47 protein-coding genes, 1 pseudogene and 5 riboswitches (1 of these 53 cut by a window edge) are annotated in these 57,671 nt (G+C 42.5%); of the genes and pseudogenes, 35 read left to right on the top strand and 13 right to left on the bottom strand.

The genetic code is table 11. The annotated features are described in order from the left end of the window. The first annotated feature begins 26 nt into the window (after positions 1-26). Positions 27-1,193, top strand: a complete 1,167-nt coding sequence (locus tag BSM4216_RS14185; protein WP_048622577.1) for an IS256 family transposase — start codon at positions 27-29, stop codon at positions 1,191-1,193. Positions 1,194-1,950: 757 nt separating this feature from the next. Here the strand turns inward: BSM4216_RS14185 and BSM4216_RS14180 are convergent. The 8 genes from BSM4216_RS14180 to BSM4216_RS14145 all read right to left on the bottom strand — a co-directional run bounded on the left by BSM4216_RS14180 (position 1,951) and on the right by BSM4216_RS14145 (position 9,966). Further along, positions 1,951-2,886 (bottom strand): thermonuclease family protein, encoded by a 936-nt coding sequence (locus tag BSM4216_RS14180; RefSeq protein ID WP_048624547.1) that lies wholly within the window; start codon positions 2,884-2,886, stop codon positions 1,951-1,953. A gap of 372 nt (positions 2,887-3,258) precedes the next feature. Beyond that, positions 3,259-3,528, bottom strand: coding sequence for an excalibur calcium-binding domain-containing protein (locus tag BSM4216_RS14175; protein ID WP_048624133.1), 270 nt, complete (start codon positions 3,526-3,528; stop codon positions 3,259-3,261). Between the two features lie 498 nt (positions 3,529-4,026). Continuing rightward, the gene (locus BSM4216_RS14170; protein WP_082142351.1) at positions 4,027-4,395 is read right to left on the bottom strand and encodes a response regulator; all 369 of its coding nucleotides are present in this window, start codon (positions 4,393-4,395) and stop codon (positions 4,027-4,029) included. Positions 4,396-4,476: 81 nt separating this feature from the next. Continuing rightward, a riboswitch (cyclic di-GMP riboswitch) is annotated at positions 4,477-4,567 on the bottom strand. Positions 4,568-5,426: 859 nt separating this feature from the next. Next, a complete protein-coding gene (locus BSM4216_RS14165) occupies positions 5,427-5,960 on the bottom strand; it encodes a 1,2-dihydroxy-3-keto-5-methylthiopentene dioxygenase (RefSeq protein WP_003354048.1) in 534 nt (177 codons plus the stop codon). A 39-nt stretch (positions 5,961-5,999) separates the two neighbouring features. Beyond that, a complete protein-coding gene (locus tag BSM4216_RS14160; protein WP_048624132.1) occupies positions 6,000-6,623 on the bottom strand; it encodes a methylthioribulose 1-phosphate dehydratase in 624 nt (207 codons plus the stop codon). Continuing rightward, positions 6,620-7,279, bottom strand: a complete 660-nt coding sequence (gene mtnX / locus BSM4216_RS14155) for a 2-hydroxy-3-keto-5-methylthiopentenyl-1-phosphate phosphatase (RefSeq protein WP_048624131.1) — start codon at positions 7,277-7,279, stop codon at positions 6,620-6,622. The genes BSM4216_RS14160 and mtnX overlap by 4 nt, the downstream gene beginning before the upstream one ends. Beyond that, on the bottom strand, positions 7,276-8,517 hold the full coding sequence (mtnW, locus tag BSM4216_RS14150) for a 2,3-diketo-5-methylthiopentyl-1-phosphate enolase (protein WP_048624130.1): 1,242 nt from the start codon (positions 8,515-8,517) through the stop codon (positions 7,276-7,278). Before mtnW ends, mtnX begins: the two co-directional genes overlap by 4 nt. 66 nt (positions 8,518-8,583) lie before the next feature. Beyond that, a riboswitch (SAM riboswitch) is annotated at positions 8,584-8,691 on the bottom strand. Positions 8,692-8,778: 87 nt separating this feature from the next. After that, positions 8,779-9,966 (bottom strand): pyridoxal phosphate-dependent aminotransferase, encoded by a 1,188-nt coding sequence (locus BSM4216_RS14145; protein ID WP_048624129.1) that lies wholly within the window; start codon positions 9,964-9,966, stop codon positions 8,779-8,781. Between the two features lie 97 nt (positions 9,967-10,063). Here BSM4216_RS14145 and BSM4216_RS14140 point away from each other — a divergent pair, with 97 nt between their 5' ends. From BSM4216_RS14140 to mtnA, 3 genes are all read left to right on the top strand, one after another. After that, positions 10,064-10,867, top strand: a complete 804-nt coding sequence (locus BSM4216_RS14140; RefSeq protein ID WP_048624128.1) for a carbon-nitrogen family hydrolase — start codon at positions 10,064-10,066, stop codon at positions 10,865-10,867. 104 nt (positions 10,868-10,971) lie between these two features. Next, a riboswitch (SAM riboswitch) is annotated at positions 10,972-11,130 on the top strand. A gap of 716 nt (positions 11,131-11,846) precedes the next feature. Continuing rightward, positions 11,847-13,049 (top strand): S-methyl-5-thioribose kinase, encoded by a 1,203-nt coding sequence (gene mtnK, locus BSM4216_RS14135; protein WP_048624127.1) that lies wholly within the window; start codon positions 11,847-11,849, stop codon positions 13,047-13,049. A gap of 17 nt (positions 13,050-13,066) precedes the next feature. After that, on the top strand, positions 13,067-14,131 hold the full coding sequence (mtnA, locus tag BSM4216_RS14130) for an S-methyl-5-thioribose-1-phosphate isomerase (RefSeq protein ID WP_048624126.1): 1,065 nt from the start codon (positions 13,067-13,069) through the stop codon (positions 14,129-14,131). 190 nt (positions 14,132-14,321) lie between these two features. On the opposite strand, the gene hmpA is transcribed toward mtnA, so the two are convergent. The 3 genes from hmpA to BSM4216_RS16920 all read right to left on the bottom strand — a co-directional run bounded on the left by hmpA (position 14,322) and on the right by BSM4216_RS16920 (position 16,474). Further along, positions 14,322-15,542 carry an NO-inducible flavohemoprotein gene (gene hmpA, locus BSM4216_RS14125; RefSeq protein WP_048624125.1) on the bottom strand — a complete coding sequence of 407 codons (1,221 nt, stop codon included), beginning with the start codon at positions 15,540-15,542 and terminating at the stop codon, positions 14,322-14,324. Between the two features lie 340 nt (positions 15,543-15,882). Continuing rightward, positions 15,883-16,251, bottom strand: coding sequence for a YckD family protein (locus BSM4216_RS14120; RefSeq protein ID WP_048624124.1), 369 nt, complete (start codon positions 16,249-16,251; stop codon positions 15,883-15,885). Positions 16,252-16,321: 70 nt separating this feature from the next. Beyond that, the gene (locus BSM4216_RS16920; protein ID WP_003354062.1) at positions 16,322-16,474 is read right to left on the bottom strand and encodes a hypothetical protein; all 153 of its coding nucleotides are present in this window, start codon (positions 16,472-16,474) and stop codon (positions 16,322-16,324) included. Between the two features lie 315 nt (positions 16,475-16,789). Between BSM4216_RS16920 and BSM4216_RS14115 the strand changes: the two genes are divergently transcribed. From BSM4216_RS14115 to purD, 22 genes and pseudogenes are all read left to right on the top strand, one after another. Continuing rightward, a complete protein-coding gene (locus BSM4216_RS14115; RefSeq protein ID WP_048624123.1) occupies positions 16,790-17,344 on the top strand; it encodes a cysteine hydrolase family protein in 555 nt (184 codons plus the stop codon). Between the two features lie 19 nt (positions 17,345-17,363). Further along, positions 17,364-18,878 carry a nicotinate phosphoribosyltransferase gene (locus BSM4216_RS14110; protein ID WP_048624122.1) on the top strand — a complete coding sequence of 505 codons (1,515 nt, stop codon included), beginning with the start codon at positions 17,364-17,366 and terminating at the stop codon, positions 18,876-18,878. Beyond that, a complete protein-coding gene (gene nadE / locus BSM4216_RS14105; protein ID WP_048624121.1) occupies positions 18,850-19,677 on the top strand; it encodes an ammonia-dependent NAD(+) synthetase in 828 nt (275 codons plus the stop codon). The genes BSM4216_RS14110 and nadE overlap by 29 nt, the downstream gene beginning before the upstream one ends. A gap of 522 nt (positions 19,678-20,199) precedes the next feature. After that, positions 20,200-21,720, top strand: a complete 1,521-nt coding sequence (gene guaA, locus BSM4216_RS14100; RefSeq protein WP_048624545.1) for a glutamine-hydrolyzing GMP synthase — start codon at positions 20,200-20,202, stop codon at positions 21,718-21,720. A gap of 200 nt (positions 21,721-21,920) precedes the next feature. After that, positions 21,921-22,022: riboswitch (purine riboswitch) on the top strand. A gap of 182 nt (positions 22,023-22,204) precedes the next feature. Continuing rightward, entirely contained in the window at positions 22,205-23,539 is a 1,335-nt protein-coding gene (locus BSM4216_RS14095; protein ID WP_048624120.1) for an NCS2 family permease, read from the top strand. 151 nt (positions 23,540-23,690) lie between these two features. Next, positions 23,691-24,575 (top strand): glucose PTS transporter transcription antiterminator GlcT, encoded by an 885-nt coding sequence (gene glcT / locus BSM4216_RS14090; RefSeq protein WP_048624119.1) that lies wholly within the window; start codon positions 23,691-23,693, stop codon positions 24,573-24,575. 114 nt (positions 24,576-24,689) lie between these two features. Beyond that, positions 24,690-26,765: a glucose-specific PTS transporter subunit IIBC gene (gene ptsG / locus BSM4216_RS14085; RefSeq protein WP_048624118.1), complete on the top strand. Its 2,076-nt coding sequence runs from the start codon at positions 24,690-24,692 to the stop codon at positions 26,763-26,765. Positions 26,766-27,257: 492 nt separating this feature from the next. Further along, positions 27,258-27,770, top strand: a pseudogene (locus BSM4216_RS14080) (DUF3841 domain-containing protein); the annotation flags it as partial. Between the two features lie 375 nt (positions 27,771-28,145). After that, positions 28,146-29,126, top strand: a complete 981-nt coding sequence (locus BSM4216_RS14075; RefSeq protein WP_048624116.1) for a hypothetical protein — start codon at positions 28,146-28,148, stop codon at positions 29,124-29,126. Between the two features lie 228 nt (positions 29,127-29,354). Continuing rightward, positions 29,355-29,549 (top strand): NETI motif-containing protein, encoded by a 195-nt coding sequence (locus BSM4216_RS14070; RefSeq protein ID WP_048624115.1) that lies wholly within the window; start codon positions 29,355-29,357, stop codon positions 29,547-29,549. Between the two features lie 80 nt (positions 29,550-29,629). Beyond that, positions 29,630-29,731: riboswitch (purine riboswitch) on the top strand. Positions 29,732-29,960: 229 nt separating this feature from the next. After that, positions 29,961-30,449, top strand: coding sequence for a 5-(carboxyamino)imidazole ribonucleotide mutase (gene purE / locus BSM4216_RS14065; protein WP_040341288.1), 489 nt, complete (start codon positions 29,961-29,963; stop codon positions 30,447-30,449). Next, positions 30,442-31,599, top strand: coding sequence for a 5-(carboxyamino)imidazole ribonucleotide synthase (purK, locus tag BSM4216_RS14060; protein ID WP_048624114.1), 1,158 nt, complete (start codon positions 30,442-30,444; stop codon positions 31,597-31,599). Before purE ends, purK begins: the two co-directional genes overlap by 8 nt. Next, positions 31,596-32,894: an adenylosuccinate lyase gene (purB, locus tag BSM4216_RS14055; RefSeq protein WP_003354077.1), complete on the top strand. Its 1,299-nt coding sequence runs from the start codon at positions 31,596-31,598 to the stop codon at positions 32,892-32,894. Before purK ends, purB begins: the two co-directional genes overlap by 4 nt. A 128-nt stretch (positions 32,895-33,022) precedes the next feature. After that, positions 33,023-33,745: a phosphoribosylaminoimidazolesuccinocarboxamide synthase gene (purC, locus tag BSM4216_RS14050; RefSeq protein WP_003354078.1), complete on the top strand. Its 723-nt coding sequence runs from the start codon at positions 33,023-33,025 to the stop codon at positions 33,743-33,745. Then, positions 33,738-33,992: a phosphoribosylformylglycinamidine synthase subunit PurS gene (gene purS, locus BSM4216_RS14045; protein ID WP_003354079.1), complete on the top strand. Its 255-nt coding sequence runs from the start codon at positions 33,738-33,740 to the stop codon at positions 33,990-33,992. Before purC ends, purS begins: the two co-directional genes overlap by 8 nt. Continuing rightward, positions 33,989-34,672 (top strand): phosphoribosylformylglycinamidine synthase subunit PurQ, encoded by a 684-nt coding sequence (gene purQ / locus BSM4216_RS14040; RefSeq protein WP_003354080.1) that lies wholly within the window; start codon positions 33,989-33,991, stop codon positions 34,670-34,672. Before purS ends, purQ begins: the two co-directional genes overlap by 4 nt. Continuing rightward, complete coding sequence (gene purL / locus BSM4216_RS14035) at positions 34,656-36,875, top strand: phosphoribosylformylglycinamidine synthase subunit PurL (protein ID WP_048624113.1); 2,220 nt, start codon at positions 34,656-34,658, stop codon at positions 36,873-36,875. The genes purQ and purL overlap by 17 nt, the downstream gene beginning before the upstream one ends. Next, entirely contained in the window at positions 36,860-38,275 is a 1,416-nt protein-coding gene (purF, locus tag BSM4216_RS14030) for an amidophosphoribosyltransferase (protein ID WP_048624112.1), read from the top strand. Before purL ends, purF begins: the two co-directional genes overlap by 16 nt. A gap of 55 nt (positions 38,276-38,330) precedes the next feature. Further along, positions 38,331-39,356, top strand: coding sequence for a phosphoribosylformylglycinamidine cyclo-ligase (gene purM / locus BSM4216_RS14025; protein WP_048624111.1), 1,026 nt, complete (start codon positions 38,331-38,333; stop codon positions 39,354-39,356). A gap of 19 nt (positions 39,357-39,375) precedes the next feature. Beyond that, on the top strand, positions 39,376-39,942 hold the full coding sequence (purN, locus tag BSM4216_RS14020) for a phosphoribosylglycinamide formyltransferase (RefSeq protein WP_048624110.1): 567 nt from the start codon (positions 39,376-39,378) through the stop codon (positions 39,940-39,942). 15 nt (positions 39,943-39,957) lie between these two features. Then, complete coding sequence (gene purH / locus BSM4216_RS14015) at positions 39,958-41,493, top strand: bifunctional phosphoribosylaminoimidazolecarboxamide formyltransferase/IMP cyclohydrolase (protein WP_048624109.1); 1,536 nt, start codon at positions 39,958-39,960, stop codon at positions 41,491-41,493. A 115-nt stretch (positions 41,494-41,608) separates the two neighbouring features. Further along, entirely contained in the window at positions 41,609-42,877 is a 1,269-nt protein-coding gene (purD, locus tag BSM4216_RS14010; protein ID WP_048624544.1) for a phosphoribosylamine--glycine ligase, read from the top strand. Here the strand turns inward: purD and BSM4216_RS17380 are convergent. Both BSM4216_RS17380 and BSM4216_RS14005 read right to left on the bottom strand, forming a co-directional pair. Next, positions 42,855-42,962: an EYxxD motif small membrane protein gene (locus tag BSM4216_RS17380; protein WP_412677267.1), complete on the bottom strand. Its 108-nt coding sequence runs from the start codon at positions 42,960-42,962 to the stop codon at positions 42,855-42,857. The genes purD and BSM4216_RS17380 overlap by 23 nt on opposite strands. A gap of 289 nt (positions 42,963-43,251) precedes the next feature. Next, positions 43,252-43,566, bottom strand: coding sequence for a YgaP family membrane protein (locus tag BSM4216_RS14005; RefSeq protein WP_048624108.1), 315 nt, complete (start codon positions 43,564-43,566; stop codon positions 43,252-43,254). A gap of 360 nt (positions 43,567-43,926) precedes the next feature. Here BSM4216_RS14005 and BSM4216_RS14000 point away from each other — a divergent pair, with 360 nt between their 5' ends. From BSM4216_RS14000 to aceA, 9 genes are all read left to right on the top strand, one after another. Continuing rightward, the gene (locus tag BSM4216_RS14000) at positions 43,927-45,666 is read left to right on the top strand and encodes an adenine deaminase C-terminal domain-containing protein (protein ID WP_048624107.1); all 1,740 of its coding nucleotides are present in this window, start codon (positions 43,927-43,929) and stop codon (positions 45,664-45,666) included. Positions 45,667-45,732: 66 nt separating this feature from the next. Beyond that, a complete protein-coding gene (locus BSM4216_RS13995; protein ID WP_003354092.1) occupies positions 45,733-46,044 on the top strand; it encodes a YerC/YecD family TrpR-related protein in 312 nt (103 codons plus the stop codon). A gap of 149 nt (positions 46,045-46,193) precedes the next feature. Then, entirely contained in the window at positions 46,194-47,426 is a 1,233-nt protein-coding gene (locus BSM4216_RS13990; protein ID WP_048624106.1) for an erythromycin esterase family protein, read from the top strand. Between the two features lie 1,064 nt (positions 47,427-48,490). Next, positions 48,491-49,189, top strand: coding sequence for a heptaprenylglyceryl phosphate synthase (pcrB, locus tag BSM4216_RS13985; protein ID WP_048624105.1), 699 nt, complete (start codon positions 48,491-48,493; stop codon positions 49,187-49,189). A 48-nt stretch (positions 49,190-49,237) separates the two neighbouring features. Further along, complete coding sequence (gene pcrA / locus BSM4216_RS13980; protein ID WP_048624104.1) at positions 49,238-51,445, top strand: DNA helicase PcrA; 2,208 nt, start codon at positions 49,238-49,240, stop codon at positions 51,443-51,445. Between the two features lie 197 nt (positions 51,446-51,642). After that, positions 51,643-53,649, top strand: a complete 2,007-nt coding sequence (ligA, locus tag BSM4216_RS13975) for an NAD-dependent DNA ligase LigA (protein WP_048624103.1) — start codon at positions 51,643-51,645, stop codon at positions 53,647-53,649. Between the two features lie 12 nt (positions 53,650-53,661). After that, positions 53,662-54,843: a CamS family sex pheromone protein gene (locus BSM4216_RS13970; protein WP_048624102.1), complete on the top strand. Its 1,182-nt coding sequence runs from the start codon at positions 53,662-53,664 to the stop codon at positions 54,841-54,843. A gap of 327 nt (positions 54,844-55,170) precedes the next feature. Beyond that, positions 55,171-56,763 carry a malate synthase A gene (gene aceB / locus BSM4216_RS13965; protein ID WP_048624101.1) on the top strand — a complete coding sequence of 531 codons (1,593 nt, stop codon included), beginning with the start codon at positions 55,171-55,173 and terminating at the stop codon, positions 56,761-56,763. 32 nt (positions 56,764-56,795) lie between these two features. Next, positions 56,796-57,671, top strand: partial view of an isocitrate lyase gene (aceA, locus tag BSM4216_RS13960; RefSeq protein ID WP_003354103.1) — the 5' portion only. It continues 414 nt past the right edge of the window; the window shows 876 of its 1,290 coding nt (coding positions 1-876); the start codon lies at positions 56,796-56,798; its stop codon lies beyond the right edge, outside the window.

Below are 57,671 nucleotides of genomic sequence, written 5' to 3'. Positions count from 1 at the left end.
CATCTAGAGAAAGGAGTACCCTACCTATGTCTAAGAGTATATCGAATATAGATTGGATGAATCAACTGGAAAACGTTATTCGTGAGTTTGTAAAGGAAAAATTAGAGCTGATCATGAAGGAAGAAATCCAGACTTTCCTCGAAATGGAACAAGAGGGAACGTCGAATAGAAGAAACGGCTATTACCATCGAAACCTAGACACGCAGTATGGTCGTATCGAAGGACTTTCTGTTCCAAGAGACCGAAAGGGGGAATTTCAAACGCAGCTGTTCACCCCTTACCAACGCCATACGGGCTGGCTCGAGGAAGCCATCATCAAGATGTATCAAAGTGGTATGAGTACGCGTGAAATTGGCAAGTTTATTGAACGAATTTTAGGCAAGGCCTATTCTCCTTCAACGATCAGTCGTATGACCGATATCGTGAAAGAAGACATTGAGAAATGGCACAAACGTCCCCTGAACAAACGTTATTCTGTCTTATATTTAGACGGATTGTATGTAAAACTTCGTCGCGATACCGTGGAGAAAGAAGTGATTTATGTGGTGTTGGGGGTCAACGAAGAAGGATATCGCGAAATTCTTGATTTTTTCGTAGGAGGACAGGAGAGTGCCTATGGATGGCAAGAGATTCTTCAACAGCTCTACAAAAGAGGCGTACAGGAAGTGCTTCTGGGCGTATTTGATGGCCTTCCGGGGCTAGAGGAAGCCTTTAAGGCTGTTTATCCGAAAGCCGATGTGCAGCGCTGTGTCGTTCACAAAGTACGTAATACCTTAAATCGTGTTCGGAAAAAAGATCAATTTGAAGTGGCAGAGGATCTCAAACTGATTTATCGCGCACCGAATAAGGAGATTGCGTTACAGATGTTTCAACAGTTTGAGTCGAAATGGTCGAACAAGTATCCGAGAGAAGTTCAATCTTGGGCCAATGAGTTGGATGTCCTCCTTACATTTATGGATTATCCAAGCAGTATTCGAAGTGTGATTTACACGACCAATGCCATTGAACGAACGATCAAAGAGATTCGGAAACGTCTAAAGCCGATGAACAGTTTGAGTAGTTTAGAAGCCGCTGAAAAAGTCGTGTATTTGACCATCCAAGATTTTAATGAGAAATGGGCAGGACGAAAATTACGAGGATTTGCTGAAGCCTATGAAACCCTTCAACAAATGTTTGAAAAACGTTATAACTAACCAAATATTGTAAACGAACAAAATAAAGGGATTCTCCCTTTCCACACAGGAGACTGAATATTCAGTCTCCTGTGTAGAGGAAATCGAACCCCTATCCATTCCAAATCCATTTCAGAGATACCCTATCTATCTTACATAACACAAAATTCTTGACGGTACCAATTGGCCTTTCTATATATCTAATATTTGAAATGAATAAGAAAAAATAATTAAATCAGAACATAACAATTTTGCTTTAATAAATTTGTTGTCCTTGATACCAAGAGATGGCGTTATATACTTGCAACAGTAGAGAAAATGGTAAAATCACTGAGAATTAACAACCGTGGTTGGTATTGGAGTATATTAGGGAAAATGATTAGTTGTGTTAGAAGTTATATTCTAATCAGGTGAATGCTGCTCGTATCGCAGAAGTTTTTTTAGTTCTCGACTAGCATTCAAAAAGATTGACGATCCTTGATATGCTTTTCAGCAGTGCTGGACAGAAATTGTAGAATCTCCTTATACCCATTGCAACAAACTATCAATTTTGGTGCCTTTTTGGTGCCGATTTATAAATTTTAGAGGTTTCTCGTAAGCCTCACCCTCACCAAACTTTTGGCAAACCTCTTTTTACGATCATCCTTAAGAGATAATTGGCGTCGCTGACCTGCTATTGGTTCAGGAGGAGTATTTGGTAGATACACAGATTCTTTATCACCTTTTTTATTTTTGCGGGACTTACAGAGAAAAAAGAAAAGCCCCCGAGAGGGCTATCTTAATTTCTTTCACACGCATAATTGTCGTGATCTCTATCTAATTTAGGTTGATAAGCTGGATGACCAGCGGGAACTCCATCTGGATAGACTTTTCTAAGTTCAGTACAATTTGCAAAATCTGTTTGGCCAGTACTTGGTGTTGTTGCAGAAGGAGCAGTTGGTTGTGTATTGGCGTTGTTATTAGAGCTAGAGCTTGATCCAACGCTTGTATGAGAACTTTGTGTTGAATGTGTTGAGTGTGACGTGTGATGACTTGCGGTTTGATCGGCTGCACAACCATTGAATCCTTTGTCCGTCACATAGCCTGGTTCTGACCATATATTTAAGTGCTTGTTTTGAGCTGCTTTTTCATCATTTTCATATGTTGATAGATATTTGTACGGCGGGTCGTATATGTATGCAACACGGGCATATCCTTCTTTCAACAGTTCTTCTTGTACAGATTTACCGTCAACAAACACATATGCAAGTAGACGTCCGTATTTATCTCTTTCGCTGCCCTTGTCAAATTCAAGGGACAGATTGCCGCTATTTACTAATTCACGGTTTCTTTCTGCTGCAGCCTTAGCGTACGGTTGAACACATGTGCCAGGCTTTTTCGATTCTGGCGTATCAACAAGTAAATAGCGAACCGTTTCTTCTTTGCCTTTGTAGTTAACTTTGATGGTATCACCGTCTACAGTTTCAATGAGAGTAACTGGAATTAAGTTTTTATTCGTATCATCATAAGATGATGACTTTAATGACGGGGTAGAAACTGGTGTACGTTTTTCTTTGGAAACATTATGTTCTTTAGTAGTTTTGCTATCATCTGATTTTTGTTTCGTCTCAGTAGAAGCAACTTCTGTTTTATTTGGATGGGATTTGTCTTTCTCAAGATCTGGTGCATTTGACGCAAAAACTACAGATAGAACCAATAAAACAATTGATGCTATGGAGAGTTGCTTCCAAGCCCGATTTCGTTTGATTCCAAAAATAATTGTGGCAATTAAAGCCGCAAGGAACGCAACTATAAAAAATACTGCTAATGTATTGAATGGTTCCTTTAGCGAAAACCATAAAAGCGTTAATAAAGAACCGAAAAGAAAAGTGGATATCGAGATGGATTTTTTATTTTTTTGACTCAATAAGCCAATGCCTGCTACCATGGCTATAATCCCGATAACTCCCAAAATATTAATAAATAACCATTTAATGACTATTATTGCTAGAGATAATAAAACTAGCAATAGTACGATCCCCAAGCAGCCTGCTATAATATTGGGCATTGAATAACACCCCTAACTGAAAGATTTTGGATACAGAATTTATCTTTCACACGCGATAAAATCGTGATCCCGATCCAATTTTTTGTTTGCATCATATAAAGCTTGTGAAACATATGGCTTATAGCGCGTTTTTCCACCCTTGTTTTTTACGCTTGCAGAACGGGCAACTCCACCTTTGTATACTTTGTTCATTTCTGTGCAGTTTTTGAACGTTTTGGTTTTGACTGCTGCCTCTGTATCGTGGCTGGAATAAACAGAAAATCCTAAAATCAAACAACCAGAAGCTAAGATTCCAAACCATTTTTTCATGATGATTCCCCCTAAAGTAAATTTTGTATGTGAATTATAAAGGTTATCATAGCCGTTTCATTATTTACTTTTAAAGGGCAGGCCTCGAGAAAAGAGCTATCTTGGATAACACTCAAGCAAAGTTAATGAGTGTTTTAACAACATGATCTGATAAAAGTACTTAATTAGCACGGTCGTTATTGGAATGAAATAGCCTTTTCTCGTACATGAATTCATCTCCAATAGACCTATGAATATAGTACTAGATAACATGCAAAAAAATAAATCTTCAAGATAAGCTCATCGAATACTAATGGATCCGGTCTTTTCCCAGTTACCATGTCTGCTCATTACGCTGGAATGGAGGGCAGCACGCCTAGCAAGTTCTCATTTATTCCAAATTATTATTATCTTAATTTTACGATTTTTTCAATATACAATTCCAATTTTACCATGTTTTTATTTTGGAAAAAATAAAATGGCTAGTAAAGCAAATAGAGGGAAAGTTTTCTTTTCGATTTAACTAGTAATTTTCTTCAAAATGGGAATTAATTCTTGAAAGAAAGGCTTCACAATAAAGTCAGTGGCACCTAGCTTAAGAGCTTCCATGATCAAAGTTTTTTGTCCCATGGAGGAGCATATGACAACTTTGGCTTTCGGATTATGCTTTTTGATTTCATTTAAAGCGTCTAATCCATTTTTATAAGGCATGATGATGTCAAGCAATACAACATCAGGACGAACTTTTTGATAGAGTGTAATGGCTTCACAACCGTTGGAAGCCTCAGCCACAACCTTGAAGTTGTCATTGGACAAAAGTTGTTTTAAATGATTCCTCATAAACTGAGAGTCATCCGCAATAAGGACAGTTGTAAACGTTTTTTTCAATTGAATCCAATCCTTTCCTAAAATTTAGGCAAATATTAAGAAAGGAATTGCAGTTTTGAACAAGATTTATCAAGAATAAATCTTGGCAGCCCGGCTACCATGACAATCTATAGATTGTTTTAGGCCCGTGGCTTTGCGTCTTTTACTTTCGTAAAATTTGCCCAATCATATCATAACATATCGAATTTTGTCGATAAAGTTTTGTACTTTATAATAAAATGTTTACTTTTACGTCAAGAATAGCAAAGAGCAGATGGAAATGAAAAAGAGGAAATCGTATAAAACGTGATTGTAGCGGCAGCAAAAGCAGAAGAACATGAAAAAAGAGGAGTCTCGCTGCAGCGAACAGCATTCAGAAGAGATATAATTTACAACACTTATGCTCATCATGTATAATAGTATTGAGTAATTCCATATGATAATAAAAAATGAAGGTGCAGCAACACCTTCGACTATACAATAGACGGTTCCCTTCAAGGGGGATCGACAAGGCAGAAAGAATCCATAATCCACCCGGTCTCGTTAACTCAAGGGTGGATTATTTTCTTTGGTGATATGACAGTATCGAAACAATGAGACTTGCGAAAGTGAGTGCAAACATCAATGCTTGAAATACCGTCATCGGCATCACCCCCTCTCTTTTAGGGGTAAAATGCCGACCACCCTTGAGCTTTTCCCGTAGCTATTGTATTTCTATTATATCACGTGTTTATTTTTTTTCATAGATTATTACGAACGTTTGTTCCTTTTTTACCAAGTTAATGATTTGATTTCGCGATTTTTGCATGTGATGAATTGCTTTTTTTAATGATGGCAAGGGGTTCAATAGAAAGTTGTATTGGTAAAAAATAGATAGTACAAGGGGAAGCAGTGGAGAGTAAATATCTTTTGCTAAGTAATATGGATAGTCGCTTTTTCCTATTTCGATTGAAATATAAGAAATGCCTTTTACTAGAATGTCGAGGGCTTTGTCACTGTTAATTCATAACAACACCCCTCTTCTGATTTAGTAGAAGAGGGGTGAGGGGATATTAGGCGTTGGTTTCTTCTTTTTCGTAAATCGGCACCCAGCCTTCAGTTGTGACAAAAATGCGTATGGCGACAACGCGACGATCTTCTTGCAGTGTAAAATAGTGGCGCGTATTTTCGGGAACGGAAATTAAATCGCTCGGCTCTAACTCGACGTCAAAAAACTTTCCGTCTTTTCCTTGAATCACAAAGATTCCGTGGCCGCTGACAATAAAGCGGACTTCGTCATCTGTGTGATGGTGTTCACGCTTGAAATTTGTGAGCAATTCATCCAAGTTCGGTGTATTTTCAGATAAAGAAATGACATCTTGCGCTTTATAGCCGCGACGTTCGGAAATATCCGCAATTTCCTCTTTAAACGTTTCTAAAATTTCATTTTTTTCTTCTTCCGTAAGCAAATATTTCTCACGCAAATGTTCCGGGAGTTTGGTAATATCCCATTTTTCGTAAATAACGCCTTGCTCGTCTAAAAATTGGATTACTTCTTCTTCCTTTGTAATTCTTTCATTTGTTTCATGTAAACGAATCGTTGCCATTTTTCTTCCTCCTTTATTTTTGCTTATCCCTTTTGTGCTTTAAAGCGAAAGTGGGGTCAGGCACCTTAATTTGATATGATAACTGAATAAAAATTCATATGCTTCCAAATATTTTTTCGCTTCAAATGCGGTGCGCCCCCATACGGTAATGCCGTGATTGCGAATGAGGACGGCGCCTGCATCGTCATGCACATGCCGGGCGAATTCTTTCGCCAGCGTTGGAATATGAGCGTGATTTTTGATGATTGGAATGCGAATCACAGCGTCTTCTTCCCAAAGTCCGAACGCTTTTATAATTTCTTGATTGCTAAATTCCACTTCTCCAATGTCACCGTATAATTCAGAAATGACATTATTATCGATGGTATGGACATGGAGGCCGCAGCCTGCATTGGTTCTGTTATAAATTTCCACATGCAAAAGCGTTTCCGCTGAAGGTTTTAAATGGGTCTCTTCAGCCGGATGGCCAAGCGCATCTACGAGAAGGAAGTCTTCATCGGTTTGCTTTCGTTTATCTTTTCCGCTCGCGGTAACAAGAAAGTGGAGAGGATCATCGGAAACTTTAATCGATAAGTTCCCGCTTGTTGCAAAAAACCAATCGCGCTCGGCCAACTCCGCTTTCACATCGGCAAGTTCCTTCCATTTTTTCTCAAGTTCACTCATGCTCCCACCTCCAGCTTCACAAACACCTCCACTACATCAAAAAACGTGTTGAACGGTGAATGGGAAATGCCTAGTTTCTTGCACTTTTCCAGTAAAAAGTCGCGAGCAATGACATGGTCCGCTAATTTTGCCACAGCTAAATCCGTAATGGAATCTCCTATGACGATATGGAATCCATCCGGTTTTGAGTGCTTCCGCAGCAGCGACGGCTTGCAACAGCCGCAACCGTTTTGGCAATGTTCATCACACGAATAAGGCCAAACAATTTGAATGGTTTCATTGCTAAAATCTGAACCGTTGCAAAAAATGCGTTCTTTTTCGATAAGCCCTTCCAGAATCGGATAGACGAAAAAATCAATGCCGCCGCTCACTACATAGAGCGGAATGTCGTGTTGTCTTGTAAAATCGACAAATTCCCGAAAGCCGTCGCGAATACGGGCCGTTTGTAAAACGTAGTCCGTAATCTCTTCTTTCAATTCGGAAGAAAGGAGGGAAAACATGTTTCCGACACCTTCTTGAACGGTCAGCCGCTCCGCCAATATATCGTCTTTTAGCATTTCCCATTCCGGAGGAGCAAACTGTTTCATAATCGCAGCGATATTATCTTGGGTGGTAATGGTTCCGTCGAAATCGCAAAAAATGATTGGTTTTGTCATACTGCCACCTCGTGCGCGCCCCATAAATCAATAGCTTTTTTCAACTCTTTATGGTCTTTGGCAGCTTCTTCCAGAGTTTTTCCTGCCAGCACGGCCTCAATCGCTGCACGGAATGCTTTTCCGCCGCCTTCAGCTCCATCCGGATGGCCGTGTATTCCGCCGCCGGCATTAATGACGCTATCGATTCCAAAATCGCGAATTAAAAGCGGCACTAGACCTGGATGGATACCCGCAGATGGAACCGGGAAAGATCGTTTCCAATGCTCATCTTCTTTCGTCAACTCGTCGGCAATGCCGAGCGCTTCACTTCGATCAAGGGCGACGCTTCCATATGGCGATGGGAAAAGAGCAAAATCGGCTCCGGCTAATCGAAGCAATTTTCCAAGCAAGAGCGGGCTTTTGATGCCATAAAACTCTGATGGTGTAAGTGCACCGCTGACAGCTGGATGGGCCATAATCGGAATGGCAATGTCTTCATCTTCGCGCAAGCCTTGCAATACGTCTAATCCATAAGCGAACACGTTAAAAAGAATCACATCGGCACCGATTTCCGCCGCGCGTTTTGCTTTTTCTTTTAACTCGAATGTTTTGCCCGTTAAATTGACCGCATACAACGTTTTCTTTCCTGTTTTTTCGTATACGTCGTTCAGCACGGCTTTCCCGTTGGCGATTCGCTTTTCAAACGGAGTTAAGTCGTTTTCGAACAAAATTTCGTCGTCTTTCACGAGATCGACTCCGCCGAGGGCTTGTTGTTTTAACTGCTCCGACAAATAATCTAAATCACGCCCGATGACTCCTTTAAAAATACTCATGAGAAGCGGACGATGATCGGCGCCGACTTTTTGGCGAATTCCGTCTATTCCGAAGCGCGGACCGGGAAACTGTTTTTTTAATTCTTCAGAAAAAGCAAGATCGACCAGTTTCACTTCGCCATCGAGCGACAGCTTGCCGAATACGGTTGTTAAAATCGCCGGTAAATCGGCGCTGAAATTGAGGCTTGGATACGCAATGCGGACAAGTCCTCGCTTCACACGTTTGCCCAGATACTCATTGACTCGCTCGTCCTCTTCCAACGGTGTGACGCTCTCGACTTCTCCTTTATGCTTCTGCAATTGTTCTTTTTGCAGCTGCGGCAAATTGGTCCAAGAACCAACCGTGAGGCCAAGAGCAATTCCTTCTGCTTTTTTCTCCAAATCTTTCTCATCGTGAATAAGATAGGTGGCAATGACTTGGCTCATGTTCATCCCTCTTTCTAAGTTCAATAAAAAAACCTCTTCATAAGAAGAGGCTAGAGGTTCACACTCTTCTTATCTCTCAGCATATCGCTGCAAGAATTAGCACCGTGCTTAACGATTGTTAAGTCGGTTGCCGGGCTTCATAGGGCTCGTCCCTCCACCTGCTCTTGATAAGAATGCTTGAATCATGTATTGACTTTTCAAAATTTTCTTAGTATCGGTAAATTTGATTTGTATTATGACAGGAATTTTTATCGGTGTCAATCATTTTTTTGCGACATGGAAAAGACCAAGCTTCGCAATACGTTGGACAGCTTCTTCCAGCCGTTCTTCCCTCGTTAATAAACCGACGCGCACATACCCTTCTCCGTGTTTTCCAAATCCGATTCCAGGAGCAACCGCCACATGCGCTTTCTCGAGTAGAAAATCAGAAAATTGCTCTGATGTCCAGCCGTTCGGTACAGGAAGCCACGCAAAAAATGAGCCAGCAGGAGGCGTGACATCCCAACCGATTTGCGAAAGAGCACGAATAAACGTATTCCGTCTCGACTCGTATAGCGAAACAAGCTTTTTCACGCTCTCTTGTGAAGAAAGAAGCGCACAAGCCGCTGCCTCTTGAATCGCACCAAACAAGCTGACGTATAAATGGTCTTGAAGCAAGTTAATCGCTGCGATGACACTTTCATTTCCAACTGCGGCTCCCACTCGCCAGCCGGCCATATTAAAGGTTTTCGAGAACGTATATATTTCTATGCCGACGTCTTTAGCCCCTTCTGCTTGGAGGAAACTGACCGGTTTTTTGCCGTCAAATCCGATTGCCCCGTAGGCGAAATCATGCACGACGCAAATATCGTGTTTTGCGGCAAACGAAACGGTATCCATAAAAAATTCTTTCGATGCCGCCGCTCCGGTAGGGTTATTTGGATAGTTTAAAAACATTAATTTTGCTTTTTCTGCCACGTCCTTTGAGACTTCGTTGTAATCCGGCAAAAAATGGTTTTGAGCGCGAAGCGGCATCATCGCCATTTCGGCTTGTGCCAAAGCGACACCCGACCAATAATCCGGATATCCCGGATCAGGAACGAGAACAAGATCACCCGGATTCAGCAAACAGGTCGGAATTTCCACAAGTCCTGCTTTTCCTCCAAATAAAACCGCCACTTCTTTTTCCGGATCCAGTTTCACCCCATATTCACGTTCATAAAAGGCCGCGACCGCTTCTTTAAAAAACGAATAGCCGCGGAACGGCGAATATTTATGATAACGGGGATTGGCGACTGCCTTTTGCATCGCCTCCACAATATGGGATGGCGTCGGCTGATCCGGATTCCCTTGACCGAGGTTAATGACATCATGTCCTTGGGCTTTCACGTTTTCCACTTTGGCGACAAGAGACGCAAAAAACTGTTTTGGCAGTTTCTGCAGCAGTTCCGATTGTGCGAAATGTTTCATCGTTTACACCTACTCAAAATTTTCTTGAAATTCTAGTCAAACATCATATATCGTAAAAATCAAATTGTAAAGTCAAAATTTTTTGAGGTGAATGATTATGACATTCAAAATTGCTTGTCTTCAACTGGATATTGCTTTTGGCGCTCCGCTGGAAAATCGACAGCTTGTTCAAAACGAAGTAGAAAAAATAGCCGCTCAACACCCTGACATCATCGTTCTTCCGGAATTATGGACAACGGGCTATGATTTAACGCGTCTGGATGAAATTGCGGATAAGGAAGGCGAAGAAACAAAAGCATTCATTAGTGAGCTTGCGCGTCGTCATCGCATCCACATTGTCGCCGGTTCCATCGCCAAAAAAACAAATGATGGAACGACGAATACGATGTACGTGGCCGATCGAAACGGCGATATTGTAGGCGAATACAGCAAACTGCATCTTTTCCAACTGATGGATGAACATCTTTATTTGCGATCCGGAGATACACCAGGATTATTTACACTTGAAAATACATTATGTGCCGGTGTGATTTGCTACGACATTCGTTTTCCGGAATGGATTCGCGTACATGCCTTGCAAGGAGCAGAAGTGTTGTTTGTCGTTGCCGAATGGCCGTTGCCGCGTCTGTCTCATTGGCGTACGTTGCTTCAAGCGCGTGCCATTGAAAATCAATGTTATGTTGTCGCCTGTAATCGCGCCGGCCGCGACCCGAATAATACGTTCGCCGGACATTCGCTTATCATCGATCCGTGGGGGGAAATTCTTGCGGAAGCAAAAGAAGATCCTTGCTCCCTCATAGCTGAAATCGATTTGCAAAAAGTCAAAGAAGTACGTGAGCAAATCCCGATTTTTAGCGACCGTCGTCCGGAACATTACAGAACAAATGAAAAAATTTTTTAAAAAAGGATTGACAATCACTCGAACTTCGATGTATGATTTCACTCAAATGAGAATCCGCCAATAATTAAAGCAATAACGAAAATTCGAATAATAGCTGATCAATACTCTTATCAAGAGTTGGCTGAGGGAATTGGCCCAATGAAGCCCAGCAACCGACCGTAATACTATCGTGAGATAGGGCGCAGAAAAGCGCCGGAAGGAATCTTCCGCAAGGCACGGTGCTAAGTCCAACAGAGAGAGTCATTCTTTCTGAAAGATAAGAGGTGAGAAGAAGAATCTTCAAGCCTCTTTCGATAAACGAGAGAGGCTTTTTATGTGCGCCCGGCATGTACATGAACTATAGGGTGTAAGTCCCGAACCCCGAAGACAGAAGTAGAGGTTAGCCAAGAGCAAGGGTGTCCGTGGTGACGCGGAATCTGAAGGAAGCTGGAGGCAAAACACCGGTCCGAGGAACACGAACCTCATATAAGGCTAGGTATGATTGAGTGAGTTTGCATAACAAAACAAAGCTCTTTCTGTCGAAGGTCATATCGAGTAAATGAGGCGGATAGATGGTGTGAAAGTGCATGTACTTACCCGGGGAGGTCTGGCGGATATGTGAAGTACTCTTCATAACCTACTTAGTGATAAGTAGCTGAACCGTCAGAAGTCAGCAGAGGTCATAGTATTAGTTGGTCTAGAACAACTAAGAAGGACCGAACAATTAAGAGAGAATAGCCCTTGGTATTCAGTGAGTCATGATGAACACAGAAAACGTAGTACCTCACTTGAGGGAGGAAGCGGTGAATCCCGTGGGAGACCTCTTGGAGGGTGGAGTGACCACTGGCATAAAGAGAACAGCTATTCACGGAAGTTATAAAGACTTGCGTCAATTATCTTAATTGAACCGCCGTATACGGAACCGTACGTACGGTGGTGTGAGAGGACGGGAGTTAATCGCTCCCTCCTACTCGATTTTTTCCAAAGGAGGCGTTCCTACATGGCCGTTTCAAATCCATCCGCTTACGAACCATTAACAGAAAAAGACGCGATTTCTCTTGCCGTTCGATTGCGCTTATTTTCAGAAGAAGCCCAGCTGGTATGCCGGGAAATTGGCGATGGAAATTTAAATCTCGTTTTCCGTATCGTTGACCAAAAAACAGGCAAAGGAGTGATTTTCAAACAAGCGCTGCCGTACGCGAAAGTCGTTGGTGAAAGCTGGCCTCTTACGTTAAAGCGTGCGACCATAGAAAGCAATGCGTTGCGTACATTTGCCGGCTTCGTTCCGGAATACGTTCCGGAAGTGTACCATTCCGACGAATCTCTTGCCATTACCGTCATGGAGGATTTATCTCATTTACAAATTGCTCGAAAAGGGCTTATAGAAGGAAAAACGTATCCGCTTTTGTCACGGCACATCGGTGAATACGTAGCCAAAACGTTATTTTATACGTCTGACTTCGGGATGAATCAACAAGAGAAAAAACAGCTTCTTCAAAGTTTTATCAACCCTGAACTATGCAAAATCACGGAAGATCTTGTCTTTACCGATCCGTTCTTTGATTATGATACAAACGATTTTGAAGAGGAGCTGCGTGAAGATGCAAAAGCGCTTTGGAACGATGATGAGCTTCATCTTGAAGTGGCAAAATTAAAGCGAAAGTTTTTAACAGAAGGGGATGCGCTGATTCACGGCGATTTACATACCGGCAGTATTTTTTGCAGCGATAAAGAGACAAAAGTGATTGATCCGGAATTCGCCTTTTACGGTCCTTTTGGTTTTGATCTCGGTCAATTTATCGCTAATTTGCTGCTGAATGCGCTGTCCCGTCCGCAACAAGACCAAGAGTTTTTATTTGACCATATCGAAAACACTTGGGAAGTATTTGCAAGCGTATTTTCCGACCTTTGGGAGCAGCACAATGTCGAGCCTTACGCCAAGACATCGAAGTTATTGCAGGACGTTTTGCACCATACATTTGTCGATGCGATTGGATTTGCCGGATGCGAAGTGATTCGCCGCACCATCGGTTTAGCACATGTCGCTGACCTTGACGGTATTGAAGACAAAGAGGAACGTCTTCGTGCGAAACGCCGTGCCCTTCGTCTCGGACGCAGCCTTATTTTACAGCGACATTCGCTCAATGACATTCAAGAAGTTCGTCCGCTTTTCCTACAGGCATCATTGACACCGACTAACTAAACGAAAGGAAGACAGCTATGACTGAACGATTCATGATTCCGCGTTCGGTTGAATGGAACGATACGCATATCACAATTTTAAATCAGCAAAAGTTGCCGGAGGAGACTGAATATTTAGAATTAAAGGAAATTGAAGATGTATGGGATGCCATTTCAACCTTGAAAGTTCGAGGGGCTCCTGCGATCGGCATGACGGCTGCCTACGGGCTTGCTCTTGCGGCTCAACGTTACGAGGCAAGTTCGATGGCTGAATTTAAACAACAGCTTCAAAAAGACATCGACTATTTAGCCAGCTCGCGGCCTACGGCGGTTAACTTGTTTTGGGCGCTGAACCGTCTTGCATCAAGCATTGAAGACGCCATTTCTGTCAACGAAGCGAAAACGATGCTCGTTCATGAAGCGATTCGCATCCAAGTGGCGGATGAAGACGTATGCCGCCGCATCGGAGAGCATGCATTGTCGCTTTTTAAAGACGGCGACCGCATCTTAACGATTTGCAACGCCGGTTCCCTTGCAACGGCTCGCTACGGTACGGCGCTTGCTCCGTTTTATCTAGCCAAAGAAAAAGGAGTTCATCTTCAAGTATTTGCCTCAGAAACGCGCCCGGTTTTGCAAGGAGCAAGACTCACCACGTGGGAGCTCATGCAAGCCGGTGTGGATGTTACGCTTATCACGGATAATATGGCGGCGCAGACGATTTACGCCAAAAACATTTCGGCCGTCATCGTCGGTGCGGACCGAATTGCCGCTAACGGAGATACCGCTAATAAAATCGGAACATTTGGACTGGCTTTACTGGCACAATCGTTCGGCATTCCATTTTACGTCGCGGCGCCATTATCCACGATTGATTTAGAAACCAAAACGGGAAGAGATATTCCGATTGAAGAACGGAATCCGGAAGAAGTTACCCATATCGCAGGCAAACGCATTGCTCCTGAAGGGGTGGAAGTCTACAATCCGGCTTTTGATGTCACCCCCCACGAACTGATTACAGCGATTATTACCGAAAATGGAATCATTGGCGAAAACTATGAAGCAGAATTGCCGGCATTATTTGAGAAGAGCGAACAAGTGGGATGAGGAGATTAAAAAGAGAGACAAAGTTTGGTGGAGAACTCAATCTAATCATGATGACCAAACTTGTTGTTTTCAACAAAGGGCATAGAAAGAAGTCCCTTTCCATCTCTGAAAAACAGGAGGGAGAGGGACTTCTTATAAGTCTTACAAAGCAGACCACTGCACCCCGATACCGAAGTTTAATCAGCCTGCCTTATTTTTCTCCTAAAATAGCGATCGGACTGAATGCTTCAAAATGGATGTGCTCATTCGGAATTCCCCATTGTTGCAACGCCGATTGAATGTTTTTCATAAAAGGAATCGGTCCGCAGAAATAAAAAACGGATTCTTTTGATGGAACGATAGATTGTAGAAAGTCTAAATCAATGTACCCTTCTTTATCGAATTTTTTAGAGTTCCGATCTTCTTTTGTTGGTGAATCATAGCATACATATGATTTGATGTTTGGGTGACTTTTTTCTAATTGATTCACATGGTCTTTAAAAGCGTGTGTTTGGCTGTTGGCTGTTGCGTGTACAAATGTAACCTGACGTTGTGACTTACTTTCTGCAATGGAATTTAACATGCTAAGTAATGGCGTAATGCCAATTCCTCCGCTAATCAGAACTACAGGTAAATCACTGTCATCGAGCACAAAGTCTCCAGCAGGAGCAGAAAATTGAAGAGTATCTCCAACTTGGACTTGTTTATGTAAATAATTCGATACAATTCCTGGTGGAGCATCCCCATGTGCATCTTCACGTTTTACACTGATTCGGTAATAGTTTTTTCCAGGTGAATCAGAAAGACTGTAATGACGAATATGCGTATATTTTTCTCCAGGAATTTCAGCTTTTATAGTTAGATATTGCCCAGGTTTATAGGTAGGGATTGCTTTACCGTCCTTCGGCTTTAAATAAAAAGAAGTTACGGCATCCGTTTCTTTTACCTTTTGATCCACTAAAAAGCTTCGATAGCCGCTCCATCCACCAGGCTGATGATCTGTTTCTTCGTAGAGTTTTTTTTCAATGTCAATGAATGCATCTGCAATATAGTCATAAGCTTTTTTCCATGCATCGAGAACTTCATCCGTGACGGCATCACCCAGAACTTCTTTTACACCTTGCATCAACGCTTCGCCTACAAGTGGATACTGCTCAGGTTTAATCCCTATGGCGCGATGTTTCTCTGTAACCCTTGTGATCACTGGCTTGATAGCATCTAGATTGGTAATGTGTTCCCCAGCAGCATAGACAGCGTAACCTAATGCTTCCTGCTGAATTCCTCTTTTTTGATTGGTTTGATTAAAAATATTGTACAAGTCAGGAGCTTTTGAGAATAGGATTTGGTAAAATCTTTTTCCAATTTCTTTACTGTGTTTTTTTAGAACCGGTGCAGTGGATTGTACGATTTCAATAGTTTTAGCATCAAGCAAGTGAAGTCCTCCTATTTTAAAAAATGGAATGAAATCTAGGAGTTAATATGCTCAATTGAGTTCAAATCTATGACTTCCTTTAAAAAATTTTTTCTAAATATGTCTTTCATGAAGGTGAATGGTTTTTTGAGACTGATAAAAGCAGCAAAATAAAAATAGACCAATGCGATCATCGTTGCTTCGGGAAGCCTCTCTAAATACCAAATATTGAAAACGAAACGTTTTGTCTTTGAGAGAACACTATCTGATCATCTTAATTAAAGAAAACTTTGCAGGGAGGTAAATCCTACAATTTAAAAAAACGGTGTAAGAAAGATAAAAACGCTGAAAGGGTGTGCCTTCAGCGCTGTTCGTTATCGCTGTCATCATGATGATGTTTATGATGCCAGTGGCCTTTTTCCGAGTGATTCCAATGAGGGGAAAAGCCGTTTTGCTGCAAGTGTTTGTAATGTTCTTCCAAATGGGAAATGATGTCATCTCCTTTTTCTTTAGAAATGATTCCGTATTCTACATATTGGCGAATTAATTCTTTTCTTTTTTCCAATAGTTCTTTGTGAAGTTTGTTCAGTTTGGCTTTTTGCTGTTCGGTCAGCTGGACAGGTTTTTCGTTGCTTTTTCCTTGATTTGTCTCTGCATGCACGGTTGAGGCAGCAAACATCGCAACGGACACGAAGATGATGGCCATGATTTTTTTGGAAAATGTAAACATAGGTCTATTCTTCCTTTCCCTTTTATTTGTAAGGTTCTGTTTTGAGAATGAGAGAAACGGTCAACCCATTTTAGCTTTCATCCACTTCATCGTAGGAAAGATGCGTGACTTCGGTAAATTCTCCCCTTTCTATTTCTTCTTCTGTTGCCCGCTGATCCAATTCTTCTTCATCGTCTATTCCGGGAGCAAGCGACGGCTGCTGTTCTTTTTTCTTATTCAACATCTTGATTCTTACCTCCCTTACAGCTGTTTTTTTCTCGTTTCTTCTTTATAATGATCCTAAAAATAGATATTATACAAATAAAGCCATTTTTGAACGCTCTGTGAACGAAATCGGTAGACTTGTCTTATATTTGGGTTTTTGGCGCACTTGATAGACATTATGAAACTTTAACGATGCTGAAAAAGGTGTCTTGGATATATAATGAGAATCAAGAGTTTTGCAGTTTGATCACGTATAAAGTTCTTTTCCGGCTTTCATGTTCAACATATCACAGAGCCTCTCGAAGCAAACAGAAGGAAAAAGGAGACTTCGGCAATGGGGAAAAAAGCGTTGATCAATATCGATTATACTGTCGATTTTGTGGCGGATCATGGCGCTCTTACGTGTGGAAAACCTGCTCAAATGATTGAGAAATTCATTACTTCTTTGACAGACACGTTTATTCAAAACGGCGATTTTGTAGTATTTGCAGTGGATATCCATAAGGAACAGGATCCGTATCATCCCGAAAGCCAATTATACCCGCCGCACAACATTGCCGGTTCGGAGGGAAGGAGGCTGTACGGTCAATTAGGGGAACTGTATGAGCGGATGAAAAACAAGGAAAATGTATATTATATGGACAAAACACGGTACAGCGCGTTTGCAGGTACAGACTTAGAGATTCAGCTGCGAGCTCGAGGCATAGATGAACTTCATTTATGCGGTGTTTGTACCGATATTTGTGTGCTTCATACCGCTGTAGACGCTTATAATAAAGGGTTTAAACTGGCTGTATACGAAAAGGGAACGGCAAGTTTTAACGAAGCAGGACATGATTGGGCGTTGAAGCACTTTCAACATGCACTCGGAGCAAAGGTAATTTCATGACGGAAACGGGGTTTGGACGATGAGAAAATATCAAGATGACAGTCTTGCTTTGCATACAGATTTATATCAAATTAATATGGCTAAAACGTACTGGGAAGACGGTGTCCATGAGAGAAAGGCGGTGTTTGATCTTTATTTCCGGAAAATGCCGTTTGGAAGCGGATACGCAATCTTTGCGGGGTTAGAAAGAATTGTTGAATTTTTAAAGAATTTTCGGTTCAGCGATAGCGATATCGCTTATTTGCGCGAAGTAGAAGGCTATGATGAAGATTTTCTTCAATACTTGTCGAATTTAACTTTTACAGGAAATGTACGGTCGATGAGGGAAGGAGAAGTGGTTTTTGAAAATGAACCAATTGTTACAATAGAGGCGCCTTTGATTCAAGCGCAGCTGGTTGAAACGCCTTTATTAAATGTAGTCAACTATCAAACGTTGATAGCCACGAAAGCCGCCCGCATCAAGCATGCCGTTGGGGAAGACTTGGTCATGGAATTCGGGACAAGAAGGGCTCAAGAAATGGATGCGGCCATTTGGGGAACTAGAGCGGCCTTTATCGGTGGATGCGGGGCTACCAGCAATGTCAGAGCCGGAAAGCTGTTTGGCATTCCGACAGCCGGAACGCACGCTCATGCCATGGTACAAGCTTATCAAGACGAATATACGGCGTTTCGCAAATACGCCGAATCCCATAAGGATTGCGTCTTTTTAGTGGATACATATGACACGCTTCGTTCCGGTGTACCGGCAGCGATTCGAGTCGCTAAAGAAATGGGGGATTCGATCAACTTTATTGGTATTCGTTTAGATAGCGGCGATTTGACCTATTTATCGAAAAAAGCGAGAGAAATGCTGGATGAAGCCGGATTTCACGATGCGAAAATTTTTGCTTCGAATGATTTGGATGAATACACCATTACGCATTTGAAAGCTCAAGGAGCCAAAATCGACGCTTGGGGGGTCGGGACGAATTTGATTACGGCGTACGACCAACCGGCGCTTGGAGCAGTCTATAAGTTAGCTTCGATAGAGAATGGGGCAGGGGAAATGATCGATACGGTCAAAATTTCCAGCAATGCCGAGAAAGTAACCACTCCGGGAAAGAAAAAAGTATATCGAATCATCAATAAAAGCAACCAAAAATCGGAAGGCGACTATATCACCCTTTATGACGAGAATCCCGCCGCAGAAGAAAGAATTAAAATGTTTCACCCTGTTCATACCTATGTCAGCAAATTCGTGACAAACTTTGAAGCGGTGGAATTGCAAAAAGATATTTTCATCAATGGCGAGCTAGTATATGAATTGCCATCGCTGGCAGAAATCCAATCTTTTGTCCAAAAAAATTTAGACTATTTATGGGATGAATATAAACGAATTTTAAATCCGGAAGAATATCCGGTGGACTTAAGCGAAAAATGCTGGAATAATAAAATGAAAAAGATTCAAGAAGTGCGGGACAAAATTGTATCTAGTTTATCAACCAAAACGAAAGGAGAAGGAGAAGATGACCGATTTACAAAAACGGATTATTGAGGAATTAAAAGTAAAACCGGTGATTGATCCAAAAGAAGAAATTCGCAAAAGCGTAGACTTTTTAAAAGCTTATTTAAAGAAATATCCGTTTATAAAAGGATTCGTTCTAGGAATTTCAGGTGGGCAAGACTCCACGTTAACCGGGAAGCTGGCTCAAATGGCGATTAACGAAATCCGGGAGGAAACAGGAAAACAAGATTATCAGTTTACGGCGGTCAGATTGCCATATGGTACACAATTCGATGAAGAAGATTGCCAAGTGGCTTTAAACTTTATCCAGCCGGATGATGTCGTTACAGTGAACATTAAAGAAGCGGTAGATGCCAGTGAAAAGGCATTAAAGGATGCCGGCGTAGAAATTTCCGATTTTGAAAAAGGAAATCAAAAAGCTCGGGAACGGATGAAAGTTCAATACAGCATCGCAGCGATGAGAAATGCAGTCGTACTGGGAACCGACCATGCGGCAGAAGCGGTCACGGGATTTTTTACAAAATACGGCGACGGCGGTGCGGATCTTGTTCCGATTTATCGTTTAAATAAACGCCAAGGAAAGATGCTGTTAAAGGAACTTGGGTGTCCGGAACGTTTATATAAAAAAGTGCCGACAGCCGATTTGGAGGAAAACCGTCCGCAGCTTCCGGATGAAGTCGCACTAGGTGTTACTTATGAAGAAATTGACGACTACCTGGAAGGCAAAACCGTTTCTGAAGAAGCGAGAAAAACGATCGAAGGATGGTTTTTAAAGACAGAGCATAAACGGCATCTTCCCATCACGATTTTCGATGACTTTTGGAAATAATTTGTGGATTCTTCCTTTAATAGAAAAGACAGAGAGCCTTTTGTGGAGCTCCCTGTCTTTTTTGGTTTGAAGAAATGGAAAGAAAGCAGGAGAAGAGTTTTCTTCATTGTGAGTTATTATCTGAATAATAAATCAATTGCAAGGCGGGTTGACCGTGGTTACAGATAGATATAAAATGATGACAAATTTGTTGCGTCTATGGTCTATCAGTATTTCATCTTCAGTTCTTTAGAAAAATTGGATTGCTGCCGGATGGCTGCAATGAGATGGCAATAGTGGCCGCAGGAGACCTCCGTTGGTCTTCTTGAAAAGGCGGGTTTATAAAAGTCTATTAAGGACTTAATAGAGGGGGAAGGAATTCCCCCTGAATACTTTTTTGTGATCTCTTGGCTCTGTTACATGATTATTTGCTGGAGAAACTGTGCTGCATGGGAAAAGCTTGCGTCATAGGAACAGAGCTTATTTTTCATACATAGAGAGGTGGATATTGTGGAAAGAAAGAAGGAATGGGAAAACCAAGAGATGGTTGTCGTACTTGATTTCGGCAGCCAGTATAACCAACTGATTACGAGAAGAATTCGGGAACTTGGCGTCTATAGCGAACTTCATCCCCATACTTTGACGGCGGAAGAAATAAAAGCTATGAATCCAAAAGGGATTATTTTATCTGGGGGACCTAACAGTGTATATGCCGAAGATGCTTTTCGCTGCGACGAAGACATTTTTAATCTAGGAATCCCGGTGCTAGGAATTTGCTATGGAATGCAGCTGATGACAAAGCATTTCGGTGGAAGAGTGGAACCTGCCAGCAAACGGGAGTACGGAAAAGCGACCATCCGGGTACAAAACCAAAATCCTCTTTGGGATGGACTACCGGAAGAACAAGTGGTATGGATGAGCCATAGCGATTTAGTGATGGAAACTCCTGAAGGATTTACTGTAGATGCGGTAAGTTCATCATGTCCAATCGCGGCAATGAGTCATCAAGAACAACAATTATATGGGGTTCAATTCCATCCGGAAGTTCGCCACTCTGTCTACGGAAACGAGCTGCTTCGCAATTTTGTGTTCAACATTTGCGGCTGCCGGGGCGATTGGTCCATGCAAAATTTTATTGAAATGGAAATAGAAAATATTCGAAAAACCGTTGGTGATAAAAAGGTTCTTTGTGCCTTGAGCGGCGGAGTCGATTCTTCTGTTGTGGCTGTTCTTATACATAAAGCCATCGGAGATCAATTGACATGTATTTTTGTCGATCACGGCCTTTTGCGCAAAGGGGAAGCCGAAAGTGTAATGAAAACGTTCGCGGAAGGTTTTCACATGAACGTGATCAAAGTGGATGCAAAAGATCGCTTTTTGAACAAACTGAAGGGAGTTTCCGACCCTGAGAAAAAACGGAAAATTATCGGCAATGAGTTTATATATGTGTTTGATGACGAGGCGGCCAAACTGGAAGGAATTGAATTTTTAGCGCAAGGTACTCTGTATACGGATATTATTGAAAGCGGAACGGCCACAGCCCAAACGATTAAATCCCATCACAATGTGGGCGGGCTGCCGGAAGATATGGAATTTAAGCTGATTGAGCCGCTGAACACGTTGTTTAAAGATGAAGTGCGAAAATTGGGCACCGAATTAGGAATTCCGGATGAAATTGTTTGGCGTCAGCCATTCCCGGGACCGGGACTAGCCATTCGGGTTTTAGGAGAAGTAACGGAAGAAAAATTGGAAATTGTTCGGGAATCGGATGCTATTTTAAGAGAAGAAATTAAAAAAGCTGGGTTGGATCGCGACATTTGGCAATATTTCACTGTTCTTCCTAATATCCGCAGCGTCGGGGTAATGGGAGACGCGAGAACATATGATTATACTATCGGGATTCGTGCGGTTACTTCCATCGATGGAATGACCTCCGATTGGGCAAGAATTCCGTGGGATGTGCTGGAGACGATCTCGACACGCATCGTCAACGAAGTCAGCCATGTGAACCGTGTAGTCTATGATATTACCAGCAAACCGCCGGCCACTATTGAGTGGGAATAAAGACCCGCTATTCATCCGTGAGATAAGGATGATCAGCGGAACGAATCGGGCATTTAAGGGCAGCCGGCCTCCGAAGGAACTCTTCGCCTTGCTGCCCTTAATGCAGAATGAGACAAACACGAATGATAATAAATAATTTTAAAATAATGTTCGTATTTTGTTGACATCGTCGTCATTTAGCACTACAATGTAGTTGAATTAAATAATTTGTCGCATTACGTCGTATAATTACGGGGATATGGCCCGGAAGTCTCTACCAAGCTGCCGTAAATAGCTTGACTACGAGGTAATGGAATGTAAACAGGATTGGATTCCCATCCTTTTATCTTTCTATCCTCAAGCCATGCCCCGAACGAATGTTTGGGGTATTTTTATTTTGCTTGGTGAATAGCTTTATCACCCGAATGGTGATTTCACCCGGCGGCATCCTGTTGGCCGGTGTGGTTGCCTCGTGACGTATTTGTGATAATGGCGGAGGGGAATTATGAAAAATTATTTTCATTTTGATGAATTGGGGACGAATTACCGCAGGGAAATTATCGGTGGTATTACGACCTTTCTTGCTATGGCCTATATTTTGGTCGTGAATCCGCTCACTCTTTCGCTTGCATCAGTGAAGAATCTTCCGGATTCCATGCGAATGGACCACGGAGCGGTGTTTGTTGCGACGGCTTTATCTGCTGCTTTCGGTTCCTTGTTGATGGGATTATGGGCGAAATATCCGGTGGCTCTCGCGCCGGGATTGGGTTTGAACGCCTTTTTTGCCTATACGGTTGTTTTGAATTACGGCATTTCTTGGCAAGTTGCGCTGACAGGAGTATTTTTGGCAAGCCTCATATTTATTTTGCTCACGCTTACCGGAATTCGGGAAAAAATTATTAATGCTATCCCGGCTCAATTAAAACACGCAGTAGGAGCAGGAATTGGACTTTTTATTACTTTTATTGGTTTTCAAAATGCTGGAATCATCGTGAATAATGATGCGGTTTTAGTTGGGCTTGGCGATTTGACAAACGGCAATACGCTTTTGGCCATTTTCGGCATCATCATTACGGTCATTCTCATGACGAGAGGCATTAACAGCGCTGTGTTTATCGGAATGGTCATTACGGCTATTGTCGGGATGTTGACCGGTTTAATCCCTCTTCCGAAACATGTGATCGGCAGCATTCCAAGCATTAAACCGGTGTTTGGCGTTGCGGTGACTTCGATTTTCCATATGCCGGATCAAATTTTTACGATGCAAATGTTGATGGTGGTTTTGACCTTTTTATTTGTAGCCTTTTTTGATACGGCGGGGACTCTTTTGGCGGTTGCTCATCAAGCCGGATTGATGAAAAACAATCAATTGCCTCGAGCCGGAAAAGCGCTGTTTTCAGATGCTATGGCAGGAGCGATTGGTGCGGTGCTCGGAACGTCCACGACGACTTCTTTTGTGGAATCAACAGCGGGGGTAGCTGCCGGGGCCAGAACCGGATTTGCTGCTGTTGTCACAGGTGTGTTGTTTTTGCTGTCGCTCTTTTTCTACCCGTTGCTTTCGGTTATTACCTCACACGTAACGGCGCCTGCTTTGATTATTGTCGGTGTGTTGATGGTATCGTCTCTGGGAGAAATTGACTGGAAGAAATTCGAAATTGCTGTTCCGGCTTTCTTGACCGTTATTTGTATGCCTTTGACATACAGTATCGCGACAGGAATCGCGATCGGATTTATTTTCTATCCTATTACGATGATTGTAAAAGGAAGAGCCAAAGAAATTCATCCGCTTATGTATTTCTTGTTTGTTGTTTTCTTATTATATTTTATTTTCTTGAAATAGTAGGAAGGACGTCCTCCAAATGGGGGACGTTTTTTTGTAAAAAGGTTTTCATTGTATAAAGGCAAATCCTTGATTACAATATGGGTAGACTAATATAAGGAGGACGAAGCTGTTGCTTATTGCAGCGGTGAATCACAAGAGGAGATTTCAAATGGTTAAATATGTAGTGAAAAAAGTCCTTAATAATAATGTTTTGATCGCTGCTGATGACAAGAACAACGAAGTCGTACTAATTGGGAAGGGAATCGGTTTCCAAAGGAAAAAAGGAGATGTGATCCATCAAGATATTATCGAAAAAATATTTGTCCTCAAAAATGAAAATGAACAAGAACATTACAAAAAATTATTGCCCTACCTCGATGAAAAAACGCTGAATGTAATTATTTCCTCTTTAGAAATCATAAAAAAACGAACACGCGGCACTTTAAATGAGCATATCCACGTTGCGCTCACGGATCACCTGCTTTTCGCGATGAACAGGCTTATGAAAGGAATGGTTATTAAAAATCCTTTTCTAAATGAAACAAAAACGATGTATCCTTTTGAATATGAAATCGCTGAAGAAGTAGTGGATTTTATTCATGAAGCGGCCAACATCAAGCTGCCGGAAGGGGAAGTAGGCTTTATTGCTTTGCATATTCACAGTGCCTTAACAGATAAACAACTTTCGGAGATTAATCAATATTCCCAGTTATTGTCCACTCTTGTTCGCACGATGGAAGAAAATCTTGGAATGGAAATCGATAGAAATAGTGTGGAATATATGCGGCTCATCCGCCATCTTCGCTATACCATTGACAGGGTGCAAAAAGGAGAAGCATTGGAAGATTCAAAAAAAATAAAAGAACTATTGAAAAAAGAATACCCTCTATGCTACAATCTTTCATGGAAGCTAATCAAAATTATGCAGCAGACGCTGAAGAAACCGGTTTATGAAGCGGAAGCCACTTATTTAACGATGCATTTGCAGCGTTTACGTGCGAAACAAAAGAATAGCAATTCTTTACGTGTTACTGATTCGATCAGGCATGAGTAAAGAAGTTGATAGAAACAAGAACACAAGGGAACACTACCCTTTGTACTGCTTGTTTTTATTGCTTCTTCACTCATGCTTTTTTGTTTATGCAATAACAGAATGGAGGTAACGTATATGTTTAAGAAATTCTTCGGCGTTCTCCAAAAAGTGGGTAAAGCTTTGATGCTTCCAGTCGCCATTTTACCGGCTGCCGGAATTTTGCTTGCTCTTGGAAACGCTTTACAAAACCCGACGCTAGTCGATATTGCTCCGTTTCTGCATACCGGTTGGGTGGAAATGGTAGCAAAAGTAATGGAAGAAGCCGGTGAAATTATCTTTTCGAATCTAGCCCTTCTATTTGCCGTCGGGGTTGCCATTGGTTTGGCCGGAGGAGAAGGGGTAGCTGGACTTGCTGCAATCGTCGGCTTCCTGATCATGAATGTTACGATGGGAGTTGTGCTTGGTGTCACTCCTAAAATGGCTGCTCATGATCCTTCCTATGCAACCGTTCTCGGCATTCCTACGCTGCAAACCGGTGTATTCGGCGGGATTATTGTTGGTATATTAGCTTCAATTCTCTACAATAAATACTTTAATATTGAGCTTCCATCTTATTTAGGATTTTTTGCGGGAAAACGTTTTGTTCCGATTGTGACGGCTGTATCTTCTTTAATTCTTGGATTGATCATGATTGTTATTTGGCCGCCTATCCAATCAGGTTTAAATGCTTTCTCCAATAACTTGTTGAATGCAAACTTGACGTTGTCTGCCTTTATTTTCGGTGTCATTGAACGTTCGCTGATTCCATTTGGATTGCATCATATCTTCTATGCTCCGTTCTGGTTTGAGTTTGGACAATATACGAACAAAGCAGGAGAAGTGGTTCACGGAGACCAAGCGATCTTTATGGCTCAAATTAAAGATGGGGTCAAGAATTTGACGGCTGGTACATTTATGACGGGTAAATATCCGTTTATGATGTTTGGTCTTCCTGCTGCTGCGCTGGCTATTTACCACGAAGCTAAACCTGAAAAGAAAAAAGTGGTTGGAGGTTTAATGGCTTCAGCGGCTTTGACTTCTTTCTTGACAGGGATTACAGAGCCGATTGAATTCTCCTTCTTATTCGTAGCACCTGTGTTGTTTGCGATTCACGCTGTTTTTGCCGGACTGTCATTTATGATTATGCATATTTTAAATGTCAAAATCGGGTTGACATTCTCAGGGGGATTAATTGACTTTATTCTCTTTGGTGTTTTGAATCCACAAACTCATTGGTGGCTCGTGATACCGGTCGGATTAGTCTTTTCCGTCATCTATTATTTCGGTTTCCGATTTGCCATCCGCAAGTTCAATTTAAAAACGCCTGGTCGCGAAGATGATGAAGAATCGAACGATGGAAAAGAAACAGCAGATAGCGGATCTGGAGACCTTGCCTACAATATTTTGGAAGCAATGGGCGGACAAAGCAATATTGCATCGCTGGATGCTTGTATCACTCGTCTGCGCGTTCAAGTAAATGATCCTAAAGAAGTGGATAAGGAACGTTTGAAAAAACTGGGCGCTTCCGGAGTATTGGAAGTTGGAAACAATATTCAAGCTATTTTCGGACCACGTTCCGACACCATTAAAACGCAAATGCAAGATATTATGAAAGGCAAAGCGCCGCGCAAAGCAACAACTCCTGATATGAATCAGGAAGTTAAACAGCAAGTAGAAGAAGTGAATCCAACGCCTCTTCAAAATGAAATTGACCGAAATGAAGCGATTATTTCTCCATTAAAAGGGGAAATTAAGCCGCTTGCAGAAGTTCCTGATCCAGTCTTTGCAGAAAAAATGATGGGAGACGGCTTTGCTATATTGCCGGAAGAAGGAACTGTTGTATCGCCGGTTAACGGAAAAATTGTGAACCTGTTCCCGACTAAGCACGCAATCGGTATTTTGTCCGACGGCGGAAGAGAAATTTTAATTCACGTGGGTATTGATACAGTGAAACTGAATGGCGAAGGTTTTGAGGCGCTTGTAAACCAAGACGACCATGTTGAAGCCGGACAGCCATTGTTGAAAGTGGATCTTGACTTAGTGAAAAGCAAGGCTCCTTCTGTAATTACTCCAATTATCTTTACAAACCTTCAAGAAGGGGAACAAGTTGTAATTGAAAAGCAAGGTAAAGTCGATTTGAAAGAAGAAAACATCATTTCGATTCAAAAATAGCCCATCAGGACAGAAAGCGATGATTGCATTGCTTAACGTCCGCTTCATTGATAAAGATGAAATATCCGGGTAAAGAAGGCCGTTCATGCTTTTTGCGTGAACGGCTTTTTTGTTTCAAATCGTCAGGATCACAAGGAGCTCAAATATTCTATAAACACAAATTGCCATTCGGTAAGAATTTAGAATAAGTAAAGTGGAGGAAGAAATAACGCTTTAAACTTTGTTCATGGGCAGACGATTTTGTCATTCGGCATGAAGGTCCTCTTTTATTATGCGGTTTTTGGTTGGTTTTTATATTCATCCTGATGATAGTAGACGAATGATCTCCTTCCTTTTGGCTGTACAGGAAAGCTTTTTTACATCATGATCCTTTTAAGGGGGTATGAAGATGAAACTATGGACTATCCATCCTGTTGAAGTGTGGGAATGGTTGCAGCAACAAGGTTTTTATCGTGGTGCGAAGGAGCTTGTTTATGAAGATTCCTCGATTCGTACGACTGGCTTATCATTGAAATGGAGAAACGATTGGGACCAAGACCGGAAAAAGAATCGTACCCTGTGTGGGCATGGAAACAATGGAATGGCGTGCATATTCGTCCGGACCTCCGTTTTTCGGGTTTTCTGGAGAAAGGAACGAGAGGTGTACGTCTCGAAATAGACATACCTGATGAACAGGTTGTTTTGAGCGATTTTGATAAATGGCATTACGTACTGAATTATTGGTACCTCGAAGAAAATGAAGAAGACGGGGAATTATTCGACAAAGAAATAAAGAAAAGAGGGCTGGATTATTATCAGCAAAAGCCGCTTCCGGACCCTTATTATCATCAGAAAATTGTGGATAGCTGGCAACGTATTTTTGATATTGAGCCAAGGAATGAAGAGGAGAAAAGGAGCTTATCGATTCAAGCTACTTTCTGGGAGTTGAAATTGGAGCAGGTAAGGAAGGTGGATTTTTTGTTGCAAGGTAGTGATTTTGTAAGGGAAGAGAAATTTTTTGCTTAATGGATTTCGAGAATGATTTTGTTGATTATTGCATCATAAGATCCAAAAATACCTGAGTACGGGAACCTCTTTAAAAGGTGAATGACGTTTTCACGGATTAATCTGGATAGCTCGGCGCATGATTTCTCTGACTTTTCCCGGTCCTTCTAAAATAATTTGTTGTAAAAATGTACTGTACGTCTCTTCTGTATTCCAAAATCCCGTTGACAATAAAGTAAATAATTATTTATTATTAACACGAGTGATAGAAAAAACATTATCTATTTTCATCAATATTTTAGGGTAAAAAGTAAATATATATTTATTTCTTCATATAAATAATAAATATATATTTACTATTTGCTTTATCCAATACAAGAAAAAGGAGCGTTTTTTATGCTTTCATCCGGGTTGCAGTTTGGAATCTATCCGCTTAGTGTAGCTGGTACGCCTGCTGGTTTGGCTGTAGGACCTCAAGACAACTATGAGCAAATTCAAATGGCCTTAAAACGTCTTCGAGGAGAATCTAAATCGCTGTTGCCAAGAATTTATCTCGTTTATACAGGACCTGCTGATTCGGAAGAGAAGCTTTTGTCGATCGTGGAGAAATATGTTCGTTTGGGATTAATGGGGGACTTGGTAGTAGGTTCTTTGGCTCCAAACATAGAAATGAATCACTGGCTCGCGCTTATTAGGAAAATCATTAGAGAGTATGGTTCTTATATTGATTCGCTGCAAATAACGAATGAACCTAATTTGAGCTTTATGGACGGATCAAACCCTAACATCATGCCATTGTTGGTGCAGGGGGTTATTGCAGCGAAAGAAGAAGCAAAAGCAGCAAACGTTCGTGTGGATATCGGATTTGGATCTGTGCCGGACAACGGTCCGAAAGTGGTTCCGCATTTTTGGGAAAACCTTGCTGAAATTGGCGGAGAGGTTTTCATAGATTCTTTGGATTATGTCGCGCATAATTTTTATGTAGATGTATTTGAACCGCCGCTCTCATTGGAAAAAGTCCCGTCTTCCGTTGAAGACTTTCTGCGGCGATTTCGCGAAGTAAATCTCAGGACAGCCGGTATACCTGATTCCATCCCTATTCGCATTACAGAAAACGGATGGCCTACGGGCAAAAACCCTTTTGTAGGTAAAGACAGATCTTACGAACATCAATCTGAAGTACTAGAGACGATCATACGGACCGTTTATAATCTGCGTCAAGAACTCAATATCACACATTATGAGCTTTTTGGTCTCAGGGATGCAGACAGTTCCAAAGATGATCTCTTTCACCAATTTGGCATCATGCGGGATGATTATACTCCGAAGCCGGCGTTTTATACATTTCAGCATTTGATACAGGAGTTGGGAATTTGAAATGGTTCACAAAGCCGAGAGACAGGTGCGGCAGATGTTTATAAAGTTTTTACAAATCTATGTGGAACGGCTGTTACTGCTATAGGACAGAGAAGAACAAATCGTTATAGCATCTTGACAGAGAGGCTGTATGATTTAAAATAAAACGCAACAGTAAAAATACTCTATCCATAAATTGTACAGGTATCAATCGATATGGTCGAATGATGGAAAAAGGAAGCTGCTCTGATGAGTAAAAAGAAGATATTTGAGATGAAAGAAAATGAAACCATTGATCAACTACTGGCCCGGATGTCCGAAGAAGGATATAAACCCGTTAGAAGAACGGAAGAACCCATCTTTCAAGAAAAGAACATAAACGGAAAAATAGAATATGTTCCTGTTGGGCGAATCATAAAGTTTGAAGGGAAAAAAGAAGGTTAAACCCGAACATTTTCTATTAAGATTGTTTTTATTGTTCGAAAAATTTTGTTGACAATGGCTTGTTTTCATTGTTAAGATGGAGTTGTCAACTCAATAGCCCTCATATAATCACGAGAATATGGCTCGTAAGTCTCTACCCGATTACCGTAAATAATCGGACTATGAGGGAAAGTAGCTATCTGGAAAACTGTGAATGAAAGAGGCATCTTCAGGATGGCGATTGCACTATGTTCTGAAAGCCGTTCATTCCATGTGCAGCGCCATTGGAAGAAGAAATCTTTCTTCGATGAGTCCTGCCATAAAAGGCTTTTAATTGGTCTTTTCTTACCCGGATTCACTGCTTTCTCTCAAAGAAAGTATGTGAAGCCGGGTTTTTTGTTATATAAGACTGCATCATGTGGAGGGATGGAAATGCCGGCGGAAGTAGGAGTGATTATGGGAAGCGCATCGGATTGGGAAACGATGAAAAACGCCTGTGAAGTATTGGATGAATTAGAAATTGAATATGAGAAAAAAGTCGTTTCGGCACATCGCACTCCTGATTTGATGTTTGATTATGCCGAAAGTGCCAGAGATCGAGGGATCAAAGTGATTATCGCAGGAGCGGGTGGAGCCGCGCATTTGCCGGGGATGGTAGCGGCTAAAACGACTCTTCCCGTGATCGGAGTTCCGGTTCAATCCAAAGCATTAAATGGTTTAGATTCCCTGTTATCGATCGTACAAATGCCCGGCGGCATCCCGGTGGCTACAGTAGCGATTGGGCGTGCCGGCGCCACGAACGCCGGTTTGCTGGCAGCGCAAATATTATCGATTGAGAATCCCGACATTGCCCGCAAATTGGAAAACCGACGAATTGAGCTGAAAGAAAAAGTACTAGAAAGCAGTGATCAACTTGACTAATCCAGTCATTATGCCAGGAAAAACGATTGGAATTATTGGCGGCGGCCAGCTAGGCAGAATGATGGCACTGGCAGCAAAAGAAAAAGGGTTTCGAATCGCTGTATTAGATCCTGCGGAAGATTCTCCGTGCGGTCAAGTGGCTGATGTGGAAATTACGGCGGCCTACGATGACCAAAACGCTTTGGCGCGGCTTGCTCAAATAAGCGATGTGATCACGTACGAATTTGAAAACATCGATTATGAGTCATTGCGGTGGCTCGAGCAAAGAGCCTATCTTCCGCAAGGAGCCGAATTGATTCGCATTACTCAGGATCGGATTTTAGAGAAAGATGCGATCACAAAAGCGGGTGTGCCGGTGGCCCCTTATGAAGTGATTTACGAAGAAAACGAACTATATGATAAGATAAAAAAGCTTGGTTATCCTGCTGTTTTAAAAACCTCAAGAGGCGGTTATGACGGAAAAGGCCAGTATGTGATTCGCCGCGAAAGCGAGATCGAAAAGGCAGCCGAATTGCTGCAATCAGGTCCGTGTGTATTGGAAAAATGGATTCCATTTACGACGGAAATTTCAGTGATTGTATTTCGCAATCCGGATCGCGAAGTCAGCTTTTTGCCCGTTGGCGAAAATATTCATGTCGAGAATATTTTGCATCAAACCATTGTTCCGGCAAGAGTGGACGGGGATGTCAAACAAAAAGCGGTGAAATTGGCGCTCAAGATCGCCGACTATTTGGAACTGATCGGAACGCTGGCGGTGGAGATGTTCGTGTGCTCAAACGGTGAGATTTATATAAACGAACTGGCCCCCAGACCGCACAATTCCGGCCATTATTCGATCGAAGCTTGCGAGGCGTCTCAATTTGAACAGCATATACGAGCGATTTGCAATTGGCCTTTCCAGAAAACGGAGTTGTTAAAACCGGCTGTTATGGTCAATGTTCTAGGCAAGCATTTAGAGGGGGCGTTAAACGAATTCCATCGCCACCCGGACTGGTCGTTTCATTTATACGGAAAAAAAGAAGCGAAAGAGAAAAGAAAAATGGGGCATATCACCGTCTTGACCGACGATCTTGAGAAAACATTGCAAGAAATAGACGATAGCAGGATTTGGAGCGCAAAAGAAGAAAAGATCGGAGGCAGTATAAGATGATCGATCGTTACACCCGCCCGGAGATGGGGGCGATTTGGACTGAGGAAAACCGCTTCAACGCTTGGCTGGAAGTGGAAATTCTTGCTTGCGAGGCGTGGGCGGAACTGGGAGTCATCCCGAAAGAAGATGTGAAAAAAATCCGGGAGAATGCAGGCTTTGATATTCGCCGCATTAAAGAAATTGAAGAAGAAACTCGCCATGATGTAGTGGCCTTTACAAGAGCCGTATCGGAGACGCTTGGCGAAGAGCGAAAATGGGTTCATTATGGATTGACGTCTACTGACGTTGTCGATACAGCCCTATCGTACTTGCTTAAGCAGGCAAATGAGATTTTGCTTAAAGATTTGGAAAACTTTATTGAAATTCTTCGCCAAAAAGCGAAAGAACATAAATATACCGTGATGATGGGAAGAACTCATGGAGTCCATGCGGAACCAACTACTTTTGGGTTAAAGATGGCGCTTTGGCACGAAGAAATGAAGCGGAATTTGGAACGGTTCAAACGAGCGGCTGAAGGAGTGCAGTACGGAAAAATCTCCGGAGCCGTTGGCACTTATGCGAATATCGATCCATTTGTTGAACAATATGTATGCCAAAAATTAGGCCTCAAACCGGCGCCTATTTCCACTCAAACGCTTCAGCGCGACCGTCACGCATACTACATGAGCACGCTCGCTTTAATCGCGACGTCGATCGAAAAATTTGCCGTGGAAATTCGCGGACTTCAAAAGAGCGAAACGAGAGAAGTGGAGGAGTTTTTCGCGAAAGGCCAAAAAGGATCATCGGCCATGCCTCATAAACGGAATCCGATCGGATCGGAAAACATGACAGGAATGGCCCGTGTGGTAAGAGGGTATATGCAAACTGCATATGAAAACGTACCGCTATGGCACGAACGGGATATTTCCCATTCTTCTGCGGAACGCATTATTTTGCCTGATGCGACGATTGCCCTTAATTACATGCTCAATCGCTTCGGCAATATCGTGAAAAATTTGACCGTCTATCCGGAAAATATGAAACGAAATATGGAAAAGACGCTTGGTCTTATTTATTCACAACGCGTTTTGCTCGCCCTGATTGAAAAAGGCCTTACACGTGAAGAGGCATATGACACCGTTCAGCCGCGGGCCATGGAGGCTTGGGAAAAACAAGTGCCGTTCCGTCAACTAGTAGAAAGCGATGAAAAAATTACCTCGAAGTTGACAAAAGAAGAAATCGATGATTGCTTCGATTACCACTATCATTTAAAACATGTCGATACGATTTTTGATCGTCTCGGTTTGAACGACTAAGCAAAAGAGGCTGACTTTTAGGCTGTTTCTTGTGTTTGCGAAAAAGGCAAGAGGGCTTAAAGCGGTCGGCCTCTCTTAAAACCGCTGTATTCGGAAGATTATCAATATTCCAAAATGAGGTGGACAACTTGAAAAAAGGCGAGCTTTTGTATGAAGGAAAAGCGAAAAAGATTTATGCAACCGACCAAGAAGATATTCTATTCGTGGAATATAAAGATTCCGCGACCGCTTTTAACGGAGAGAAAAAAGCGGAAATTGCCGGAAAAGGAAGCCTCAACAACCAAATTAGCAGTTTTATTTTTACGAAAATGAAAGAAGAGTTGGATCTGCCGACTCATTTTATCCAACAAGTTTCAGATCATGAGCAGCTGATCAAACGAGTGAAGATTATCCCGCTTGAAGTCGTGGTTCGAAACGTTTCTGCAGGAAGCATGGCGAAAAGGCTGGGGATAGAAGAAGGGATCCCGTTAGAAGAGCCTATCATTGAATTCTACTTAAAGGACGACGAACTTGGGGATCCTTTGATCATAGAAGACCATATTCGCTTCTTAAAAATCGCTTCTTCCGAAGAAATGGAACAAATCAAAAAGATGGCGTTGAAAGTCAATCAGTTTTTGATTTCCTTATTTGATTCCTTAAATATTCGTTTGATCGATTTCAAATTGGAATTTGGCAAAGATCCTCAAGGAGAAATTTTGCTTGCGGATGAAATTTCGCCTGATACATGCAGGCTTTGGGAAAAAGAAACGAATCGAAAGCTGGATAAAGACGTGTTTCGCCGCAATCTTGGCAATTTAATCGATGCCTATACCGAAGTGCTTACGAGATTAGGAGGGAAAACACATGTATAAAGTGAAAGTTTTTGTGACACTCCGTGAAAGCGTATTGGATCCTCAAGGGGGAGCTGTACAGCGTTCCCTTCACAGCCTTGGATTCGGACAGGTGGAGGATGTCCGTATAGGGAAATACATGGAGCTGACTGTGAAGGAGAGCGATCAAGACATCGATGTCGTGGTCAGAGAAATGTGTGAGAAATTATTGGCCAACCCGGTGATAGAGGAATTTCGTTATGAGATAGAGGAGGGTGTCATCCAGTGAAATTTGCGGTGATTGTCTTTCCCGGTTCCAATTGCGATGCCGATATGTACCACGCCGTCAAAGATGAATTGGGGGAAGAAGCGGAATTCGTTTGGCACGATGCTGATGATCTGAGCGGATACGACGGTATTTTGCTCCCGGGGGGCTTTTCATACGGCGATTATTTGCGGTCAGGCGCCATTGCCCGCTTTTCTAAAGTGATGGAAAAAGTGGTCGAAGCGGCAGAAGAAGGGAAACCGATTCTTGGCGTTTGCAATGGATTTCAGATTTTGCTGGAATCAGGGCTTTTACCTGGCGCCATGAGAAAAAACGATCAATTAAAGTTTATTTGCAAAACGGTAGAACTGACTGTAGAAAATAATGAAACGATGTTTACAAACGGTTATGAATTAGGGGAGACAATCCGAATCCCTATCGCTCATGGCGAAGGCAACTACTATTGCGATGACAAGACGCTTGAAACGTTAAAGCGTAACAAGCAAATTGTCTTTACGTATCAGAACAATCCGAACGGCTCAGTTGCCGACATTGCCGGGATTATCAATGAAAAAGGGAATGTTCTTGGGATGATGCCGCATCCTGAAAGAGCGGTGAACGAACTGCTGGGCAGCAGTGATGGCCTTAAGCTTTTCCAATCGATTGTCAAACAGTGGAGGGAATCGTATGCTACTACGCACTGAACCAAAACCGGATGAGATAAAAGAAAATAAATTGTATCGGCAAATGGGTCTTAGTGACGAAGAATTTGCGCAAATTGAATCGATTTTGGGAAGGCTTCCCAACTACACGGAGACCGGTCTTTTTTCTGTCATGTGGTCGGAACACTGCAGCTATAAAAATTCAAAAGTAGTGCTAAAAAAATTCCCCACAGAGGGAGAAGGAGTTTTGCAAGGACCGGGGGAAGGAGCCGGCATTGTCGATATCGGTGATGGCCAGGCAGTCGTTTTTAAAATCGAAAGCCATAACCATCCTTCTGCCATTGAACCGTATCAAGGTGCGGCAACCGGTGTGGGGGGAATTATCCGCGATGTGTTTTCCATGGGGGCAAGGCCGGTAGCTTTGTTGAATTCTTTAAGATTTGGAGAATTGAAGTCTTCCAGAGTCCGATATTTATTTCAAGAAGTAGTGGCAGGCATCGCCGGCTATGGAAATTGCATCGGCATTCCAACGGTTGGGGGCGAGGTGCAATTTGATCCTTCTTATGAAGGGAATCCGCTGGTGAACGCAATGTGTGTCGGCTTGATCGATCATCAAGATATTCAGAAAGGCCAAGCGGTAGGGGTAGGCAATTCCGTCATGTATGTCGGTGCGAAAACAGGTCGCGACGGAATTCACGGAGCCACTTTTGCTTCGGAGGAATTAAGTGAGCAATCTGAAGAAAAGCGCCCGGCTGTTCAAGTGGGGGATCCCTTTATGGAAAAGCTGCTGCTAGAAGCCTGTCTTGAATTGGTGAAATCAGATGCACTTGTCGGAATTCAAGATATGGGAGCAGCCGGATTGACCAGTTCAGCGGCCGAAATGGCAAGCAAAGCCGGATCGGGAATCGAAATGAACCTCGATCTTGTACCTCAACGGGAAACGGGCATGACTTCTTATGAAATGATGCTGTCTGAATCGCAGGAGAGAATGCTGATCGTTGTCAAAAAAGGAAGAGAGGAAGAAGTCGTTTCTCTTTTTCAAAAGTATGGATTGGAAGCAGTCGTCGTCGGAAAAGTAACGGATGATTCCATGTTGAGACTGACTCATCGCGGCGAAGTCGTAGCGGAAGTTCCGGTCGATGCATTGGCGGAAAATGCTCCGGTTTACCATAAACCTTCTAAAGAACCGGACTATTTCCGTGAATTTCAGCAAATCGATGCACCGGCACCTGAAGTGAAAGATTTTAAAGAAACGCTGATCAAACTGCTTTCGCAGCCGACCATTGCGAGCAAAGAATGGGTGTACCAGCAGTATGACTATCAAGTTCAAACGAATACAGTCGTAGCGCCTGGCTCAGATGCGGCGGTCATTCGAATCCGCGGAACGAAAAAAGCGCTGGCGATGACAACAGACTGCAATTCCCGCTATCTCTATCTTGACCCGGAAACAGGAGGAAAAATCGCAGTCGCTGAAGCCGCTCGCAATATTGTTTGCGCAGGCGGTAAACCTCTCGCTATTACGGACTGCTTGAATTTTGGCAACCCGGAAAAGCCGGAAATCTTTTGGCAGCTGGAAAAAGCGGTGGATGGAATGAGCGAAGCCTGTAAGACGCTTCAAACTCCGGTCATCGGCGGGAACGTATCGCTTTACAATGAAACAAACGGCACGGCAATATATCCGACTCCTGTCGTTGGCATGGTTGGACTGATTGAAGACGTGGCTCACATTACTAAACAAACGTTTGAACAAGCGGGCGATTATATTTACGTCGTGGGGAAAGCGAACAACGATTTCGGCGGCAGCGAACTTCAAAAAATGCTGGAAGGTCGTATTTTCGGTAAAGCGCCGGAAATCGATTTAGCGGTAGAGCGAAAAAGGCAGCAAGCTATTCTGCAAGCCATTAAAAGGAAAACCGTACAATCTGCTCATGATATTTCCGAAGGGGGATTGGCTGTCGCGTTGTCAGAGTGTTTGTTTGGCACTGGTTTAGGAGCGGATATAAAAATTGAAGGAGAGGCCGTTTGCGAACTGTTTAGCGAAACGCAATCACGTTATGTGCTATCGGTGAAACCGGAACATCGCAGCCTTTTTGAAACGATTGTGACGGACGCGGTGTGCGTAGGCCGCGTTGTCGACGAACCGCTTTTAACGATTCGATCTGCTGAAAATGAATCGATTTTGCAGGCGCAAGTGAGTGAGCTTGAACAAGCCTGGAAAGGAGCTATCCCATGCTTGCTGAAATAAAAGGATTAAACGAAGAATGCGGAGTGTTTGGCGTTTGGGGACATGAAAATGCTGCTCAGATCACGTATTACGGCCTTCATAGTTTACAGCACCGCGGTCAAGAAGGAGCCGGAATTGTCGTAACGGACGGCTGCGAATTAAAGGGGTTAAAAGGGAAAGGGTTAGTGACAGAGGTTTTCAGTCGTGAAGCCATCCACAATTTGCATGGATACGGTGCAATCGGCCATGTCCGTTACGCGACAGCAGGCGGAGGAGGGTACGAAAACGTTCAGCCCCTTCTCTTCCATTCCCAGACCGGGAGCTTGGCCCTCGCTCACAATGGCAATTTGGTCAATGCCACCATGCTCAAATATCAGCTGGAAGCTCAAGGAAGCATTTTTCAAACCAGTTCGGATACAGAAGTACTTGCTCATTTAATTAAAAGAAGTGGTTTTGTCCATTTGAAAGATCAGGTCAAAAACGCGTTAACCATGCTAAAAGGCGCATACGCATTTCTGATCATGACGGAAACGGAGTTGATGGTTGCCCTCGATCCGAACGGATTAAGACCGCTTTCCGTTGGACGGCTTGGAGATGCGGTGTGCATCGCTTCGGAAACATGTGCATTTGATGTTGTCGGTGCTCAATTCGTCCGGGAGGTGGAGCCGGGGGAATTGATCATCATCAACAATGAAGGAATGTATTCGGAGCCGTTTGCGTTAAAAAGCAATCAAGCCATTTGTACAATGGAATACGTTTATTTTTCCCGCCCTGACAGCAACCTTCACGGGATTAATGTGCATAGCGCCAGAAAGAGCATGGGGAAAAAATTAGCCGAAGAAGCGGGCATCGAAGCGGATGTCGTCACGGGAGTTCCGGATTCCAGCATTTCCGCTGCCATCGGCTATGCAGAAGCTTCCGGTATTCCATATGAACTGGGCCTCATCAAAAACCGCTACGTCGGACGCACGTTTATCCAGCCATCCCAGTCGCTGCGCGAACAAGGAGTGAAAATGAAGCTTTCTGCCGTTCGCGGTGTCGTCAATGGGAAAAGAGTGATTATGGTGGATGATTCGATTGTCCGTGGTACGACCAGCAAACGAATTGTTCAGCTTTTGAGAGAAGCAGGCGCCAAAGAAGTTCATGTCACCATCAGTTCGCCCCCCATTACCCATCCGTGTTTCTATGGGATTGACACATCAACGAAAGAAGAATTAATTGCTTCTTCTCATTCTGTAGAAGAAATCAAACAATTGATTGGCGCGGATTCTTTAACCTTTTTAAGCCTTGAAGGAATGATCGAGGCCATTGGCCATGCAAAAGACGGAAATCATTGCGGGCAATGCTTGGCCTGTTTTACCGGAAAATATCCGACGGAGATATATCCCGCAGGAAAAGAACAGATGGTAACTTTATCTTAGTCGAAATGGTTTCCCAATACATTGTTAGAAGGACGCAAATGGAGGAGGACCGGGAATGGCAAAATCATATAAGTCGGCTGGAGTGGATATAGAAGCAGGGTATGAAGCAGTTGAACGAATCAAAAAACATGTCGAACGGACGAAAAGGCTTGGGGTGATGGGAGCACTTGGAAGTTTCGGCGGTTTGTTTGATTTATCCGTCCTCCAGCTTAAAGAACCTGTTCTCGTATCAGGTACAGATGGTGTGGGAACCAAATTAAAAATTGCTTTTATGATGGATAAGCACGATACGATCGGCATCGATTGCGTCGCCATGTGTGTCAATGACATCCTCGTTCAAGGAGCCAGTCCGATCTTTTTTCTCGATTATCTCGCTTGTGGGAAAAATGAGCCGGAGAAAATAGAACAAATTGTGAAAGGAATTGCTGACGGCTGCGAACAAGCAGGGTGCGCCTTAATCGGAGGAGAGACAGCAGAAATGCCGGGCATGTACGCTCCCGGGGAATATGATCTGGCCGGCTTTGCGGTAGGGGCGTGCGAAAAAAGCGAGCTCATTTCGGGAAGTACAATTAGGCCAGGTGATGTTTTGATCGGTCTTCCATCAAGCGGAATTCATAGCAATGGCTATTCTTTGGTGAGAAAAATCTTCTTTGAAGAGCATCGATTGCACATCGACTCTCAATTGGACGGTTTGAAGGGGACACTGGGAGAAGCATTGATTGAACCGACACGAATTTATGTCAAGCAAATCCAAAGTATTCATAAAAAAGGTACAATTAAAGGGATGGCCCATATTACAGGCGGAGGCTTTATTGAAAATATACCTCGTGCTCTGCCGGCCGGATACGGTTCGGAAATTGCAGAAGGCACATGGGAAATACCAGCCATTTTCGAAGTGCTAAAAGAATATGGAAAACTGGATCGGAAAGAAATGTATAATATTTTTAACATGGGAATTGGGCTGGTCTTGATCGTCGCAGCAGCGGATGCGGAGTCTGTTTTAAATGATCTTGAACAAATAGGAGAAAAAGCGTTCAAAATCGGCCAGGTGGTTCCTCAAGAGGGAATCCGCATTTCCTGATTGGAGAGGTTGGATACTAATGAAAAAAGTGGCGATATTCGCGTCTGGAAACGGCAGCAATTTTCAGGCGCTGGCAGAAGCGAGTTTAAGAAAGGAACTAAACGCGGACATCTGCTTGCTTGTATGCGATCAGCCGGATGCTTATGTAGTCAAACGGGCACGCCATTTGGGGATTCCTGTGTTTTCCTTTCGGGCAAAAGAGTATCCTTCCAAAGAGGAGTTTGAGAACGAAATTGCATTAGAGTTAGCCAAAAGGGGCGTCGAATGGATCATCCTTGCCGGCTACATGCGTTTGATCGGCTCTACACTCTTAAATCGTTATCGCAACCGTATCGTGAATATTCATCCTTCGCTTTTGCCGGCGTTTCCGGGAAAAGATGCCATTGGACAAGCTTTGGACGCCGGGGTAAAAGTGACGGGGGTTACCATCCATTTTGTCGATGAAGGAATGGATACCGGGCCGATCATCGCTCAACAAAGCGTCAACATTTTGGCTGAGGACACAAGAGAAACGCTTCAGAAAAAAATCCAGGCTGTTGAACATGAGTTATATCCGAAAACCATCAATGAATTATTGGATGAATAGAAAGGGAGATCAACTATGAAAAGACGGGCATTAATCAGTGTTTCCAATAAAGAAGGGATCGTGGAGTTTGCAAAAGGACTGGTTTCTTTAGGATTTGAGATTCTTTCAACCGGCGGCACCAAAACGATCTTGGCGGAAAACGGAATCCCGGTCACAGCCGTCGAAGAAATAACTGGATTTCCGGAAATATTAGAAGGCCGTGTGAAGACTCTTCATCCTCTTATTCATGGCGGGCTGCTGGCGAAATGGGATCACGAACTGCATCAACGGCAAATGAACGAACAAGGAATTGAGCCCATCGAAATCGTTTGCGTCAATTTGTATCCTTTCCAGCAAACGATTGAAAAAGCGGATGTTACTCCGGAAGAAGCTATTGAAAATATTGATATCGGCGGGCCGACTATGCTTCGATCCGCAGCGAAAAACCACGAGTATGTCACGGTGCTGGTCGATGCGGCTGATTACGGAAAAGTGCTGGACGAGCTGAAAGAAAATGGGAAAGTCAGCAAAGAAACTAAGAGAAAACTGGCTGCCAAAGTATTTAGGCATACGGCTGCTTACGATGCTTTAATTTCGCAATATATGACCCGTCTTGCCGGCGAAGAGAATCCGGAGAGAGTCACTTATACATATGAATTGAAACAAACGCTTCGCTATGGTGAAAACCCGCACCAAAAGGCGGCTTTTTATCAAAAACCGCTCGGTTCGGATTTTTCCATTGCCAGATCCAAGCAATTGCACGGCAAAGAACTTTCTTATAATAACATTCGCGATGCGGACGCTGCTTTGCAAATCATTAAAGATTTTCAAGAACCGGCTGCCGTTGCGGTCAAACATATGAATCCGTGTGGAGTGGGCATCGGGAATTCAATAGAAGAAGCCTACGCAAAAGCTTACGAAGCGGATCCAGTTTCTATTTTTGGAGGGATTGTGGCGCTTAATCGGCCGGTCGGAAAAGAGCTGGCGGAAAAACTGCATGAAATTTTCCTTGAGATTGTGGTGGCTCCTGAATTTACAGAGGAAGCACTGGACATTTTAACCAAGAAGAAAAATATTCGGCTGTTAGTCCTTCCTTTTACGGGTGAGAAGAAAAAAGAAGAAGTATTGACATCGGTTGAAGGCGGCCTCTTAGTCCAAGATCCGGATACGTTCTCGCTGGATGAAGCTGAGCTGAAGACGGTGACGAAGAGAGAGCCTACTGCAGAAGAATGGGAAGCTTTGAAGCTTGGATGGAAGGTAGTCAAGCATGTGAAGTCCAATGCCATCGTAGTGGCCAACGAAGAAAGAACGTTAGGAATCGGAGCAGGACAAATGAATCGCGTCGGCGCTGCCAAAATTGCTCTTGAACAAGCCGGCGACTTGGCAAAAGGAGCTTGCCTTGCTTCAGATGCCTTTTTCCCGATGGACGACACGGTAGAAGCTGCAGCTAAAGCAGGAATCACCGCTATCATCCAGCCGGGAGGATCGATCCGTGATGAGGATTCCATTAAAAAGGCGGATGAATACGGAATCGCAATGGTGTTTACAGGCGTTCGTCATTTTAAACATTAAAAGGTTTGGGGAAGTATGAAAAGGCCCGACGATCGACAGTCTTGTTTTGACCGGGCTTTTTACCTCCCCCTAATCTTTGAGGGCGAATGAGAATATGAGAAAAGAGGTGGCTGGTTTGAAGATCCTTGTGGTCGGCAGAGGTGGACGGGAGCATGCGATCTGCAAAAAGCTGAATGAAAGCGTGCTTGTTGAAAAAGTATTTTGTGCTCCAGGCAATGCCGGTATTGCTGAAGATGCGGAGTTAGTAAATATAGACGAAATGGATTTTGCCGGTTTAGCCGATTTTGCGGAAAGACAAGACATTGAATTAACGGTAATCGGTCCGGAAAATCCATTGGCTGCCGGAATTGTGGATTATTTTCAACAGCGTGGATTAGCGGTTTTCGGACCAAATCGAAAGGCAGCTCAGTTAGAAAGCAGCAAATCATTTGCAAAAGAATTGATGAAGAAGTATCAGATCCCCACAGCATCCTATGCCGTATTTGAAGAGTTCGAGGAAGCAAAAGCTTATATTGTCCAACATGGGGCTCCTATCGTGCTAAAAGCAGATGGGCTTGCAGCCGGAAAAGGGGTTACCGTTGCCATGACGTTGGAAGAAGCGTTATCGGCCCTTGAAGAAATGCTTTTGAATCAGAAATTCGGCGAAGCGTCGTCCAAATTGGTGATTGAAGAATATCTGCAAGGGGAAGAATATTCTCTGATGGCCTTTGTTCATGGCGAAAAAGTATATCCTATGGTTGTTGCTCAAGACCATAAGCGGGCGAATGACGGCGATAAAGGACCGAACACAGGCGGGATGGGGGCTTATTCACCGGTCCCTCATTTGCCGGCTGATATCGTCGAACAATCCGTCCGCGAAATTTTGGAGCCATGTGCAAAGGCAATGGTGAAAGAAGGATGTCCGTTCACAGGGGTTATCTTTGCCGGCTTGATGATGACAAAACAAGGTCCTAAAACGATCGAATTTAATGCCCGTTTTGGAGACCCTGAAACTCAAGTCGTTTTGCCGCGATTGGAATCCGATTTGGCGCAGGTATTTTTAGATGTGCTGGCCGGAAAAGATCCACAACTCAAATGGAAAGAGGAAGCGGTTCTTGGGGTTGTATTGGCTTCAGAAGGCTACCCGGGATCGTATCAAAAAGGAGTCCCCATCAAGGGATTAGATGAAATTGAGCAGGCGACGGTTTATCATGCGGGAACGATTCGAAGTGAGAAAGGAGCCATTTGTTCCGACGGCGGCCGCGTTCTGTTGGTTGCGGCTAGCGGTGCATCGGTAGAAGCAGCCCAGCAGCAAGTCTACCGGGAAATGAAAAAATTGGATCAGCCCGGATTTTTTTACCGAAAAGATATCGGTGCAAGGGCTATTGCTCGTTTCTCCTCTTAGACATGCGGAAAAAAATATAGATGAGAGCAGCAATACTTCCAATGAGAAGAATAAGTGCAAATGACGAGTGTGTGATATATTCCATAAACGTCCGATTGTACATTTTTCGTTCACTCCTTTTGGTCAGTTGAAATTGCCTTTTATAGTGCTTAATGCTTAACTCTTGTCATCAACCGCCTGATAGTTTCTTTTGAAACATTCAGGCGGCATTTCAAGATTGTTCAGGCTATTCGCTTTCTGTTTAAGCGCCTTCTTATTGGTAGACCGCGCCCTCCTATTTGAAAAAGACGTTCTGACGCAATTTAATGTTATTTAGACTGTCATCAATCTCGTGAAAGCTGATTTTGAAAAAGACTTCTCGAGGATTTAGATATTTATGACGGATTGTAAGGAATGTCGATGTCTTCCTTACGGTCCGCCTGATTTTGTTGATTCTGTTGGTTTTGCTGATTTTGCCGGTTTTGGTTATTCTGCTGGTTCATGAAAGAACCGTTTTCCCATAGGTCGGTCAGCGGACAATATTGTAAAATTCCTTCTCCAACCCGCATGGCCCCTAGGAAAGCGATGAACAAATAGGATTGCCGCCAAGGCTTTTTGGAAAGCTTAGCTGTCCCCCATGCAAGCATTGTGAGTCCGCAGGTTATTCGAATCAAAGCATTCAAAAGACCGATATTTTGTTTTACTTTCAAAGGGATCGCCTCTTTTCACTAAATTTTCAAACTTTACATTCTTTTTACCCTGAGTTTGTCGCCAAAATATGGTACTATTAAAATTAACATTTTTCCTTGAATATCAGTAAACATCGCCACTGCAAAAAGCGGTAAAAGGATGATTCCGTTTTTGACATAGTACCGAATGAAGCAGGCGGAATGTTTAGCTATTCACTTCATCTTTTCAGCAAAGGACAGTTTTTTCAATGACAGCCTTTTTTTCATTCAGCAAGAGCTTTTGTGTATGACATTCATCCGTTCAGCATAAACCCATATAAAGAAGAGAACGGGAAGAATCCATAGTTGAAAGTTTTAATACAATTAGGAGGGCCCTTAATTATGTTAGAACAGCATTATCGGTGGAAAAACAGACAGCTCAGAGATCATGTGGCAGTGATTGACGGAGAAAAGCCTCCGAATATATTGCTGAAAAACTCGCGATTTTTGCATTCCACAATGCGAAGATGGGTGGAAGCCAATATTTGGATCGCAAACGACCGCATCGTTTATGTCGGGGAGAAACTGCCGCAAAAGCTAGACGGATGTGAAGTAGTAAACTGTGAAAATTTTACGCTTGTGCCTGGTTACATTGAGCCGCATGTTCATCCTTTTCAACTTTATAATCCCCAGTCATTTGCCGAATATGCATCTCAATCAGGAACAACGAGTTTCGTCAGCGATAATCTTGTGTTGTTCTTGTTTTTGAAAAATAAGAAAGCGTTTTCTTTGATGAATGAGTTAAATAAGCTTCCGTTCTCTTTGTTTTGGTGGTGCCGGTATGATCCGATGACGGAACTGAATCAAGAGGATGAAAAATTTTCGCATAGAGATGTCAAATCATGGATTGAAAGCGGATTTGTTATCCAAGGGGGAGAACTGACTGGCTGGCCAAAATTGTTGGACGGAGATGATATGATTCTTCACTGGATACAGGAAACAAAGAGGCTTGGAAAAAGAATTGAAGGACATTTTCCGGGAGCTTCGGAGAAAACGCTTACGAAAATGACGCTTTTAGGAGCAGATGGCGACCATGAATCGATGACCGGAAAAGATGTGTACAAACGACTGATGCAAGGATATACGGTAGCTTTGCGCCATTCTTCCATACGTCCAGATTTAGAAATCCTTTTAAGAGAAATTCGGGAAATGGGTTTGGATCAGTATGATCAAATGACGTTTACAACGGATGGCTCTTTTCCCTCTTTCTATGAAGACGGGGTGATCGACCGTATGATCGCCAAAGCGTTGGAATTTGGCGTTCCGACGATGGATGCTTACCAAATGGCCAGCTATAATGTCGCAAAGCATTATCGAATCGATCATTATTACGGTATGATTGCTCCTGGACGAGTAGCCAATATTAATTTTCTGGAAAACGAAAACAATCCGACGCCTGTTTCCGTTTTGTCGAAAGGACAGTGGGTCAAAAAGAACGGAACGAAGGTGTATCATGGCCATCCGATCAAATGGGAAAATTGGGGCTTGAAACCAATATCGTTCCATTGGGATTTAAAAAAAGAAGATCTGCAGTTTTCAATGCCGTTTGGCATCCAGATGGTCAACGATGTTATTACGAAGCCATATTCACTAACAAGGGATATTTCATTGGATCAACTTCCGGAGGATGATGAAAGCTTTTTGCTGTTATTGGACCGAAACGGACAATGGCGGGTGAGCACAGTGTTAAAAGGTTTTGACAATCGAGTGCAAGGTCTTGCTTCATCCTTTTCAAGCACTGGCGATATTGTATTGATCGGAAAACGCAAAGAAGAAATGCGTCGAGCTTTTCAAAGAATGAAAGAGATCGGGGGAGGAATTGTTCTTGCGGAAAACGGCAAAGTCATTCATGAAATCCCCCTTAAGCTTTCCGGCATGATGTCAGATCAGAGCATGGAAGAGTTGATCAAAGAAGAAAAAAGGATGAAAAAATTGTTAATCGACCGCGGCTATTCTTTTTCTGATCCTTTTTACACACTGCTTTTTCTGTCAGCTACCCATTTGCCGTATATTCGTGTTACTTCGCGCGGCATCTATGATGTCATGAAAAAAACTATACTCTTTCCCACTATAATGCGTTAAAATAATGAAATACAGACATATCAATTCCATTTTCAAAAATATCGGGAAAAGGAGTATGAATCGTTGATGCAAATTGATAAATTGCGCGGCAAAGAGTTGGATCAGCTTTTTCAGGCAGTTTTATCGTTAAAAGATTTAGAAGAATGCTATCGTTTTTTTGATGATTTGTGCACGGTTAATGAAATTCAATCTCTTGCGCAGCGCCTTGAAGTGGCCAGAATGCTCCAGGAAGGGAAAACGTACCACAAAATTGAGAATGAAACCGGCGCCAGCACCGCTACCATTTCCCGCGTGAAGCGCTGTTTGAATTATGGAAATGATGCTTATCGAATGGTATTAGATAGAATCAAAAATGAAAAAGAGCAAAGCGGCGAATGATGACGGGGGATTTTCCTCCGTTTTCTTGCTTCTAGCATGGCTTATTGGAGTTTGAAGCGATAAGGATTGCCCTTGAGTAGCCTTGCTACCAAGTATGAAGTTATTGAAAAAGAAAGACTTAATTATAAAAAATGAAGCGGGTGGCAATTATGTCAATCTTTCAATTAACGAATAGAAAATATAAAAAGGCTGTGGAATGGGTTAGAGAACATAGTTATGGTATAGACTCCCTGGAAAAATGTGAGATTAATGACTTTAATTTTTTAGAAAATATATTAAAGGATAAGCAAATCGTTTGGTTGGGTGAAAATGGACATGGAATTGCAGAGCATAATCTTTTAAAATCTAAACTTATTGAATTCTTATATCACAAAATGGGATTCAAGGTAATAGCATTTGAAAGCGGCCTAAGTGAATGCTATAGCGCTAACTACTTTAAAGATGATATTTCTGTGAATGAACTTATGGATAAATCAATATTTTCTTTATGGAAAACAGAAGAAACGCTACCTTTGTTTGAATTAATAAAAGGATCTGATTTGAATCTTATAGGATTTGATTTTCAACCTTCATCCAAACAAAACTTATTTGTAGATCTGTTGGACAAACTGGATATTGATTTACCCTTAAAATTCAAATTAAGTATAAAAGCTTTGGATAAAGCAACAATGGATTGGTATATGCGTATTGGCAAGTTGAAAGGAGAGAGGAAGAAAATACCAAGACATATTATGCAAGAGTATTTGGAAACCCAAAAAGAATTAACAGAATTGTTCTCCTCGCTACATAAGACATTAGAGGAGTTGGAAAAAGAATTTATTAGGAAAGATATGCATATATATTTTCAATTAATTCAAAGAGTCATAGAAAATAGACGACTTTTATTATCAAACCTTGCCACTGGACATCGTACTTATCAGAAAATTAGAGATCAAATTATGGCATACAATATAGAATGGATTTGTGAAAAATTATACCCGAATGAAAAAATTATAGTATGGGCACACAACTCCCATATTTATAAAAATTATGAAAATCTAATTAAATATAAACCTATGGGATCATTAATGAGTCCAGAGATGGTTAGTAAATCCTATTATCTCGGACTGTTTATGTATGAAGGGAAGGCGGCCTTAAATAATAAAACAATATATGATTTAGTTAAACCTCCCAAAAAGAGTCTTGAAGATTATATGAACCATAATAAATCATCGATATCTTTCATTGATTTTTCAGATGTATCACCCAACGAATTGAACAAATGGATTTTTAACAAAACTCTTATATTAGAATCAGGAACAATGCAAAAATTAATTACTCCAGCGCAGCAGTTGGACGGTATTTTCTTTGTAAAAAAAGTTTCACCGCCTCATTATCTTTAAGCTGACTTTCATTATATGATCATCAGAATTCTTCCTATAAATTGCCGTTTTTGGCTTTTAGCGGTCTATGGCTTATTTTGAAGCATTACAAATCAGTATATTTGATGTCAAAGTGAACTTATATTTTTTCTTGTCTTGTAACGTACGTTGTTTAGTTGGATTACTTCTTTAGATATGCGTTTACTCTTTCTATCGCGGTGCAACGTTTGTCTCCATACCACAATACAATTTTGACTTCTTTGATCTTTTGGACTTCTATTTCTCATGGTTCTAGAGTATCAAACTCATCATCCAATTGAAGATTAAATCAAACAATCAGGAAAAGAGATTAACTTTTATACCCGAAATATTGACTCCAATCCACTTAAAAAGACAATCGGCTATATTGACAATTCCGTCATTTTATTTGACGAAGCTATTTTTCTTGGAGAGATTGAAATAATGTGCGTTCCAGCTTCCAAAAACCTAACCCGCTTTTTTCATAATAACGTAATTCTTCTTCTGCTTTTTTAAGTATTTTATGGTTGTCTCTAAATCGTTCTCTAAATATTTTATCATCACAAGAAATCTATAATAGAATATAAACTGGTTTTCGGTACAGCTTTAAAATGTTTTTTCATATCCGCTAATGTAGAACGTTCTGATTCATGTAAAAACTTATAAAGCATGTAAGAACTTTAATAATCTCCTTATAACCTTCCTTGGCTTTTCCCGTCAAGGCGTTGATTTTTACGCTAACAAATTCGTATTGGGTAAAAAGCGATTTCACCGCAATTTTTATATTCTGATATTTTTGAAAAAAATACTTTTATTATCCAATAAATGAGTATAAATCTTCAATATTTTTCGCTGTCCGGATAGGAAAAAGGCGTTCACAAATCAAAGGAGAATCGTTCGATGACCTGTGTGGGTGGTTTTTGTCACCAAAAAGAAAACTGGTGTTTTATATTTTTAGGGATTTATAACAAAAAATAGAAACGCTTCATTTCCTTCTTTTCCGGTTTTAGCAGAGCAAAACAAATGCTATAATGGTTAGATGAAATCATGAAATGGAGGGCATTTGGATGTATGATGTGCGCGAGTGGCGCCATGTGTTCAAACTGGACCCAAATAAAGAAATAGATGATGATAGTTTAGAGAAAATTTGCGAATCGGGAACGGATGCGGTGATCGTCGGCGGCACGGATGGAGTCACGCTCGACAAAGTGCTTCATTTAATGGCGAGAATCCGCCGCTACACGGTTCCTTGTGTATTGGAAGTTTCTACGCTTGAAGCGATCACGCCGGGGTTTGATCTTTATTTTATTCCCATGGTATTAAACAGCTCCAAAGTCGATTGGGTGCTGGGGCTTCATCATCATGCGTTAAAAGAATACGGCGAATTAATGAATTGGGATGAAGTGCTCGCGGAAGGCTACTGCATTTTAAATGGCGATTCCAAAGCAGCGCAATTAACCGAGGCAAATACGGAATTAGATATAGAAGATGCTGTTGCTTATGCGCGTTTGGCGGAAAAGATGCTGCATTTGCCAATCTTTTATTTGGAATACAGCGGCACATATGGGGATCCCCAGCTTGTGAAAAAAGTAAAAGAAACATTGACCGATACGGTTGTTTTTTACGGCGGCGGCATACAATCTCCTGAAGAAGCAGCCGAGATGGGGGCGGTTGCCGATGTCATTGTAGTAGGAAACGTCCTTTATACCGATTTGGAAAGTGCTTTAAAAACCGTTGAAATGGTGAAAAAGATTCCGCGCCGGTAGAGAAAAATCGGTTATAATAAGAACAAATGTTCTAACGGTGGTGAAAACATGCAATTTTTAACGGAAAAGCTGTTAAGCGGATTGAATAAAGAGCAGCAGGAAGCGGTGAAAACAACGGAAGGGCCGCTTCTTATTATGGCCGGAGCAGGTTCCGGAAAAACGAGAGTACTGACCCACCGAATTGCCTATTTAATGGTGGAAAAAGCAGTCAATCCATATAATATTCTGGCGATTACTTTCACCAATAAGGCAGCGCGCGAAATGAAAGAACGTGTTAGCCAATTGATGGGCGGCGCGGCGGAAGAAGTATGGATCTCAACCTTCCATTCCATGTGCGTTCGCATTTTAAGAAGAGATATAGACCGGATTGGCTTTAACCGGAATTTTACGATTTTGGACACAACCGATCAGCAGTCCGTAATCAAAGGCATTTTAAAAGATAAAAATTTGGACCCCAAGAAATTTGATCCCAGAGCCATTCTTGGCACGATCAGTTCTTTAAAGAATGAATTGATCGATCCGGAATCTTACAGCAAACAAGTTGGCAGCTATTATGAACGGATTGTCAGCGAAGTATATGAAGAATATCAAAAACGATTGCGGAAAAATCAATCGCTCGACTTTGATGACCTCATTATGACGACGATTCATCTGTTCCAACGAGTGCCGGACGTTCTCGAGTATTATCAATGCAAATTTCAATATATACATGTGGATGAATATCAAGACACAAATAAAGCCCAATACTTGCTCGTAAAGCTTTTGGCATCGCGTTTTCAAAATTTATGCGTGGTCGGAGACAGCGATCAGTCGATTTATCGTTGGCGCGGGGCGGATATTTCCAACATTTTATCGTTTGAAAAAGACTATCCGAATGCCCATGTCATCCTGCTTGAGCAAAATTATCGCTCCACTAAAAGAATTTTGCAGGCAGCGAATGAAGTGATTAAAAACAATTACAACCGCAAACCGAAAAAGCTGTGGACGGAAAATCCGGAAGGGAAGAAGATTGTCTACTTTCGGGCGGAAAATGAACAGGCGGAAGCTCAGTTTGTCGCCGGTAAAATTAAAGAGCTGGTCGAAAGCGGAAAAAGACAATTATCCGACTTTGCCATTTTGTATCGAACGAACGCACAATCCCGTGTAGTCGAAGAAGTGCTGATGAAATCCAATATCGACTATACGATTGTCGGGGGCATTAAGTTCTATGACCGAAAAGAAATTAAAGATATATTGGCTTATTTAAGACTGATCGCCAATCCGGACGATGATATCAGCTTGCTTCGTGTCATCAATGTACCAAAGCGGGGAATCGGTTCGACTTCAATGGACAAAATCGCCCGCTATGCTCAAGAAAATGATCTTTCTCTATTTCAGGCATTGGAAGAAGCGGATTTTATCGGTTTAAGCCCGAAAATCACCAAAGCGGTACTTGAATTCCGTGATTTAATTAAGGGCTATACCCAAATGCAAGAATACTTGTCTGTCACGGAACTGGTGGAAGAAGTGTTGGACAAGTCCGGATACAGGGATATGCTGAAAGCGGAAAAAACGCTTGACGCCCAAAGCCGTTTGGAAAATATCGATGAATTTTTATCTGTTACAAAAGGATTCGAGGAAAACAGCGAAGATAAAAGCTTGATCGCCTTTTTAACGGATCTTGCTCTTGTGGCGGATATTGACCGATTAGATGAAGAGGACAACAATCAGCAATCGGTTGTATTAATGACGCTCCATTCCGCGAAAGGGCTTGAGTTTCCGGTTGTCTTTTTAATCGGTATGGAAGAAGGCGTTTTTCCTCACAGCCGCTCGCTTATGGATGAAGAAGAAATGGAAGAAGAGCGGAGGCTCGCTTACGTGGGGATTACAAGAGCGGAAGAGGAGCTGTATTTGACGAACGCTCAAATGAGAACGTTATACGGTAGAACCAATTTGAATCCTGTTTCCCGATTTATTCAAGAAATACCCGAAGATCTATTGGACGAAGTGGTGGTCGAGAAAAAACCTTTTACTCGTTTTCAATCCAATCTTTCAACTTCTTCTCAAAAAGCCTCTATTCGGCCAATGGCAGTTTCCACGGGAGGAGAAGAAATTCCATGGAAAGTCGGGGATAAAGCCGAACATAAAAAGTGGGGCATCGGAACCGTAGTCAGTGTAAAAGGCGAAAAGGAAAATATGGAACTCGATATTGCGTTTCCAAGCCCGACAGGAGTAAAGAGACTGTTGGCGAAATTCGCTCCCATTCAAAAAGTATGAATGGGGAATAATAGACTCATCTATCGTGAATATGAACATATGAAGCTTTTTTGAACTCTTTTCTTTTTGGAGGAAAAGAAAAGACTCGCATGCGAAAGCGCATTTTCGTTGATGAATCATCGATTCGCCTTTGGCGAATCGATAAACGCTTGGTTTTGGATAAGTAGCAAAAGTAAGACAAAGAAAGGGCTGGCAAAATGGAGCGACATACGGCAGAAAAACGAGTAAGAGAACTCCATGAACGTTTAAATCAATACAGCTACGAATATTATGTGTTGGATCAGCCGACTGTTCCGGATGCGGAATATGATCGGCTCATGCAAGAATTGATCGAAATAGAAAATGCTTTTCCTGAATTGAGAACGCCTGATTCTCCGACTCAGCGCGTCGGCGGCCAGCCGTTGGAAGCTTTTCAAAAAGTTCGTCATGATATTCCGATGCTAAGCTTGGCGAATGCGTTTGGAGAAGGCGATTTGAGGGATTTCGATCGCAGAGTTCGGGAATCTTTAAACGAAGAATATTCGTACGTATGCGAGTTGAAAATCGACGGATTGGCTGTTTCCCTTTCCTATGAAAACGGAGTGTTTGTCCAAGGCTCTACTCGCGGCGATGGTGCAATCGGCGAAGACATTACGATGAACTTGCGAACCATCCATTCGATTCCTCTGAGGTTGAAAGAGCCGGTTTCAATCGAAGTTCGCGGCGAAGCGTTCATGCCTAAAAAATCGTTTGAAAAGCTGAATCGTGAACGGGAAGAGAGAGGGGAAACGCTGTTTGCCAATCCTCGCAATGCCGCTGCCGGATCGCTTCGGCAACTGGATCCCAAAATCGCCGCTTCCCGAAATTTAGATATTTTTCTTTACGGCATCGGCAACAGTGGAAATGTCAATATTCAATCCCATAGCGAAGGATTGGACTATTTGGACAGGCTCGGCTTTAAAACGAACAAAGAGCGGAGAAAATGCAAAGACATTGAAGAAGTCATCCAATATATCAAAGAATATACGGAAAAACGATCGACTCTTCCTTATGAGATCGACGGGATTGTGATCAAAGTCGACTCATTAGCCCAACAGGAAAAATTGGGGAGTACCGCCAAAAGCCCTCGATGGGCCATTGCCTACAAATTTCCTGCAGAAGAGGTGGTCACTAAGCTTTTAGACATTGAATTAAGCGTAGGACGGACAGGCGTTGTGACACCGACTGCCGTTTTAGAACCGGTCCGTGTTGCCGGAACAACCGTGCAAAGAGCTTCCCTTCATAATGAAGATTATATTCGGGAAAAGGACATCAAAATTGGAGACGAAGTCGTCATCAAAAAAGCCGGTGATATCATCCCTGAAGTCGTGCGGCCGATCAAAGAGCGACGAAAAGGGGAGGAAAAAGAGTTTCACATGCCTGGCCATTGCCCGGAATGCGGCAGCGAACTGGTTCGTCTCGATGGGGAAGTAGCTCTTCGCTGCATCAATCCAAAATGTCCGGCACAAATTCGTGAAGGACTGATCCATTTTGTCTCCCGAAATGCCATGAATATTGAGGGACTTGGTGAAAAAGTGATTGCTCAACTTTTCCGGGAGCAATTAGTGAAAGACGTAGCGGATATTTATCAATTGACGAAAGATCAACTGCTGCAATTGGATCGAATGGGTGAAAAATCTGTATCGAACTTATTAAAAGCCATTGAAGATTCGAAAGAAAACTCTTTGGAAAGATTATTGTTCGGCCTCGGCATTCGTCATGTGGGGGCCAAAGCGGCGAAAACGCTGGCTGTTCATTTTGAAACACTGGATCGATTAATGAAGGCAGACGTGGAGGAACTGACGGCGATTCCGGAAGTTGGGGAGAAGATGGCGGACGCCGTTGTCACGTATTTTCATCAACCGGAAGTACTGGAACTGATTCAGGAGCTGAAAGAAGCGGGTGTCAATATGGAGTATAAAGGGCCGAAGCCTGTTTCCAGAGATCAATCCAGCTCTTATTTTGCCGGAAAAACGATCGTGCTGACAGGAAAACTGGAAGCTTTGACAAGAAATGAAGCGAAAGAAAAGATCGAGGCACTCGGAGGAAAAGTTTCCGGAAGTGTCAGCAAAAAGACGGATTTAGTCATTGCCGGTGCTGATGCTGGCTCGAAATTGGCTAAAGCTCGAGAATTCGATATTGAAATCTGGGATGAAGAGAAACTGTTGGAAGAACTAAATAAATAAGAGGTGCGTTCGATGAAAAAGTGGTTAACGGTTGCCTTAGCGGCCTGCCTTTTGGCAAGTATAAGCGGCTGTGCACCGTCGTCCATTGATAAACAAAATCAGGTCGTTCAGAAAAAGAATGATAAAAAAGAAAAAGCGATCATTCCTAATTACCAAATTTCGGATCAATATTATAAAACGATTTTGCCTTTTAAACCGGGAAAAGCACAAGGAATGGTCGTTCAAAATTTAAACACTCGCTATGACATCGATGAGTTTGAAACGGGATTAATGCGAATTGCAAAACAAGAGTTTTCGCCGGAAAAATATTTGTTCCAAGAAGGGCAATATTTGAGTAAAAAAACGATTGCTGCCTGGCTTGAGCGAAAATACACAAAGAAGCAGCTGAAAGAGCATGGACTTAAACCATCTGAAAATCTAGGATTAAATCCGATTGATGATGAAAAAGGTTCGATCGACGAACGGAATAAAAAAAGCCCCATTTATTTGGCACACATTTCGGAACAAGATTATTTAAAGCAAATGGATGATAACACGGTACAACTGGGAGGAGTCGTGATCGGTCTCGCTCTTAACTCGGTCCACTACTATCAGAAAGAAGAATACGGTGCTACGTATGACTTGAAAATTCCGCATAAACAAGTGGAAGAGCAAGGAAAGAAAATAGCGGATGAAGTAGCCAAACGAATTCGCAAAATAAAAGGCTTGGAAAATGTTCCGGTCGTCATCGCCCTTTTTGAACAAGCAAGCAAAGATTCTGTCGTGCCCGGACACTTCTTTGCCTACACTACGTTAGGAAAAGGAGAATCGACGATCAGCCATTGGGAAGGGCTTGATGAAAAGTATTATCTCTTCCCGTCAGACCAAGCAGATGCAGACCATCGCGATGACAATACCTACTTTTTGAATTTTAAAGAAGACGTCCAAAAATATTTTGACAATACGACAGGTGTTGTCGGCCGTGCTTTTTATAAAGATGGCCAGCTGAACAATTTGCAAATTGACATCAGTATTCAATTTAATGGCGAAGCCGAAGCGATTGGTTTTACGCAATATGTTTCCGGCTTGATTCTCAACCATTTCCCGGATTATTACCCGATTGAAGTCAATATCAGTTCCGTAGAAGGACCGGAAGCATTAATTGTGAAGAAAGCAAAAGCCAAAGAACCGTTCGTTCATATTTATGGGCAGTAAAGCCTTCCGAGAGCGTTGCTGCAGCTTTGCTTGATCCCCGCCTTTTAAAAAGAGGCGGGGATTTTTTGATGTCCGGGTAAAAGGGATGAACGAAAGGAACGGAGAAACTCAATTTTTTTCACGTTGGCTTTTTCAGTGTTGCTCAAGAGAAAAAAAGAGTCTGTTTTCGAGCTGGTAAGCTTGGAGGGAGGCTCTTTTCTTATGTCGAAAAATATCGGTCAAAAATTTATAAATAATTAGAAAATTCCACTTCCTTTTCTAGGTTATCTGTTATATAATACAAATAACAGTTAATAACTGTAATATAACAAAGAGGTGATAAAGAAGATGGCCACTCAAATAGCTGGGATTCAAGTAACTGGTCCGATGCGGCCCGGATATGAAGAAATTCTTACTCCGGATGCTTTGCAATTTATTGAACAGCTAGAAAGAAGATTTGGGCAGCGTCGAGTGGAACTTCTGAAAAAGAGAGAAGAACGTCAACGAGAGTTCGATCAAGGAAAATTTCCGACGTTCTTGAAAGAAACCGAATCTATTCGGAATAGTGATTGGGAAATTTCTCCCCTTCCTGAAGACTTGAAGGATCGCAGAGTGGAAATTACCGGGCCTGTTGATCGCAAAATGGTCATTAATGCGTTAAACTCTGGCGCCAAATGTTTTATGGCCTGTTTTGAAGATGCTACATCGCCCACTTGGGAGAATATCATCGAGGGACAGATCAATTTAAGGGACGCTGTAAACCGCACGATCACTTTCAAAAATCCTAACGGAAAGACATACGAATTAAAGGACAAAACCGCTGTATTAATTGTGCGCCCGCGCGGTTGGCATTTGGAAGAAAAGCATGTGTTGGTGGATGGACAACCCATCTCCGGGGCACTGTTTGATTTCGGGCTGTTTTTCTTTCATAATGCCGTGCGATTAGTGGAGAACGGTACAGGACCTTACTTCTACCTTCCGAAAATAGAAAGCCATTTGGAAGCAAGGCTTTGGAATGATGTCTTTGTTTATGCGCAAAAATATGTCGGCATCCCTAGAGGAACGATTAAAGCAACGGTTCTTATTGAAACGATCACGGCAGCTTTTGAAATGGATGAAATTTTATACGAATTGCGCGAACATTCCGCCGGTTTGAATTGCGGGCGTTGGGATTATATTTTCAGCTACATTAAAAAGTTCAGGAATCATAAAGATGTTATTTTGCCGGATCGTTCTACTGTCACCATGACCGTTCCGTTTATGCGCTCCTACTCGCTTTTGACGATCAAAACATGCCATCGCCGAAAAGCACCGGCCATTGGCGGGATGGCTGCGCAAATACCGGTCAAAGATGATGAGAAGAAAAATGAAGAAGCCTTTGCCAAAGTGCGGGCAGATAAAGAACGGGAAGCAAGAGACGGACACGATGGCACATGGGTGGCTCATCCGGGTCTTGTGCCGGTGGCAATGGAAGTGTTTGACCGGGAAATGAAAGAACCGAATCAAATTGAAAGTAAGAAATTGGAGGATGTCCATGTAACGGAACAAGATCTCGTCGAAGTTCCGGAAGGGAAAATCACCGAAGAAGGCGTCCGCATGAATATCAATGTCGGGATTCAATATATTGCTTCTTGGTTAAGCGGTCGGGGTGCTGCGCCGATTCACAATTTAATGGAAGATGCGGCGACGGCTGAAATTTCCCGCGCTCAGTTATGGCAATGGATCCGCCATCCAAAAGGAATTTTGGACGACGGGCGAAAGGTGACGAAAGAAATGTATGAACAATTTAAGCAAGAAGAGCTGGAAAAAATCAAGCAAGAAATCGGCGAAGAAGCCTATGCTTCCGGAAGATTCGATGAAGCCGTCGAATTGTTTGACAGACTGACGTTAAACGATGAATTTGAGGATTTCTTAACCATTCCTGGTTATAAAATTTTATAAATATGAATCTATGAAAATGGGAGGAATTGACAATGACAGATCCACGTGTACAAAAATTAAAAGAATCATGGGAAAATGATGAAAGATGGAAAGGGATTACTCGTCCATATACAGCGGAAGAAGTGATCAAACTTCGCGGTTCGATTGATATTGAATATACACTGGCTCGCCGCGGTGCTGAAAAGCTTTGGAAACTGCTTCATACGGAAGACTATATCAATGCATTAGGAGCGTTGACCGGAAACCAAGCCGTGCAGCAAGTAAAAGCCGGATTGAAAGCCATCTATTTGAGCGGATGGCAAGTGGCAGCCGACGCCAACCTCGCCGGCCAAATGTATCCTGACCAAAGTTTGTACCCGGCCAACAGCGTACCGCATGTGGTCAAACGGATTAATCAAGCTTTGCAACGCGCCGACCAAATCCACCATTTAGAAGGAGACGACTCCATTGATTGGTTTGCTCCGATTGTGGCAGACGCAGAAGCCGGTTTCGGAGGACAATTGAATGTATTCGAATTAATGAAAGCGATGATCGAAGCAGGGGCTGCCGGTGTCCATTTCGAAGACCAGCTTTCTTCTGAGAAAAAATGCGGGCACTTAGGCGGAAAAGTGCTGCTGCCGACCCAAACGGCTGTACGCAATTTGATCGCTGCTCGTTTGGCGGCTGATGTAATGGGCGTACCAACTATTCTGGTAGGCAGAACGGATGCTCAAGCAGCTGATTTGATCACTAGCGATATTGACCCATATGATGCTCCATTTATTACAGGGGAACGCACGGAAGAAGGATTTTATCGCACGAAAAAAGGAATTGAACAAGCGATTGCTCGCGGACTTGCTTATGCACCGTATGCTGACCTTATTTGGTGTGAAACATCCGAACCGAACGTGGAAGAAGCTCGCCAATTT

This window comes from Bacillus smithii (genome assembly GCF_001050115.1).
Taxonomy (GTDB): Bacteria; Bacillota; Bacilli; order Bacillales; family DSM-4216; genus Bacillus_O; species Bacillus_O smithii.
Note: the sequence above shows the minus strand (reverse complement) of the source record. Positions and strands in the feature narration are given on the sequence as shown.

What these genes read in the sequence shown, in the direction of transcription:
- BSM4216_RS14185 (WP_048622577.1), top strand. Translation starts at nt 27, where the DNA reads ATGTCTAAGAGTATATCGAATATAGATTGGATGAATCAACTGGAAAAC.
- BSM4216_RS14175 (WP_048624133.1), bottom strand. Translation starts at nt 3,528, where the DNA reads ATGAAAAAATGGTTTGGAATCTTAGCTTCTGGTTGTTTGATTTTAGGA.
- BSM4216_RS14165 (WP_003354048.1), bottom strand. Translation starts at nt 5,960, where the DNA reads ATGGCAACGATTCGTTTACATGAAACAAATGAAAGAATTACAAAGGAA.
- BSM4216_RS14160 (WP_048624132.1), bottom strand. Translation starts at nt 6,623, where the DNA reads ATGAGTGAACTTGAGAAAAAATGGAAGGAACTTGCCGATGTGAAAGCG.
- mtnX (WP_048624131.1), bottom strand. Translation starts at nt 7,279, where the DNA reads ATGACAAAACCAATCATTTTTTGCGATTTCGACGGAACCATTACCACC.
- mtnW (WP_048624130.1), bottom strand. Translation starts at nt 8,517, where the DNA reads ATGAGCCAAGTCATTGCCACCTATCTTATTCACGATGAGAAAGATTTG.
- BSM4216_RS14145 (WP_048624129.1), bottom strand. Translation starts at nt 9,966, where the DNA reads ATGAAACATTTCGCACAATCGGAACTGCTGCAGAAACTGCCAAAACAG.
- BSM4216_RS14140 (WP_048624128.1), top strand. Translation starts at nt 10,064, where the DNA reads ATGACATTCAAAATTGCTTGTCTTCAACTGGATATTGCTTTTGGCGCT.
- mtnK (WP_048624127.1), top strand. Translation starts at nt 11,847, where the DNA reads ATGGCCGTTTCAAATCCATCCGCTTACGAACCATTAACAGAAAAAGAC.
- mtnA (WP_048624126.1), top strand. Translation starts at nt 13,067, where the DNA reads ATGACTGAACGATTCATGATTCCGCGTTCGGTTGAATGGAACGATACG.
- BSM4216_RS14120 (WP_048624124.1), bottom strand. Translation starts at nt 16,251, where the DNA reads ATGTTTACATTTTCCAAAAAAATCATGGCCATCATCTTCGTGTCCGTT.
- BSM4216_RS16920 (WP_003354062.1), bottom strand. Translation starts at nt 16,474, where the DNA reads ATGTTGAATAAGAAAAAAGAACAGCAGCCGTCGCTTGCTCCCGGAATA.
- BSM4216_RS14115 (WP_048624123.1), top strand. Translation starts at nt 16,790, where the DNA reads ATGGGGAAAAAAGCGTTGATCAATATCGATTATACTGTCGATTTTGTG.
- BSM4216_RS14110 (WP_048624122.1), top strand. Translation starts at nt 17,364, where the DNA reads ATGAGAAAATATCAAGATGACAGTCTTGCTTTGCATACAGATTTATAT.
- nadE (WP_048624121.1), top strand. Translation starts at nt 18,850, where the DNA reads ATGACCGATTTACAAAAACGGATTATTGAGGAATTAAAAGTAAAACCG.
- guaA (WP_048624545.1), top strand. Translation starts at nt 20,200, where the DNA reads ATGGTTGTCGTACTTGATTTCGGCAGCCAGTATAACCAACTGATTACG.
- BSM4216_RS14095 (WP_048624120.1), top strand. Translation starts at nt 22,205, where the DNA reads ATGAAAAATTATTTTCATTTTGATGAATTGGGGACGAATTACCGCAGG.
- glcT (WP_048624119.1), top strand. Translation starts at nt 23,691, where the DNA reads ATGGTTAAATATGTAGTGAAAAAAGTCCTTAATAATAATGTTTTGATC.
- ptsG (WP_048624118.1), top strand. Translation starts at nt 24,690, where the DNA reads ATGTTTAAGAAATTCTTCGGCGTTCTCCAAAAAGTGGGTAAAGCTTTG.
- BSM4216_RS14075 (WP_048624116.1), top strand. Translation starts at nt 28,146, where the DNA reads ATGCTTTCATCCGGGTTGCAGTTTGGAATCTATCCGCTTAGTGTAGCT.
- BSM4216_RS14070 (WP_048624115.1), top strand. Translation starts at nt 29,355, where the DNA reads ATGAGTAAAAAGAAGATATTTGAGATGAAAGAAAATGAAACCATTGAT.
- purE (WP_040341288.1), top strand. Translation starts at nt 29,961, where the DNA reads ATGCCGGCGGAAGTAGGAGTGATTATGGGAAGCGCATCGGATTGGGAA.
- purB (WP_003354077.1), top strand. Translation starts at nt 31,596, where the DNA reads ATGATCGATCGTTACACCCGCCCGGAGATGGGGGCGATTTGGACTGAG.
- purS (WP_003354079.1), top strand. Translation starts at nt 33,738, where the DNA reads ATGTATAAAGTGAAAGTTTTTGTGACACTCCGTGAAAGCGTATTGGAT.
- purL (WP_048624113.1), top strand. Translation starts at nt 34,656, where the DNA reads ATGCTACTACGCACTGAACCAAAACCGGATGAGATAAAAGAAAATAAA.
- purF (WP_048624112.1), top strand. Translation starts at nt 36,860, where the DNA reads ATGCTTGCTGAAATAAAAGGATTAAACGAAGAATGCGGAGTGTTTGGC.
- purM (WP_048624111.1), top strand. Translation starts at nt 38,331, where the DNA reads ATGGCAAAATCATATAAGTCGGCTGGAGTGGATATAGAAGCAGGGTAT.
- purN (WP_048624110.1), top strand. Translation starts at nt 39,376, where the DNA reads ATGAAAAAAGTGGCGATATTCGCGTCTGGAAACGGCAGCAATTTTCAG.
- purH (WP_048624109.1), top strand. Translation starts at nt 39,958, where the DNA reads ATGAAAAGACGGGCATTAATCAGTGTTTCCAATAAAGAAGGGATCGTG.
- BSM4216_RS17380 (WP_412677267.1), bottom strand. Translation starts at nt 42,962, where the DNA reads ATGGAATATATCACACACTCGTCATTTGCACTTATTCTTCTCATTGGA.
- BSM4216_RS14000 (WP_048624107.1), top strand. Translation starts at nt 43,927, where the DNA reads ATGTTAGAACAGCATTATCGGTGGAAAAACAGACAGCTCAGAGATCAT.
- BSM4216_RS13995 (WP_003354092.1), top strand. Translation starts at nt 45,733, where the DNA reads ATGCAAATTGATAAATTGCGCGGCAAAGAGTTGGATCAGCTTTTTCAG.
- BSM4216_RS13990 (WP_048624106.1), top strand. Translation starts at nt 46,194, where the DNA reads ATGTCAATCTTTCAATTAACGAATAGAAAATATAAAAAGGCTGTGGAA.
- pcrB (WP_048624105.1), top strand. Translation starts at nt 48,491, where the DNA reads ATGTATGATGTGCGCGAGTGGCGCCATGTGTTCAAACTGGACCCAAAT.
- pcrA (WP_048624104.1), top strand. Translation starts at nt 49,238, where the DNA reads ATGCAATTTTTAACGGAAAAGCTGTTAAGCGGATTGAATAAAGAGCAG.
- ligA (WP_048624103.1), top strand. Translation starts at nt 51,643, where the DNA reads ATGGAGCGACATACGGCAGAAAAACGAGTAAGAGAACTCCATGAACGT.
- BSM4216_RS13970 (WP_048624102.1), top strand. Translation starts at nt 53,662, where the DNA reads ATGAAAAAGTGGTTAACGGTTGCCTTAGCGGCCTGCCTTTTGGCAAGT.
- aceB (WP_048624101.1), top strand. Translation starts at nt 55,171, where the DNA reads ATGGCCACTCAAATAGCTGGGATTCAAGTAACTGGTCCGATGCGGCCC.